Source organism: Roseomonas sp. TAS13, assembly GCF_001950415.1.
Lineage (GTDB): Bacteria > Pseudomonadota > Alphaproteobacteria > Acetobacterales > Acetobacteraceae > Roseomonas > Roseomonas mucosa.
In genome coordinates this window covers 1-54,066 of sequence record NZ_BDLP01000001.1, presented here as the reverse complement: position 1 = coordinate 54,066, position 54,066 = coordinate 1, and the positions used below count along the sequence as shown (strand labels likewise).

61 protein-coding genes, 1 tRNA gene and 3 pseudogenes (1 of these 65 only partly in view) are annotated in these 54,066 nt (G+C 63.6%); 49 read left to right on the top strand and 16 right to left on the bottom strand.

The genetic code is table 11. From position 1 onward, the window contains the following. The 3 genes from ROTAS13_RS00310 to ROTAS13_RS00300 all read right to left on the bottom strand — a co-directional run. On the bottom strand, positions 1 to 1,243 hold the 5' portion of the coding sequence (locus ROTAS13_RS00310; protein WP_025292350.1) for a coniferyl aldehyde dehydrogenase. Its footprint begins 182 nt before the window's first position; the window shows 1,243 of its 1,425 coding nt (coding positions 1–1,243); the start codon lies at positions 1,241 to 1,243; the stop codon falls past the left edge of the window. A 174-nt stretch (positions 1,244 to 1,417) separates the two neighbouring features. Further along, positions 1,418 to 2,095 (bottom strand): type 1 glutamine amidotransferase domain-containing protein, encoded by a 678-nt coding sequence (locus tag ROTAS13_RS00305; protein ID WP_025292349.1) that lies wholly within the window; start codon positions 2,093 to 2,095, stop codon positions 1,418 to 1,420. 30 nt (positions 2,096 to 2,125) lie between these two features. Beyond that, a complete protein-coding gene (locus ROTAS13_RS00300; RefSeq protein WP_075821215.1) occupies positions 2,126 to 2,770 on the bottom strand; it encodes a TetR/AcrR family transcriptional regulator in 645 nt (214 codons plus the stop codon). 66 nt (positions 2,771 to 2,836) lie between these two features. Here ROTAS13_RS00300 and ROTAS13_RS00295 point away from each other — a divergent pair. The 6 genes and pseudogenes from ROTAS13_RS00295 to ROTAS13_RS00275 all read left to right on the top strand — a co-directional run. Continuing rightward, positions 2,837 to 3,023: pseudogene (locus tag ROTAS13_RS00295) on the top strand (IS1595 family transposase); the annotation flags it as partial. A 133-nt stretch (positions 3,024 to 3,156) separates the two neighbouring features. After that, positions 3,157 to 3,276: pseudogene (locus ROTAS13_RS27940) on the top strand (IS481 family transposase); the annotation flags it as partial. 558 nt (positions 3,277 to 3,834) lie between these two features. Beyond that, positions 3,835 to 5,907 (top strand): ParB/RepB/Spo0J family partition protein, encoded by a 2,073-nt coding sequence (locus ROTAS13_RS00290; RefSeq protein ID WP_075821214.1) that lies wholly within the window; start codon positions 3,835 to 3,837, stop codon positions 5,905 to 5,907. 181 nt (positions 5,908 to 6,088) lie between these two features. After that, positions 6,089 to 6,505: a hypothetical protein gene (locus ROTAS13_RS00285; protein WP_075821213.1), complete on the top strand. Its 417-nt coding sequence runs from the start codon at positions 6,089 to 6,091 to the stop codon at positions 6,503 to 6,505. A 97-nt stretch (positions 6,506 to 6,602) separates the two neighbouring features. Beyond that, entirely contained in the window at positions 6,603 to 6,938 is a 336-nt protein-coding gene (locus ROTAS13_RS00280) for a type II toxin-antitoxin system PrlF family antitoxin (RefSeq protein ID WP_075821212.1), read from the top strand. Position 6,939: 1 nt separating this feature from the next. Continuing rightward, positions 6,940 to 7,431, top strand: coding sequence for a type II toxin-antitoxin system YhaV family toxin (locus ROTAS13_RS00275; protein ID WP_075821211.1), 492 nt, complete (start codon positions 6,940 to 6,942; stop codon positions 7,429 to 7,431). Between the two features lie 399 nt (positions 7,432 to 7,830). Here the strand turns inward: ROTAS13_RS00275 and ROTAS13_RS25950 are convergent, their stop codons facing one another. Beyond that, a complete protein-coding gene (locus ROTAS13_RS25950; protein WP_139323230.1) occupies positions 7,831 to 8,193 on the bottom strand; it encodes a hypothetical protein in 363 nt (120 codons plus the stop codon). Between ROTAS13_RS25950 and ROTAS13_RS00270 the strand changes: the two genes are divergently transcribed. The 4 genes from ROTAS13_RS00270 (at position 8,183) to ROTAS13_RS00255 (ending at position 10,835) form a co-directional block, all read left to right on the top strand. Continuing rightward, positions 8,183 to 8,500, top strand: a complete 318-nt coding sequence (locus ROTAS13_RS00270; RefSeq protein ID WP_054438423.1) for a DUF736 domain-containing protein — start codon at positions 8,183 to 8,185, stop codon at positions 8,498 to 8,500. The two genes, ROTAS13_RS25950 and ROTAS13_RS00270, sit on opposite strands and share 11 nt — an antisense overlap. Before the next feature lie 397 nt (positions 8,501 to 8,897). Then, positions 8,898 to 9,743, top strand: a complete 846-nt coding sequence (locus ROTAS13_RS00265; protein ID WP_075821210.1) for a DUF932 domain-containing protein — start codon at positions 8,898 to 8,900, stop codon at positions 9,741 to 9,743. Positions 9,744 to 10,051: 308 nt separating this feature from the next. Further along, positions 10,052 to 10,267 carry a transcriptional regulator domain-containing protein gene (locus tag ROTAS13_RS00260; RefSeq protein WP_075821209.1) on the top strand — a complete coding sequence of 72 codons (216 nt, stop codon included), beginning with the start codon at positions 10,052 to 10,054 and terminating at the stop codon, positions 10,265 to 10,267. A 46-nt stretch (positions 10,268 to 10,313) separates the two neighbouring features. Then, entirely contained in the window at positions 10,314 to 10,835 is a 522-nt protein-coding gene (locus ROTAS13_RS00255) for a DUF2285 domain-containing protein (RefSeq protein WP_075821208.1), read from the top strand. A 39-nt stretch (positions 10,836 to 10,874) separates the two neighbouring features. On the opposite strand, the gene ROTAS13_RS00250 is transcribed toward ROTAS13_RS00255, so the two are convergent. Next, complete coding sequence (locus tag ROTAS13_RS00250; RefSeq protein ID WP_075821220.1) at positions 10,875 to 11,162, bottom strand: DNA -binding domain-containing protein; 288 nt, start codon at positions 11,160 to 11,162, stop codon at positions 10,875 to 10,877. Positions 11,163 to 11,633: 471 nt separating this feature from the next. Between ROTAS13_RS00250 and ROTAS13_RS00245 the strand changes: the two genes are divergently transcribed. From ROTAS13_RS00245 to ROTAS13_RS00180, 15 genes are all read left to right on the top strand, one after another. Further along, positions 11,634 to 11,906: an AlpA family transcriptional regulator gene (locus tag ROTAS13_RS00245; RefSeq protein WP_171058686.1), complete on the top strand. Its 273-nt coding sequence runs from the start codon at positions 11,634 to 11,636 to the stop codon at positions 11,904 to 11,906. After that, positions 11,907 to 12,941, top strand: a complete 1,035-nt coding sequence (locus tag ROTAS13_RS00240) for a replication initiator protein A (protein ID WP_075821207.1) — start codon at positions 11,907 to 11,909, stop codon at positions 12,939 to 12,941. It abuts the gene before it with no gap. Further along, complete coding sequence (gene parA, locus ROTAS13_RS00235; protein WP_075821206.1) at positions 12,938 to 13,591, top strand: ParA family partition ATPase; 654 nt, start codon at positions 12,938 to 12,940, stop codon at positions 13,589 to 13,591. The genes ROTAS13_RS00240 and parA overlap by 4 nt, the downstream gene beginning before the upstream one ends. Further along, positions 13,588 to 13,842, top strand: a complete 255-nt coding sequence (locus ROTAS13_RS00230) for a hypothetical protein (RefSeq protein WP_075821205.1) — start codon at positions 13,588 to 13,590, stop codon at positions 13,840 to 13,842. The genes parA and ROTAS13_RS00230 overlap by 4 nt, the downstream gene beginning before the upstream one ends. Continuing rightward, positions 13,839 to 14,357: a DUF2840 domain-containing protein gene (locus ROTAS13_RS00225; RefSeq protein WP_030540742.1), complete on the top strand. Its 519-nt coding sequence runs from the start codon at positions 13,839 to 13,841 to the stop codon at positions 14,355 to 14,357. The genes ROTAS13_RS00230 and ROTAS13_RS00225 overlap by 4 nt, the downstream gene beginning before the upstream one ends. After that, complete coding sequence (locus ROTAS13_RS00220; protein ID WP_075821204.1) at positions 14,354 to 14,911, top strand: S26 family signal peptidase; 558 nt, start codon at positions 14,354 to 14,356, stop codon at positions 14,909 to 14,911. The genes ROTAS13_RS00225 and ROTAS13_RS00220 overlap by 4 nt, the downstream gene beginning before the upstream one ends. Before the next feature lie 68 nt (positions 14,912 to 14,979). Continuing rightward, entirely contained in the window at positions 14,980 to 15,315 is a 336-nt protein-coding gene (locus ROTAS13_RS00215; RefSeq protein ID WP_035747012.1) for a DUF736 domain-containing protein, read from the top strand. Between the two features lie 5 nt (positions 15,316 to 15,320). After that, a complete protein-coding gene (locus tag ROTAS13_RS00210; RefSeq protein ID WP_075821203.1) occupies positions 15,321 to 16,244 on the top strand; it encodes a lytic transglycosylase domain-containing protein in 924 nt (307 codons plus the stop codon). 313 nt (positions 16,245 to 16,557) lie between these two features. Next, positions 16,558 to 18,621: a relaxase/mobilization nuclease domain-containing protein gene (locus ROTAS13_RS28540; RefSeq protein ID WP_075821202.1), complete on the top strand. Its 2,064-nt coding sequence runs from the start codon at positions 16,558 to 16,560 to the stop codon at positions 18,619 to 18,621. A gap of 386 nt (positions 18,622 to 19,007) precedes the next feature. After that, positions 19,008 to 20,186 (top strand): non-hydrolyzing UDP-N-acetylglucosamine 2-epimerase, encoded by a 1,179-nt coding sequence (gene wecB, locus ROTAS13_RS00200; RefSeq protein ID WP_371329167.1) that lies wholly within the window; start codon positions 19,008 to 19,010, stop codon positions 20,184 to 20,186. A 114-nt stretch (positions 20,187 to 20,300) separates the two neighbouring features. After that, positions 20,301 to 21,089, top strand: a complete 789-nt coding sequence (locus ROTAS13_RS25940) for a hypothetical protein (protein ID WP_139323229.1) — start codon at positions 20,301 to 20,303, stop codon at positions 21,087 to 21,089. Positions 21,090 to 21,133: 44 nt separating this feature from the next. Then, entirely contained in the window at positions 21,134 to 21,889 is a 756-nt protein-coding gene (locus tag ROTAS13_RS00195) for an IclR family transcriptional regulator (RefSeq protein WP_252571016.1), read from the top strand. Positions 21,890 to 22,114: 225 nt separating this feature from the next. Next, positions 22,115 to 22,816 (top strand): glutathione S-transferase family protein, encoded by a 702-nt coding sequence (locus tag ROTAS13_RS00190; RefSeq protein ID WP_075821199.1) that lies wholly within the window; start codon positions 22,115 to 22,117, stop codon positions 22,814 to 22,816. A 4-nt stretch (positions 22,817 to 22,820) separates the two neighbouring features. Continuing rightward, positions 22,821 to 24,098, top strand: a complete 1,278-nt coding sequence (locus tag ROTAS13_RS00185) for a VCBS repeat-containing protein (RefSeq protein ID WP_075821198.1) — start codon at positions 22,821 to 22,823, stop codon at positions 24,096 to 24,098. Between the two features lie 64 nt (positions 24,099 to 24,162). Next, positions 24,163 to 24,939, top strand: a complete 777-nt coding sequence (locus ROTAS13_RS00180; RefSeq protein ID WP_075821197.1) for an SDR family NAD(P)-dependent oxidoreductase — start codon at positions 24,163 to 24,165, stop codon at positions 24,937 to 24,939. A 232-nt stretch (positions 24,940 to 25,171) separates the two neighbouring features. Here ROTAS13_RS00180 and ROTAS13_RS25935 read toward each other — a convergent pair whose 3' ends face one another. Both ROTAS13_RS25935 and ROTAS13_RS00170 read right to left on the bottom strand, forming a co-directional pair. After that, positions 25,172 to 25,537 (bottom strand): hypothetical protein, encoded by a 366-nt coding sequence (locus ROTAS13_RS25935; RefSeq protein WP_075821196.1) that lies wholly within the window; start codon positions 25,535 to 25,537, stop codon positions 25,172 to 25,174. A 213-nt stretch (positions 25,538 to 25,750) separates the two neighbouring features. After that, a complete protein-coding gene (locus ROTAS13_RS00170; protein WP_075821195.1) occupies positions 25,751 to 26,659 on the bottom strand; it encodes a LysR family transcriptional regulator in 909 nt (302 codons plus the stop codon). Between the two features lie 67 nt (positions 26,660 to 26,726). Here ROTAS13_RS00170 and ROTAS13_RS00165 point away from each other — a divergent pair, with 67 nt between their 5' ends. From ROTAS13_RS00165 to ROTAS13_RS27935, 19 genes and pseudogenes are all read left to right on the top strand, one after another. Next, positions 26,727 to 27,809, top strand: coding sequence for an LLM class oxidoreductase (locus ROTAS13_RS00165; protein WP_252571020.1), 1,083 nt, complete (start codon positions 26,727 to 26,729; stop codon positions 27,807 to 27,809). Between the two features lies 1 nt (position 27,810). Further along, positions 27,811 to 29,028 carry an MFS transporter gene (locus ROTAS13_RS00160; protein WP_253187608.1) on the top strand — a complete coding sequence of 406 codons (1,218 nt, stop codon included), beginning with the start codon at positions 27,811 to 27,813 and terminating at the stop codon, positions 29,026 to 29,028. A 493-nt stretch (positions 29,029 to 29,521) separates the two neighbouring features. Continuing rightward, positions 29,522 to 30,394, top strand: a complete 873-nt coding sequence (locus ROTAS13_RS00155; protein ID WP_075821193.1) for a LysR family transcriptional regulator — start codon at positions 29,522 to 29,524, stop codon at positions 30,392 to 30,394. A gap of 180 nt (positions 30,395 to 30,574) precedes the next feature. Beyond that, entirely contained in the window at positions 30,575 to 32,560 is a 1,986-nt protein-coding gene (locus ROTAS13_RS00150) for a conjugal transfer protein TraG (protein ID WP_075821192.1), read from the top strand. Positions 32,561 to 32,570: 10 nt separating this feature from the next. Further along, on the top strand, positions 32,571 to 33,032 hold the full coding sequence (locus ROTAS13_RS00145; protein ID WP_083755329.1) for a CopG family transcriptional regulator: 462 nt from the start codon (positions 32,571 to 32,573) through the stop codon (positions 33,030 to 33,032). 146 nt (positions 33,033 to 33,178) lie between these two features. Next, complete coding sequence (gene trbB / locus ROTAS13_RS00140; RefSeq protein WP_075821190.1) at positions 33,179 to 34,162, top strand: P-type conjugative transfer ATPase TrbB; 984 nt, start codon at positions 33,179 to 33,181, stop codon at positions 34,160 to 34,162. Beyond that, positions 34,159 to 34,491, top strand: a complete 333-nt coding sequence (locus ROTAS13_RS00135) for a TrbC/VirB2 family protein (RefSeq protein ID WP_075821189.1) — start codon at positions 34,159 to 34,161, stop codon at positions 34,489 to 34,491. Before trbB ends, ROTAS13_RS00135 begins: the two co-directional genes overlap by 4 nt. Next, positions 34,491 to 34,772 (top strand): VirB3 family type IV secretion system protein, encoded by a 282-nt coding sequence (locus ROTAS13_RS00130; protein ID WP_075821188.1) that lies wholly within the window; start codon positions 34,491 to 34,493, stop codon positions 34,770 to 34,772. The genes ROTAS13_RS00135 and ROTAS13_RS00130 overlap by 1 nt, the downstream gene beginning before the upstream one ends. Before the next feature lie 10 nt (positions 34,773 to 34,782). Then, positions 34,783 to 37,239: a conjugal transfer protein TrbE gene (gene trbE, locus ROTAS13_RS00125; RefSeq protein ID WP_075821187.1), complete on the top strand. Its 2,457-nt coding sequence runs from the start codon at positions 34,783 to 34,785 to the stop codon at positions 37,237 to 37,239. Then, positions 37,236 to 38,003, top strand: coding sequence for a P-type conjugative transfer protein TrbJ (gene trbJ, locus ROTAS13_RS00120; protein WP_075821186.1), 768 nt, complete (start codon positions 37,236 to 37,238; stop codon positions 38,001 to 38,003). The genes trbE and trbJ overlap by 4 nt, the downstream gene beginning before the upstream one ends. Before the next feature lie 20 nt (positions 38,004 to 38,023). Then, the gene (trbK-alt, locus tag ROTAS13_RS00115) at positions 38,024 to 38,308 is read left to right on the top strand and encodes a putative entry exclusion protein TrbK-alt (protein ID WP_075821185.1); all 285 of its coding nucleotides are present in this window, start codon (positions 38,024 to 38,026) and stop codon (positions 38,306 to 38,308) included. Between the two features lie 3 nt (positions 38,309 to 38,311). After that, on the top strand, positions 38,312 to 39,670 hold the full coding sequence (gene trbL, locus ROTAS13_RS00110) for a P-type conjugative transfer protein TrbL (RefSeq protein ID WP_075821184.1): 1,359 nt from the start codon (positions 38,312 to 38,314) through the stop codon (positions 39,668 to 39,670). Then, complete coding sequence (trbF, locus tag ROTAS13_RS00105) at positions 39,667 to 40,356, top strand: conjugal transfer protein TrbF (protein WP_075821183.1); 690 nt, start codon at positions 39,667 to 39,669, stop codon at positions 40,354 to 40,356. The genes trbL and trbF overlap by 4 nt, the downstream gene beginning before the upstream one ends. Further along, positions 40,353 to 41,378 (top strand): P-type conjugative transfer protein TrbG, encoded by a 1,026-nt coding sequence (gene trbG / locus ROTAS13_RS00100; protein WP_075821182.1) that lies wholly within the window; start codon positions 40,353 to 40,355, stop codon positions 41,376 to 41,378. The genes trbF and trbG overlap by 4 nt, the downstream gene beginning before the upstream one ends. Further along, entirely contained in the window at positions 41,375 to 42,523 is a 1,149-nt protein-coding gene (locus ROTAS13_RS00095; protein ID WP_216348556.1) for a TrbI/VirB10 family protein, read from the top strand. Before trbG ends, ROTAS13_RS00095 begins: the two co-directional genes overlap by 4 nt. Before the next feature lie 2 nt (positions 42,524 to 42,525). Further along, a complete protein-coding gene (locus ROTAS13_RS00090) occupies positions 42,526 to 42,741 on the top strand; it encodes a DUF2274 domain-containing protein (RefSeq protein WP_075821180.1) in 216 nt (71 codons plus the stop codon). A gap of 134 nt (positions 42,742 to 42,875) precedes the next feature. Beyond that, positions 42,876 to 43,190: a hypothetical protein gene (locus tag ROTAS13_RS00085; RefSeq protein WP_075821179.1), complete on the top strand. Its 315-nt coding sequence runs from the start codon at positions 42,876 to 42,878 to the stop codon at positions 43,188 to 43,190. A 20-nt stretch (positions 43,191 to 43,210) separates the two neighbouring features. Beyond that, on the top strand, positions 43,211 to 43,600 hold the full coding sequence (locus ROTAS13_RS00080) for a helix-turn-helix domain-containing protein (protein ID WP_075821178.1): 390 nt from the start codon (positions 43,211 to 43,213) through the stop codon (positions 43,598 to 43,600). After that, positions 43,597 to 44,640 (top strand): annotated as a pseudogene (locus ROTAS13_RS27935) (recombinase family protein); the annotation flags it as partial. The gene ROTAS13_RS00080 and the pseudogene ROTAS13_RS27935, both read left to right, overlap by 4 nt. 576 nt (positions 44,641 to 45,216) lie before the next feature. Here ROTAS13_RS27935 and ROTAS13_RS00070 read toward each other — a convergent pair. Continuing rightward, positions 45,217 to 45,306 (bottom strand) — tRNA-Ser (locus tag ROTAS13_RS00070). Between the two features lie 191 nt (positions 45,307 to 45,497). Here ROTAS13_RS00070 and rplU point away from each other — a divergent pair. The 4 genes from rplU (at position 45,498) to proB (ending at position 48,358) form a co-directional block, all read left to right on the top strand. Then, a complete protein-coding gene (gene rplU / locus ROTAS13_RS00065) occupies positions 45,498 to 45,815 on the top strand; it encodes a 50S ribosomal protein L21 (protein ID WP_027282736.1) in 318 nt (105 codons plus the stop codon). Positions 45,816 to 45,840: 25 nt separating this feature from the next. Continuing rightward, complete coding sequence (gene rpmA, locus ROTAS13_RS00060) at positions 45,841 to 46,122, top strand: 50S ribosomal protein L27 (RefSeq protein ID WP_019461888.1); 282 nt, start codon at positions 45,841 to 45,843, stop codon at positions 46,120 to 46,122. Between the two features lie 116 nt (positions 46,123 to 46,238). After that, positions 46,239 to 47,249: a GTPase ObgE gene (obgE, locus tag ROTAS13_RS00055; protein ID WP_019461889.1), complete on the top strand. Its 1,011-nt coding sequence runs from the start codon at positions 46,239 to 46,241 to the stop codon at positions 47,247 to 47,249. Then, entirely contained in the window at positions 47,246 to 48,358 is a 1,113-nt protein-coding gene (proB, locus tag ROTAS13_RS00050) for a glutamate 5-kinase (protein WP_019461890.1), read from the top strand. Before obgE ends, proB begins: the two co-directional genes overlap by 4 nt. 149 nt (positions 48,359 to 48,507) lie before the next feature. Here proB and ROTAS13_RS00045 read toward each other — a convergent pair whose 3' ends face one another. The 8 genes from ROTAS13_RS00045 to ROTAS13_RS00010 form a co-directional block, all read right to left on the bottom strand. Next, positions 48,508 to 50,256, bottom strand: a complete 1,749-nt coding sequence (locus ROTAS13_RS00045) for a complex I subunit 5 family protein (RefSeq protein ID WP_083755328.1) — start codon at positions 50,254 to 50,256, stop codon at positions 48,508 to 48,510. Further along, entirely contained in the window at positions 50,253 to 50,597 is a 345-nt protein-coding gene (locus tag ROTAS13_RS00040; RefSeq protein ID WP_075821177.1) for a sodium:proton antiporter, read from the bottom strand. The genes ROTAS13_RS00045 and ROTAS13_RS00040 overlap by 4 nt, the downstream gene beginning before the upstream one ends. Next, positions 50,594 to 51,352, bottom strand: coding sequence for an MnhB domain-containing protein (locus ROTAS13_RS00035; protein ID WP_075821176.1), 759 nt, complete (start codon positions 51,350 to 51,352; stop codon positions 50,594 to 50,596). Before ROTAS13_RS00035 ends, ROTAS13_RS00040 begins: the two co-directional genes overlap by 4 nt. Further along, entirely contained in the window at positions 51,349 to 51,609 is a 261-nt protein-coding gene (locus ROTAS13_RS00030) for a DUF4040 domain-containing protein (protein ID WP_075821175.1), read from the bottom strand. The genes ROTAS13_RS00035 and ROTAS13_RS00030 overlap by 4 nt, the downstream gene beginning before the upstream one ends. Then, positions 51,606 to 51,899 carry a monovalent cation/H(+) antiporter subunit G gene (locus ROTAS13_RS00025; RefSeq protein ID WP_075821174.1) on the bottom strand — a complete coding sequence of 98 codons (294 nt, stop codon included), beginning with the start codon at positions 51,897 to 51,899 and terminating at the stop codon, positions 51,606 to 51,608. The genes ROTAS13_RS00030 and ROTAS13_RS00025 overlap by 4 nt, the downstream gene beginning before the upstream one ends. Beyond that, positions 51,896 to 52,171 carry a hypothetical protein gene (locus ROTAS13_RS00020; RefSeq protein ID WP_019461896.1) on the bottom strand — a complete coding sequence of 92 codons (276 nt, stop codon included), beginning with the start codon at positions 52,169 to 52,171 and terminating at the stop codon, positions 51,896 to 51,898. The genes ROTAS13_RS00025 and ROTAS13_RS00020 overlap by 4 nt, the downstream gene beginning before the upstream one ends. After that, positions 52,168 to 52,623, bottom strand: coding sequence for a hypothetical protein (locus ROTAS13_RS00015; RefSeq protein WP_075821173.1), 456 nt, complete (start codon positions 52,621 to 52,623; stop codon positions 52,168 to 52,170). Before ROTAS13_RS00015 ends, ROTAS13_RS00020 begins: the two co-directional genes overlap by 4 nt. A 181-nt stretch (positions 52,624 to 52,804) precedes the next feature. After that, positions 52,805 to 53,458, bottom strand: a complete 654-nt coding sequence (locus ROTAS13_RS00010) for a glutathione S-transferase family protein (RefSeq protein ID WP_075821172.1) — start codon at positions 53,456 to 53,458, stop codon at positions 52,805 to 52,807. Positions 53,459 to 53,620: 162 nt separating this feature from the next. Between ROTAS13_RS00010 and ROTAS13_RS00005 the strand changes: the two genes are divergently transcribed. Continuing rightward, entirely contained in the window at positions 53,621 to 54,034 is a 414-nt protein-coding gene (locus tag ROTAS13_RS00005; RefSeq protein WP_253187607.1) for a hypothetical protein, read from the top strand. Positions 54,035 to 54,066 lie beyond the last annotated feature (32 nt).

Here is a 54,066-nt window from a genome sequence, read left to right as displayed (position 1 = left end):
GCACGCTCTCGACCACGGCATGCGTCATCACATCGTTGATGACCGCCGCGCCGGAAGTCGTGCTTTCGAGAAACGCTTGCTGCTTTGCCGGGTCATTGCCGAAGTAATAGGCCGCGAGCGGGCGCGGATGCGCGTTGATGTAATCAAGCGCCTGCTGCGGGTCATGGTAGGTCAGCACCGGCAGGACAGGGCCGAAGATTTCTTCCTGCATCACCTGCATGTCTTCCTGCGGATTGAGCACCAGGGTCGGGGCGAGCTTGCGCGTGCGTGCGTCAGTATGCGGTTCACCCGCAGGCTCCAGCCCTACCACGCTGGCACCCCTGGCGCGGGCGTCGTCCAGCAGGCCGATCAGGCGGCGGTAGTGGCGGTCGCTGACGATGGAGGTGTAGTCCGGGTTGTCATGCAGCGTCGGCAATGTGCGGGCGACAAAGGTACGAGCGTGCTCCACGAAAGCGTCGCGCGCCGTTTCTGGCAGAAGCACATAATCCGGCGCGATGCAGATCTGACCGACGTTGAAGGTCTTGACCGTCAGTACACGCGCAGCGGCGGTAGCTATGTCAGCATCCGTGTCAATGAAAACGGGTGACTTCCCGCCCAGCTCCAGCGTCACCGGGACCAGGTTTTCAGCGGCCGCCCTCATGACGTGGCGACCCACGGCCGTACTACCGGTGAAGATCAGATGATCGAACGGCAACGCGCTGAACGCCTGGCCCGTTTCGGCATCGCCCAGCACCACCTCCAGTTCCAGTGGGTCGAAGTAGCGTGCGACGAGTTGTGCCAGCAGTTCGGATGTGCGGGGCGTCAACTCCGAGGGCTTAAGCAGCGCACGATTGCCTGCTGAAAAGACGCCCGCCAGAGGGCTGAACGCCAGGTTGATCGGGAAATTCCAGGGGCTAATGATGCCCACTACGCCTAACGGCTGATATTGTACGCGCGCTTGCATCCCAGGGCCGGGAGCATCTTGCTCACCCGGCTGCATCCAAGTTTCCAGATGCTCGCTGGCATGGCGAAGTGCAGCAACCGACGACAGCACGTCCGCCAGCAGGCTTTGGTAAGGGCTACGATGTCCGTAGTCGGCGCTGATGGCATCAGCCAGTTCATCGTGGTGTGTGATCAGCAGTTCCGCGGCACGTTGCAAACGGTCACGTCGCAATTCGGCGCTGGCCGGGCCACCGGCCAGGTGCGCCTGTTTCATCCGCGCGACCTTGGCGTTCAGCGCGGCAGAAATATCTGAAGTATTCATGGCGGATTTCCTGAGTGAATGACCATCCCGAAGCCGGTGGCAAGCCGCCTCCGGTAGGAACGAATGTGCCCATGACGGCTCGCTGCGGCAGCAGAGCAGCCTGGATCGCTTTGGCAGAGGGAGAGCGACTGGCGCGCGTTAGCGCCGGTCGGTCGGCACGACGCCAGGCCGGCCTCAGCCGAGTAGGCTGAGGAGTGCGCGGGCGACTCCTTCGGAACTGGCCGGATTCTGGCCGGTCACCAGATGACCCTCAACGACAACATGCGGGTGCCAGTCCGGGCCCTTCTCGTAAAGGCCACCTTGGCGCTTGAATTCATCCTCGATCAGGAATGGTACGATCTCGGTCAGTTCGACCGCCGCTTCCTCGCCATTGGTGAATCCGGTGACCTTGCGACCGGCAACGAAGGGGCGACCATCGGCCTGATGCGCCTTGGTCAGCGCGCCCGGCGCGTGGCAGACCAGACCGAGCGGCTTGCGCGCGCGATCCTGAGTCTCGATCAACGCTATCGACACCGGGTCGTTGGTCAGATCCCACAGCGGGCCATGGCCACCGGGGTAAAACACGGCATCGAAATCGGACACTGCCACCTCGGCCAGTTTTCCGGTGTTGGCCAGCTCCGCCTGCGCCTGAGGATCGGCCTTGAAGCGGGCGGTCAAATCGGTCTGGAACTCGGGCAGATCGCTCTTTGGATCCAGCGGGGGTTGGCCACCCTTGGGGGATACCAAGGTGATCTGAGCACCGGCGTCCTTGAACACATAATAAGGAGCGGCGAATTCCTCGAGCCAGAAGCCGGTCTTGTGACCAGTATCACCGAGTTGGTCATGGGAAGTCAGTACGAACAAGATCTTCATAAGAATCATCCTTCGATGGGTTAGAATCAATTACGTGATCGGAACATTTGGGGGCGTTTGATCACAGGCGAGCAGGGTTTCCGTGGCAATCAGGGCCTGATGTAGTGGCATCCTGTTCTGGCTGAGTTTGGTGAGTAGCGCGGCACCCAGCCACATCTGGTACAGCATTCGCGCCAGCGCAGGTGACGGCGCACCATCGGGCACTGAGCCGTCTTCGCGGGCTTCGTCGATCAATGCGGCAATTCTCGCCAGCAACTGTTGAACGCCCGCATCGAGCACGCGGCGCATGTCTTCGGATAGGTCAGCCACCTCTGCGGCGAGCTTCACCACCAGACAATCATCGGCCCACCCTTGCACCGGATTGGCCGAATCAGATGAACTGGTCGGATCGGCGATCCAGGCATTCCAGTACCGCATAAGACTTTCACGTCCATTGCCTGTCTCCGCGAGCAGGCGAGCAAGCTTTTCAATGTATTCGTCAACGTACTGTTGCAATAGCGCGCAGCCAAAGGCCTCCTTCGACGCAAAGTAGTGATAGAACGACCCTTTAGGGACGCCACATTCCTTGAGGATTTCCATCAGGCCCATTGCAGCGAACCCCCTGTGCAGCACGAGCCGATACCCCGTGTCGAGGATATGTTGGCTGGTAACTTGAGCTTTTTTGGTCAGGTTCATGGGTGTAGCTATACATAGAAATAAACCGGTCGTCTAGTGCCATGGAAATCGCCGTCCAACCGGAATGGCACGAGCTATCAGGCAGCCTGGCGAATGAAGCACAAGCTGATGCAGGCCATGGAGGAACAGAAAGCAGGACGGGATGCTCGGCGGCGTGATGCAACTGGACGATGCCTATCTGGGCGGGGAGCGCAACAGCGCCAAGGCAGGCCAGGGATCGGAGAACAAGCGCCCCTTCGCGATCACGGTAGAGACCACGCAAGACGGTCGGTTACAGCAGGCGGTGATTGATCCTGCCGACTTCACCAAGCCGTCAGCCGACCTAGGTGTTCAGTCCCGGAGTGTGATGGAATCAGTCAATCCGGCTCCGCATTCCAGGAGGGATTATGGGCCAGATACTCCATGGCAGGGCCACGACTACGCACGCCATCCGAGCGGCAATACAGCGATCGAAGGCTCCGCTCAAAGAGCTAGCGGCGAGGTATGGCCTCAACCGGAAGACGGTCGGCGATCGGCCTCGGCCAATTCAAGTCGCCGTGCTTCTCGCTTTTCCTCTCACTCGAAAATCTGACGTGCTCGTTCTCTGAAAACACCAAAATCTGCCGCCAAGGCGGAGAACGTCTCACCAGCGCGACGGCGTTTCAAAATCTCCTGGTTCCGCTTCTCTGTCATCGCGACAGTTGAACCTCCGATCATTCCGATAACATTCCAACTCTATTCGCGCCTCTCAGCAATTCAAGCGGCGATCAGGATGTCAAGACTTACGGCTTTCCGGCCTTCCGTATCTTGATCCGGCCCATGTGCCCGGCCTCCGCTCCGCTCTGGCCGGGCGGGTTGCTTGGGGGCGCTGCCCCCTGGCGCGGCACAAGGGCGGACGGGCGGTATCCCCAGCCTTCCGCGCGGATATGTGCTGCGCACCTTCGTCATGACTTCGATCCGCTTGTGCAGGCCGGGTGATCCCCCTCCGCCCGTCCGCCCTTGCGCCTTGCACCCCCCGGTCTCGGCGACGGCCAGGGTTGCAGCGCAGCGCTGCGCTCCAACCCAGACCAATGAGGAAAAAGACCATGACGACCAATGCACAGATCACGACCGTTGCCGAACATGGCGAAACGGTTTTCATCCCGCTCAACAAGCTCAAGAAGCACCCGAAGAATGCCCGCAAGACCCCGCATAGCGAGGCGTCTATCGAGGGGAAAGCGGCGAGCATCGCCGCCAAGGGGATGCTGCAAAACCTTGTGGTGGAGCCGGAAGCGAACGCGGAGGGGGAGCCAACCGGCTTCTATCTGGTCAGCGTCGGAGAAGGCCGCAGGCTGGCGCAGCTTCTGCGCGTCAAGCGCAAGGAGATCAAGAAGACCGAGCCGATCCGCTGCGTTATCGACACCGCGAACGACGCGGCAGAGATCAGCCTTGATGAGAACGTCAACCGCGAGAACCTGCATCCCGCCGATGAATTTGAACGCTTCCGCGAGCTTTCGGAAAATCGCGGATGGGGCGCGGAGGAAATCGCGGCCCGGTTCGGTAAGTCCGCGCATGTGGTGAAGCAGCGGCTTCGCCTCGGCGCTGTCAGCCCCAAGCTGATTCAGGTTTACCGCGATGGCGGGCTGACCATGGACCAGTTGCAGGCGTTCGCCATCACCGACGACCACGACCGGCAGGAGCAGGTTTTTGAAAACCTGTCCCATAATCGCGAGCCGTGGATCATCCGCCGCGACCTGACCGCCTGCAATGTGGCGGCTTCGGATCGGCGGGCGGTGTTCGTCGGCGCGGAAGTCTATACCGAGGCGGGCGGCAACATCATCCGCGACCTGTTCACCGAGGATCGCGGCGGCTTCTACGAGGATGCCGCGCTGCTGGACCGGCTTGCGCTGGACAAGCTGGAAAGGACCGCCGCCGAGGTTCAGGAGGCAGAAGGGTGGAAATGGGCTTCGGCCTATATCGACTGGCCTCACGCCCACGGCATGCGCCGCACCTATCCGCAGCCGGTGGAGCTTTCCGAGGAACAGGAAGCCGCCTACGAAGCCGCGCAGGAGGAACTTGAGCGCCTGTCAGCGGAATGGCAGGACGCAGATGCGGACCTCCCGCCCGAAGTGGATCAGCGTCTTGCGGAGCTTGAAGCCGAGATCGAGCGGATCGACGGGCTGCGCTATGCCTACGATCCAGACGAGATCACGCGAGGCGGCGTTTTCGTGGTTCTGAACCATGATGGGGAAGCCCGCATCGAGCGCGGTTTCATCCGTGCCGAGGACGAGGCCCCGGAGCCGGAGGAAGCCGAAAGCGCAGACGGCGGCACCATCATCGACGGGGTGCGCGTCAACGCCGATGGCGAAATCATCGGGGAAGACGGCGAATATGACGAGGACGGGAACCACGTTTCCGCGCTCGACGCCGAGGACGAGGAAGCGGAGGAAGACGGCAAGCCCCTGTCGGACTCGCTCATCCGCGACCTGACCGCCCATCGCACCCTTGCCTTGCGTCTCGCCCTTGGCGAGCAGCCGGACATGGCCTTGATCGCCGTTATCCATGCCCTTGCCGCGCAGACCTTCTATCGCGGTGGAGGGGATGCCCACGCCCTCGAAATCCGCCCGATCAGCGCCAGCCTTGGCGGACATGCGGACGGCATCGAGGACACGGCGGCGGCGAAGGCGCTGGCGGATCGTCATGCCGGATGGGCGGCGGACATGCCCCGCGACGTGGCCGATCTTTGGGGCTTCATCGCCGGTCTGGACCATGCCAGCGTCATGGCGCTGTTCGCCCATTGCGCCGCGCAGACCGTCAACGCCCTCAAGCTGCCATGGGAGCAGAACAAGCGTCACGCCCATGCAACGGCGGACAGGTTGGCGACGGCGGTTGCGCTCGACATGACGGCGCATTGGACGCCGACCGTTCGGGCCTATTTCGGGCGCGTCACCAAGGCCCATATCCTTGACGCCGTGCGGGAGGCGCTTGGCGACGAGGCGGCGGAACGCATCGCGGACATGAAGAAGCCGGAAATGGCGGAAGCGGCTGAACAGCTTCTGGCCGGAACCGGCTGGCTCCCGCCGATCCTGCGCACCGAGCGGCCCGCATGGCTGGCGGTGGACGAGCAGCCGGAAGCTCCCGCCATGGAGGACGAGCCTTTCGCCGTGGCGGCGGAATGAAGGATGGGCCGGGATCGCATCAGCGGTCCCGGCCTGCCACCCGGAAAAATCCGGCCGCGCGGCTTCCCCGCGCGGCCGGATGACCTCGACAGAACAGGAACACATCGGCACATATCGGAACGTGCAGCGGCCATCATGGCGATTGCACGAAAGGCGGTGCCGTCAGCAAAGGTGAAACATCATGGTCGCCGTCATGTTCATGAGCGTTGCGCTGACAGCGCTTCTCTGCGTCCTCGCCTACAACCTCGCTGTTTACGCGCTGCCCTTTTTCGTCGGGCTGGCCGCAGCACAATTCGCCTACGGGACCGGCTCTGGCCTGATCGGCGCGGGGCTGGTCGGCCTGTTCTCCGCTGGCGCAGCGTTCGGCATTCTCGCCGGGCTTTTCGAGACGATCCGCTCGCCCGTCATTCGCCTGATCGTGGCGCTGATCTTCGCCGCGCCCGCCGCCGTTGCGGGCTATGCGCTGGTCTATGGCGTCACCAAGGAGGCCGTGCCGTCCGACATCTGGCGGCAAGTCTTCTGCATTGCTGGCGGCGGATTCGTCGGCTTCTCCGCCTTGGCGCGTCTGGTGAACGGTGTCGGCCAGCCTGCGAAGTAAAGGCACGGAAACGGCTGGCAGAGCAAGGCAACGGCCAATCTTGACATGATAAGGAATATTCCTTACATTGCACTCCACCGATTTATGGAGGCCCGCCATGGGAGCGCTGCTGAAAGAAGAAAGCACCATCACCGCCAAGGGACAGACCACCGTGCCGAAGTCCGTTCGGCAGGCGCTGGGCGTTGACTATGGTGGACGCATTGCTTTTCTCATTGATGAGCAGCACCGCGTCTATGTCCAGAAGGCCGAGATTGAAGAAACCGCCGATCCCGTGATCGACCGTTTTCTCGAATTTCTCGCGCGGGACATGGCGAAGCAGCCCGAGAAATCTGTTCTTCCGTTCCCGCAATCCTTGCTCGACCGGGCTGTTGCCCTGACGGCGGGCATGACGGTCGATCTCGATGCCGAGATCGAGGGGGACGTTTCGATCTGATATGCCGACGATCAATGGCTGGACCGTCCTCGCACACCCTCTTTTTCTCGATCAATGGGAAAAGCTGATCGAGGCGGTCGATACGCTCAAAGCGAAGAAACCGGACGATTATCAGAAATCCGCCGACGCCAAGTTGCTCGCGTCCTTGGTCCAGCTCGTCACCGTCAATGTGCCATCGGACCCGACAGCGTCCATCTATCGCCAGGGCGCGACCCTTGGCGATGACCGCAAGCACTGGTTTCGCGCCAAGTTTGGCAATGGTCGGTTTCGGCTCTTTTTCCGCTACAGCAGCACCAGCAAGGTCATCATCTTCGCCTGGGTGAACGACGAAAACAGCTTGCGAACCTACGGCTCCAAAACCGATGCCTACAAGGTCTTCAAGGGGATGCTGGATGACGGCAATCCGCCCGACGATTGGGGAGCGCTGCACAAGGAGGCTTCCGATCCCAAGGCCGTTGCACGGCTGGAAAAAGCCTCGCCCCCGAATCCATGACGAATGCTGTTGAACGTCACAGGATTGGGCGTTGCCCTCCGGGCCGGGCTTTCGGCTGCGCCGGAACCACGCCAAGGGCGCGTTTCCGCCATTCGGCTTCAATCCCATAACGCAAGGGGCGGCGGCGGACATTTCGCGCGCAGCCCATCCGGCTGGCGAGTCAGTCTCGCGGGGCCGGTCATGGTCGCCACGGCAGGCCCAGGCTGAGATTGGGCTTTCCGTCCGCTTCGACGGACGGACGGATCAGCGCCGGGCACCCGGATCATCCGCTCGGCGAGGTAGTGCATGCCGCCCCGCAAGCGGTCTTCCGGCCACACCGGGCACGCCAGCACCGGCGAAGGTCAGACGAAGCCTTGCCCGCAAACATCCTGCTGGCATCATACGAACTGGCCTTGACGGTCAGGGTAGAAAAGACAGCAGCCGATGCGACCGGCGCAGCGTCCCCGATCCCCGGCGCGGCGCAGGACGGTCGCCATTGCCGTATTCCCGCGATTTCCTGAAACGAGCGCTCCATTTGCGTCCTCGATTGGCACGGTCTGACCGAAGACCGGCTTCGCCTCGCTCGTCTTCCCGCAACGTTCGTCGCCAGCTTTTTTCCGCCGCCTTCGGCTTTGCATCGCGAGCAAAAAAGCCGTCGCCGGCCGCCTTCCACTTTGTTCCAGCCCTGACGGGTGCGGGGCCGATCGTCCCCGGTCTCACGACCACCATCGAGGTCGCATTGGTGCGGCCCGACAGGAAAAGGAATACGACAATGGCGACCATCGGCACCTTCACCCAGAACGAGAACGGCGCGGGCTTCACCGGCGCGGTCAAGACCCTGACCCTCAACGTCAAGGCCAAGTTCGTCCCCAGCGAGGGCGACAGCGAACGCGGCCCCGACTTCCGCATCTTCGCCGGCGCCACCGAGTTCGGCGCGGCCTGGAAGAAGACCGCCCGCGAGACGCAGCGCGAATACCTCTCCGTCAAGCTGGACGATCCGAGCTTCCCCGCGCCGATCTACGCCAGCCTGGTCGAAGCCGAGGACGGAAAAGCCCACAACCTCATCTGGTCCCGCCGCAACGGCGACTAAGACCGGCTCCCGGAATTGCCCCGCTCAACCGAGCGGGGCTTCATTTTGCTCACCTCCGCCGCCATTCAGAAAACAAGGAGATCAGGACACACGGCTTTCCGGTTTTCAGGCTTTGCGTACCGATCAGATCTTCTCCCCGGCCTCCGCTTCGCTCTGGCCGGGCGGGTTGCTTGGGGGCGCTGCCCCCTGGCGCGGCACAAGGGCGGCCGGACGGTATCCCCAGCCTTCCGCGCGGATATGTGCTCTCGCACCTTCGTCACGACTTCGATCCGCTTGTGCAGGCCGGGTGATCCCCCTCCGCCCGTCCGCCCTTGCGCCTTGCACCCCCCGGTCTCGGCGACGGCCAGGGTTGCAGCGCAGCGCTGCGCTCCAACCCAGACCCATAAGGATCAAGATCATGACCTATCATCACCTTGCCACCCGGTTCGGCCGCAACAGCTACCAGATCAGCGGGCGCGAAGCGCTCGACAACGAAGCGCTTTACAGGCACGTCCCGTCCATCTTCGCCCGAGAGGCCCATGACAGCCGGTCGGAGCGTTACGTCTATGTCCCCACCATCGACATCGTGGAGGGGTTGCGCCGGGAAGGATGGTTCCCGTTCTTCGCCGTGCAGTCGGTTCCGCGTGACGGCAGCCGCCACGGCCACGCCAAGCATATGCTGCGCCTGCGCCGGGATGACGGCATCGGCAAGCAGGAGGCGGCGGAAGTCATCATCGTCAACAGCCATGACGGAACCAGCAGCTACCAGATGTTCGCCGGAATGCTCCGTTTCGTCTGCGCCAACAGCCTTGTGGCGGGCGAGCGGTTCGAGGACGTGCGCGTTCCCCACAAGGGCAATATCCAGCATGACATTATCGAAGGCGTCTATACCGTCGCGGAGGACTTCCCCCGGCTGATCGACGCCAGCGAGACCATGAAGGAAATCCAGCTTGGTGAAGATGAGCGCCGCGTTCTGGCCGAGGCCAGCCTTGTCGCCCGCTATGGCGAGGAGGAAAGCCCGATCCGCCCGGAACAGATCATCGAACCGCGCCGCCGCGAGGATGCCGGGCAAAACCTCTGGATGACCTACAACACCATTCAGGAAAATATCATCCGGGGCGGACTCCATGGCCGCAAGCGCAACGCCGAAGGCCGCATCCGCCGCAGCCAGACCCGCCCCATCAACGGCATCGACCAGAATGTGACCCTGAATCGCGCCCTCTGGACGCTGGCCGAAGGTATGCAGCGCCTCAAGACCCGATGACCGCCAATCCGTAGAGCCGGAAAACCGGCTCTACGGATTTCCGCTTTTCAGGCTTTCAGATTGCCCAATTTTTCGCCGATCCGGCTTTGCGGATCGGCGGCGCGGCCATGCCGGGACACGGCCGGCGCTCGCCGAGCTAGGCCCGGCTCGCGAATCCAGATAAGCACTTTTAAGACAAAAATAACCAAACAATCGATCGACTTAGAGGCACAACTTATATCGTTGAGGCAGCTACAGCCAGTTCCTGAAATCTCGCAGGCTTCCGAACCGGGCCTGTCCTGTGCAGCCCGGTATTCGGAGGTAACGCCATGCTTAGCATCGACTGGCGTGCTCCGGCGGCTTACGGGCACACCAAGCATCTGTCCGCCGCCGGCTTCGCCTGGGAATATCTTCGTCGCAATGACGATTATCGCAACGACTTCAACGCTATTGCCCTGACCGGACAAGCCGGCAGGCCGCAATTGGAACGGTTCGCGCTGCGATGGGGGTTGCGATTTCCCAAGCGACCCCGACACATCGCCTGATAATCTGACTCTGTTCTGGTCTCCGCGCATTCAGCCGCAGGCGGTCATGCTATCGCTGGTCGGCCACGAGGACATTGCGGCAGACCTGCCGATCACGTTCGCCCGTCTTGACGGTCTCGATCTGCGCCGCGCGGCCGATGGCTGGCATGGTGTCTGGCAGGCAGGTGACATAGCGCACCAGTTCTGGCTACCCGAAGCGATGCCGGACACCGCCGCCTTCTACGCCGTGACCCTGCCGATGGATTCCTTGTTGGAGCTTCGCATCCATGCCGCACGGCGTCTCTGGCGATCTCTCACCCAGCGACCGCCGGGACCGCCTATCGGCATCCTTCCCGACCAACTCCGGCAATGGCACGTCCTGTCCCTACGCGCGCTGGATGCGCGACTATGCGGCGAGAGCTATCGCGCCATTGCGGAAATCCTGCTCGACTTCCACGGCAACAAGGAGGATTTCGAGGGTGATCCGAGCAAGAACAAGGCTCGCAGGCTGGTGGCGCATGGCATCAAGATGATGCGCGGCGGCTATCGCATGCTGCTGCACTATCCGGTCAAACCCGGCAAACCCTGAGTCCGGTGGATGTCATCGCTTGTCGCCAATGTTACGGCATCACGCCTTGTTGGCCGTAGCCTGCTCCAGAAGCCGCTTGTAACCTTCGCGGGATAGCCATTGCGCCCGTTCGAGATGGCTCTGCCAGCACCGATAGGTCCGAAGCTCCTCGGCGACCGGATCGCGGTGCAGCACGATTTGAGCGACTTCCTTCCAATCTGCATCCTCGGCCTTGGCGTCGAGGAGACGGAGATAGGTCACGAAATGCCGTTCGTCATAGCTGGTGATCTCGTCGCCTGTCGGCGCTACGTCATCCACATCGGGATCAAGTTCGACCGGAACCCGCATCGTCATTCCCCTTCATCCTGGGAGAGCGATGGCTTGCGGTGCGCCCCCGCAAACAAAACTCTCTGACTCCTGGTGATCGGGGAGTTAGTAACCGTGTTGAACGGCCCCATGGCCTTTAGCTGGAAAGCCTGTTGCATACGCCACAGGCTCCCCGACCATAGGGTCAAGGAGTGTGGTGCCGTCACGGCCGGCACCAACCGTCAACAGGGGTTACTACGCCCCAGAGCAGCGCGTCTGCTCCACCCGCATTATTAGCCGACCCGCGCGCGAATGTCTTCGGCAATTTGGCGCGATGGGCATTGAGCCGCTGAAATCTCTCACCTTTTCCGGCTGACTATCACCCGTCAGGGGGTGCCGCCAGCGCATAGGCGCAACTGCGGCACGCTACAGGCCGCCGATCCCTCGCCATCGTCCGCCACAGCCCGCTGTCGCTGCGACAGCCGCCTGTCTGACGAACCGGAGAGAGATTCCATGGCCATCCGCCCCAATGCGGACCTGCCGCCGCGCCTGCTGCGCACACAGGAAGCCGCGCGCTTCCTCGGCTTGTCCATCCGCACCCTTGAGAAGCATCGCACCTATGGCACCGGCCCGACCTACCGCAAGATCGGCGGTCGCGTCCTCTATGCCGTCCGCGATCTGGAAGCGTGGAGCGCCATCGGCACCCGCAAATCCACCCGCGATGAAAACGCCGGCACGGTCTTTCCCGCGCGTCCGCTGACGCCGCAAGAGCGGGACGAGCTGTAAATGCTGCGCGACGACGATCCCAGACCCGCGCAGCCGACCGAGGACAGCGAGCGCAACCGCCTGGACCCCTTCGTGGTGGCGACCGGCGACGCCGCCCCGCGCGACCAGCGCGATTTGATGGAGCGGCCGTTCTTCTCGTTGGCGAAGCGGCCCCGCACCACGCCGATCCTCTACCGCGCCGCCGATGTCGAGGTGCAGGTCTTCGCCATGCCCGAACATGGCATGGCGACGATCTGGGATGCCGATGTTCTGATCTGGGCCGCCTCGCAGATCGTCGCGGCCGAGAACAACGGCATTCCCACATCGCGCTTCTTCCGCTTCATGCCCTATCAGCTATTGCGCTCGATAGGACGGGCAACTGGCAATCGCGACTATCTGCTGCTCAAGGCCGCGCTCTCGCGCCTGCAATCCACCGTCATCGCCACCACCATCCGCAACGGCAAGCATTGGCGGCGGCGGCAATTCTCATGGATCAACGAGTGGGAGGAAATGACGACGCGCGCCGGCCGTGTCGAGGGCATGGAGTTCGTCCTGCCCGAATGGTTCTACAACAGCGTCATCGACCGCTCGCTGGTCCTGACCATCGACCCGGCCTATTTCCGGCTGACCGGCGGGATCGAGCGCTGGCTTTATCGCGTCGCCCGCAAGCACGCCGGACGCCAGCCCGACGGCTGGGCGTTCGAGGTCTCACACCTTCATCAGAAATCCGGCAGCGCGGCGCGGCCGTCCGACTTTGCGCTCGACCTGCGCCGGATCGCGGCACGTCAATCTCTGCCCGGCTACCTGCTCCAAAGTGAATGGGAAGACGGGCGCGAACTGCTGCGTTTTCAGCCCGAAAATCCATCCACAGTGCCTGTGGATAACCATGTGAATCCTATCGGGACATTAGGCGCACGCAGTATCGGGACATTAGGCGCAAATCGTGCGCCGGACTCTATAGAAGAATCTAACAAAGAATCTAACTCTTCTTCTTTGACGCGCGCGCACGCGATCCGTGGTGCCAGTGCCGGTTTCGCCCGACGAGGTGCGCCATGATCGTCGCGTTCCTCAATCAGAAGGGCGGTGTTGGCAAGACCACGCTGGCGCTGCATCTCGCCGGAGCCTGGGCGGCTGAAGGACGGCGCGTCATCCTGATCGACGCCGATCCACAAGGCTCCGCGCTCGACTGGTCACAGACGCGCAGCCACGAAGGGCTGCCAAAGCTGTTCAGCACCATCGGCCTGGCCCGCGACACCTTGCACCGGGAGGCCCCGGAGCTGGCCCGTGACGCCGATCACGTCGTCATCGACGGGCCGCCGCGTGTCGCCGCTCTGATGCGCTCGGCGCTGCTGGCCACCGATCTGGTGCTGATCCCGGTGCAACCATCCCCTTTCGATGGCTGGGCCTCGGCCGAGATGCTGGCGCTTCTCAGGGAAGCGCGCATCTACCGCCCAGAGCTTGCCGCCCGCTTCGTCCTCAACCGATGCGGCGCGCGCACCGTCATCGCCCGCGAGACGGCCGAGACGCTGGCCGACCACGATCCGCCCTTGCTTGGCCAAACCATCGGCCAGCGCGTCGTCTTCGCCGATGCCGCGCAGTCCGGCCGGCTCGCATCCGAGATCGACGCCGACAGTCGGGCCACGCGCGAGATCGCAGCGCTTGCCGCCGAGATCGACCGGCTGCGCGTCGGGAGGATCACAACATGACCGGACGCACCCGCAAGCCCGGCTTCGCGTCCCGTCCGGGCAATCCCGATAGCTGGATCAAGGCTGCCGACACGCCGTCCGCCAGCAAGGTTGCAGGCGAGGCGTTCACCGCTCGCCTGACGATCGACATCACGCCCGAGCTGCGCGGCCGCATCAAGGTCGCGGCCTTCCGGCGCGGCATCACCGTCGCCGACATGCTGCGCGACCTGCTCGCGCGTGAATTTCCCGCCTCCGAAGGAGATCCGACATGACCGGCAACGCGGCCCGCCGCTTGCACGGCCGTCCGTTGCCGGACGGTCCCGCGCCCTTCACCACATTGGTCGAACTGACCTTCGACAAGCGCAAGGTCGAGCGCTGGATACGCTTCGGCCGCAAGAGCTACGAACAGATCATCGACCGTCGCCGCAGCCTCGTCGGCTTCGCGCCGGAAAGCGTCTTCGCCTTCGTCCGCTGGGCGGCCGGCGAGCATGGCACGGTGATTTCGCGCATCGACATCGTGCGCGCCATCGGCCGCGGCGAGCCGTTCCAGACGCTACCCTTCGTGCGCCCTGGCGGCGACATCCTGCTCCGCCTCGATAGCTGGGCGAAAGTGCAGCGCGCGCTGGCCGCCATCGACGCAGTGGAAGCGCTCGGCCTCGATCCGGCCGACGCCGCGCCCGATCACTGGCGGCACGTCCACAACCGCCTGACCGCCGGTCTGGAGCCGCGCGACTACACGCCGGAACGACACGCCGCCTGGCTCCATCGCCGGAGGATCGAGCCATGACGCGGTTCGGCTACGTCATGGTGACCTATTTCGCGGCGATGGGCGTTGCCGTCGCGGCGTTCATCCCGACGCCCACGAAACTGATCTGGAACGCCACGGCCAGCGCGCCCATCGGCTTCTATACTATCGAACCGGCCGAGCGGATCGAGGTGCCCGAGCTGGTCGCCGTCATGCCGCCCGAACCGCTCGCCGACTTCATGGTCGAGCGCGGTTATGTCGGGCACGGCGTGCCGCTCCTGAAGCGCGTCCTTGGCCTGCCCGGACAGCGGGTTTGCCGTTCGCGATCCACGATCACCGTCGATGGCGTGGAGATGGGCGAAGCGCTGGAGCGTGACCGGATCGGCCGCGAACTGCCCGTCTGGCAGGGCTGCCGCGTCATCGGCGACGGCGAAATCTTCCTCATGAATTGGGAGGTCCGTAACAGCCTGGACGGCCGTTACTTCGGACCTATCCCCGCAAGTTCCGTCATCGGCCGGGCGCTCCCGCTCTGGACCGATGAGGAAGGCGACGGCCGCTACGAATGGCGCGCCCAGACCAGCGCAATGCCGCAATGACCGCTTTCCCATCAGCGGTAGCGGTGCCCGCCGATGGTCTTTTCAACCTCACCGCCAAGGAGACTGTCGTGCCACAGATCGGTCAATTCACCGCCGAAAATGAAACCTTCGTGGGCCGTGTTCATACGCTCACCCTTTACCGCGAACTGACCATTGTTCCCGCCGAACCATCGGATGCGGAGAACGCGCCCGCCTATCGCGTCCTTCACGGGGCCGAAGATGGCCCGGAGGTCGGTGCGGGCTGGAAGGAAGTCGGCGAAAAGGCCGGCGATTACATTTCGCTGGTGATCGACGATCCCGCCTTGCCGCAGCCGATCCGCGCCAACCTCTTTCAGAACAGCAACGATAAGACAGCCTGGTCGCTGCACTGGAGCCGCCCGAAGCCGCGCGGCGGGCGGGACTGAAAGCCATGCGCTATCGCGTCATCCCCGCGCTCAAAACCCTCATCCCGTTGTTCGCGGAAAAGCCGTCTCATCCCGTCGTCCCGCTCGGCCACCGGACGGCCGGCGCGCGCAGCGAAGGTCAGGGGCGGCCTCTGGCCGGCGCTCGCGCCTTGCCCTTGACCGCAGCGAGCACGCAGGCAGGCTGGAGGTCGAACGGAGGCAGGGAGATCGCGCGATATGCCGGTCTGCTGCTGGCTGGCGTGCTCGCGGTCGCAGCCTGTCCGGTCGCCGTGTCGGCACAGGCTACACCCGTCGCGCGCGCGAATTCGGCCGATCCCTATGCCGGCTTCATCACCGAAGCCGCGCAGCGTTTCGGCGTTCCCGAACACTGGATTCGCGCCGTGCTGCGCGCCGAGAGCGCGGGCGACGTGCGCGCAATCTCGTCAGCCGGAGCGATGGGATTGATGCAGGTCATGCCCGACACCTGGGCGAGCCTGCGCGCCCGTCATGGCCTCGGCCGCGATCCCTACGATCCACGCGACAACATCATGGCGGGCGCGGCTTATCTGCGCGAAATGTGGGACCGCTACGGCAATGTCGCCGCGATGCTCGCGGCATACAATGCCGGTCCCGGCCGCTACGACGAACATCGCACGACAGGCCGCGCCTTGCCCGCCGAGACGCGCGCCTATGTCGCCGCGCTTGCGCCGGTTCTGGGCGGCTCGGCCGGGAGTGAAACACCCGCGCCAGCGCAGCCACCGCCGCCCGATTGGCGCGCGGCTCCGCTGTTCGTCATACGCTCGACCGACATGCGGACTGCCGCCACGCCGTCATCCGAAGCGCAATCCGGCGATATCCGCGCGACCGTTCCGGTGCGCGATGCCGCCGATACGGAGCCGCCGTCCGGCAGCATTTTCGTGGCCCGCGCCGACGACGTGGGAGCGCCATGAGGACGGCGTTCGCGCGCTCGGCGCGATCCGGTCCGGTGTCCAGTCATGCGGGGTTTCGCCTGGCTGGATTATCGGCAGGAAGGGCGGAAAGGGCAATAAAGGCGGAGGGCAAGATAAAGGAACATGGCACCACGTCGCCCATGTTCTCGAAATTGTTGTTGTCTGCACACTGGTTAGGGGAGCCGCGAGCGGCACCCCGTTTTTGGACGGCGCGAGCCGTGACTAGGCGCAAAGCCTTGGCTTTGCTGGATTTCGACCGGCACCATGGCCGCCGAATGCCCGATTTTCCACGATTTTGGCCGGAGGCGCAGCCATGAGCGCCAACGACGAGAACCGCTTCCGGCCGAAGCCCGGCCGCATCCGCGCCGACACGCCCAAGCTCGGCAAGGCCAAGAGCTTTCTTACGCAAGCGAAGAAGCTGGCGCGGCAGCACAGCAACAGCCCGTCGCGGTCATCCGCGTCATCCTCGCCACGCTCCAGATCGTCAGCCACTACCAAGGGCGGCAAGGCATCTCGGTCGAGCACCGGGCCGGGCCTCAAGCGTGGGCGCGGCGCGGCCTTCGTTCGCGCGCGCACCTTGTCCGGCGGCTGGAAGCACAGCGCGCCGGGAATGCGCCGCGTCGTCGTGAAAACCCGCTACGTCCAGCAGGCCGGCAAGAACGGCAAGGCTGCCGCCCATCTGCGCTACATCCAGCGTGACGGAACCTCGCGTGATGGCGAGCGCGGCCAGCTCTATTCCGCCACCGACGATCGCGCCGACGGCGATGCCTTTGTCGAGCGTGGCAAGGACGATCGCCACCAGTTCAGGTTCATCGTTTCTCCAGAGGACGGCGCTGATCTCTCCAACCTCACCGAACACACCCGCGACCTGATGAAAAAGATCGAAGGCGATCTCGGCACCAAGCTCGATTGGGTGGCGGTCAATCACTACAATACCGGCCATCCCCATGTGCATGTCATCGTCCGGGGCAAGGATGATCTCGGCGAGAATCTGGTCATCAACGGCGACTATCTCGCTAATGGTATTCGCGAGCGGGCGAGCGAGTTGACCACGCTGGAGCTTGGTCCCGTCACCGAGATCGAGCAGACCCGCAAGCTCTCGGCCGAAGTCGATCAGGACCGCTTCACCCGCATTGACCGGGCGATGACCGAGGAGGCCGATGAACGCTTCATCGACCTGCGCCATGAACCCGACGATCCGCGTCGGCAGTTCGACCGGACGCTACGCCTGCGCCGCCTGGGTAAGCTGGAGCAGATGGGCCTCGCCACCGAACACGCGCCGGGCGTCTGGGAGTTGAGCGAGCGCATGGAGCCGACCTTGCGCGAGCTGGGCGAGCGTGGCGACGTCATCCGCAATGTGCACAAGGCGCTGAAGGCCGATGGGCTGGAGCGCGATCCCATGACCTTCCAGCTTTATGATGCCGCGCCCGAGACGCCCATCGTCGGCCGCGTCGTGGACAAGTATCTCACCGATGAGATGGGCGAGAACCTGACCGTGGTGGTGGATGGGATCGACGGGCGCACCCACCATGTTCCGGGCATCGACCCGGCCCGCATCGAGGACGCCCGCATCGGCAGCATCATCGAGATCGGCCCGCCTGACATCGTAAGCCGTCCGTCCGACCGCGCCATCGCCGCCTTCGCCGTGGACGGCATCTATCGGCCGAGCCGTCATTTGGAGCAGGCGAAGTTCGAGGGTCGCGTTCCGGGCGGTGACTATGAGGGCTTTGTCGATGCCCATGTGCGCCGGCTGGAGGCGCTGCGCCGCGCCGGGATCGCCGAGCGGATCGACCCCGATCAATGGCGCATCCCGGAGGATTTCGAGAGCCGCGCCACCGCCTACGATGCAGGTCGAAACCGGCAGGCCAGCGTCCGCGTCATCTCGGCCTTCGATCTGGAAAGCCAGATCGGTTCGGATGGCGCGACCTGGCTCGACCGGCGGCTGGTGACGCCTGACGCATCGGATCTTGCTCCGGCCGGTTTCGGGCAACAGGTCCGCGAGGCGATGGACCAGCGCCGCGAGCATCATATCGAACAGGGTGACGCCGGCCGCGCGCGGGATGGTCGCATCTTCTATCGGCGCAGCCTGCTTGCAACGCTGCGCGAGCGCGAAGTCGCCCGCGTCGGCGCGGAGATGGCCGAGAGCAAGGCGCTGCCGTTTCGCGCTGCTGCGGACGGCGAGAAGATCAGCGGCAAGTTCACCGGCACCGTGCAGCTATCGAGCGGCAAATTCGCCTTGGTGGAGAAGAGCCACGAGTTCACGCTCGTTCCTTGGCGGCCAGTCATCGACCGCCAGCTCGGCCGTGAAGTCGCGGGCACCGTTCAGGGCGGTTCGGTATCGTGGCAGTTGGGGCGACAGCGGGGATTGGAGCTATAGCACTCACCAATTTCGCCTCGATTTGCGCCGCGCGCGCAAGGCTACAATCAATCTCCGACCTAGCCTGCGTAGCTGCCCGCTTGAGCTCCTCGCAATTCTCATAGCACTTCAACATTGTTGAATTTTTAAGCGTAGTCCCCGATCTTACCCAAAAGCTGATTACATATCCGTTAGGCGTGTGCTATAGATGTTGATAATATTTAATGTGATACGCCGTCAAATACGAAAGGCGTTTCATAATAAGTATCGCCGTTAGTGGATCTTACAGGCGATTGATTAAATATTATTTATGTGAAAACGAGACGATATATTTGATGCCATCTGTATGATGGGTGGCAGTCGGTGAATCGTGTGCAATTATTGGAGTATAGTTTCTTGGGGAGGAGATGCCTATCCAACCAGAAGGAGCAATAAACATGCGTCGAATTGCGTTCATATTCGGGACCAGGCCTGAAGCTATCAAATGTGCGCCGGTTATAAACAGGCTGAAGAGCGATGGCAGATTTCAGCCCATAGTCGTATCTACCGGGCAGCATCGTGAGATGCTCGATACGACGCTGGACGAGTTCGGCATCACGCCAGACATCGACCTCAATGTTATGCAGCCTCGCCAGACGTTATCACAGGTTACGCATAGGATCATCGAAGCATTGTCTGCTCGGATCGATGACCTGTCAGCCGATGCCGTTGTCGTTCACGGCGATACCGCCAGTACGTTAGCTGGCGCCCTGGCCGCATTCCAGCATGGAATCCCGGTCATACATTTGGAAGCTGGCCTACGGAGCGGCAACATCAGATCGCCGTTTCCCGAGGAAGCAAACCGCCGCCTCGTTGCCCAGATCACCGATTTGCATCTAGCGCCGACGATCAGGAGTAGCGCCAACCTTATTCGTGAAGGGGCATGTGAGTGCCGGGTGAAGATCACTGGAAATACGGTGGTTGACGCCCTCCATTGGGCCGCAGCGAATGCACCCGTGTTTGAAGATCCGGCCCTTGCCGATTTGATGACCGATCAGCGCCGCGTCGTGGTTGCGTCAGCCCATAGGCGTGAGACATGGGGAACACCAATGCGCGCAATCGCGGCGGCACTCGTGGAGATCGCCGCCAATGACCGAGTCCGCATAGTTGTCCCGTTGCACAAGAACCTAGCGGTTCGAGATGTGATGGTCCCGGCGTTGACCGGCATTCCAAACATCACGCTAGTTGATCCGCTGCCATACCGCAGCTTTTGCCGCTTGATGCTCCGAGCGGATATCATCATTTCCGACAGCAGTGGCGCAGAGGAGGAAGGCCCGTCTCTCGGCAAGCCCACTCTTGTCTTGCGCGACGTGACGGAACGACCCGAGGCCGTTGAGGCCGGCACGGCGAAGCTGGTTGGACGCGACACCGCCCGCATTGTTGGGGAAGTCACTAACCTGCTTGAGAACCCAGAGGAATATGAGCGGATGGCTCAACGCGTCAGTGCCTATGGCGATGGAAACGCGACTGGGCGCGTCGTCGAAGCAATTAGCGAATTCCTCAATATCAAAGAAAGAGAAAATACCAGGGTCCGGCTGGCAAGCTGATCTGGCTCGATTGATGGAAAGGTTCAGGCGCGTGGACCAAATTTGGGCTTGCGCCAGGACCGGCCTCTTCGGAGCCAACGACACCGGGGCGTCTATGATGTAAGGGCAAGCCATATGAATATTACCAGCGCAGTCAACCGTCGTCCACTGACGTTTTCAAGCACTGCAATATCGGCTATTCTCGTCGAAAATGAAGCCGAATGGCAAATAAACGGCCGTAGTATAGTGATAAATCTCGGCAATGAAGATGTTATTATTATGGATGATAAGCCGCAATCTGTTCAATCACTCCGATCGACTATTTTGGCTGATGCAAAGGTTCAGAACATCCAGAAGATGATCGAAATTTCCGTCCGCGATAATATCACGATGGACGGCGTAGTCGATGATCTCGGCTGGATGCGTTACGCCGACTTGGTCACGACGCCCTCCCACGATCTGCTAAAGACACCGTTGTTCAGATCCAGTCAGGATAGCGTTGGATTATTTCATTGTAATGAGGCCCTGCTTGGCGTGACGAGCAAAATGAAGAGGGCGACTACGTCTTTCGAGGTGAAGGTCAACTTCTGGTTTGCACCGGCTGGTACAGATTGCTTAATTCACCGCGATCATTCCTTTGTCGAGACGCATCTACAGATTTATGGAATAGGCAGAATGCAAAAATTCAACAGCGAGTCCCCCGATAGCTTATACGAAGAAATAATTATGGCTCCCGGATTTACTCAGCCGTTCTTCAACTGCGCCAGAGACGAATCCGGCACGTTTATCTATCCGTGGCACCAATACTATGCCGAAACAGATTGCGCTTGGATGGCGATTGAGTTTCATCTTCCAGAAGCTATGGCCCACCCGCAGGCTTCAAGCCCTTTGCGCAATGTGCTATCATTGAATCCTGAACGATAATCAATCTTGCGTCGAGGGCCTGTTAGCGAGAGAGGCTATTGCGCGTGCGGAAAACAATCCAGTCCATAGAGCGCGCTGCGGCACTGCTGGAAATCATCGCACGCGAAGGTGGTAGCGCTCGATTGCAGTATATTGCAGAGAAGGCGTCAATTCGCAGCACAACAGCCCATAACATCCTGGCGACGCTGGAATCGCTCGGTTATGTGCGGCGTGGCATTGGTGATGTAAAGTATCATTTGGGCGATCGAGTCCTTAATCTCGCGCGTATCATCGGCGATGACAACAGCTTGCGAACAAGATTACGGCCGACGCTGGAAAACATAGCCAACAAGGTTTCTGAGACTGTCTACCTCGCGGTCCCCAGTGGCGACGAGGTGTACTACCTTGACGCCATCGAATCCCCTCAAGCGCTGAAGGTCGGAAGCCCGGTTGGGAAGCGAGAGCGATTGGAAGGATCAGCTATCGGCCTTGTGTTTCTCGCATTCATGCCAGGACTGCGCAACCGTGTGATGGCTACGAGAGCCGACGCGCTCGGACCCTGTATATGCGATGAGATCGAATCTGTCGTGAAGCGCGGTTATGGCCTCGACATCGACAGCCACCAACCAGGTCAAAGCTGTGTTGCCGTTCCGTTCTATGAAAATGGTCAAGTACGCGCAAGCTTCGGCTTGAGCGGCCCGTCGTCTCGTTTGAGTCGTGAGGTTCTCGCAGGCCTTGCCTGGACTATGATGCAGGAAGTCAGCCTTATCAAACGTGTTAAAGAGGGCTGGTGGAGAAATGACGCATCAATGAGAGCTTGAGCGTTCTGCATATTGCATTCGGATAAGTCAGAGCCCACCTCCTCAATTGGCCTTCAACATCGTTGAAAATACGGCGAAATAATCTTCGCTCAGCCAACATTTATTGACGATATCCTGAATATAGTTCACATCTTATGAGCGATTACATTATCCTATCAAAGTTCTTATGAACGTTTCTGGGATTATGGGACGCTATATTTCAACTGGCGAATAAGGAGTATGTATATGCGCAAGCTATACTATTCTCCCGGTACGATCGCTCTTGCTCCGCACATTCTGCTTTGTGAGCTTGGAGAGCCCTTCGAAGTCATCCGGGTTACCGTCGCAGAAAATGTACACAAGAACTACAAAACGCCCGAGTTTCTCAAGGTTACGGCGCGTGGGTTGGTTCCGGTTCTGTCGACTGATAGTTGCACTTTGACGGAGTCGGTCGCGATCGCTCTTCACTTGGCAGAAACCGCGCCCGAAAAGCAATGGCTTCCGCCTATAGGTTCTGACGAGCGCGCTCGAACGTACGAATGGCTCGCTTGGTTGGCAACAACAGTTCTTCGATCGATTGGCGGCGTGTACAGGCCGGAACATATCATCGATAGTGAAGAGCTATATCCACCGATACGTGCGTTCGCAGAACGGAGGTTGGAGACGTTTTTTGGGGAGATCGAACGCGCTATCTCCCCGGGAAGCGCTTACTTCAAGGGTAACGATCTTGGTGTCATAGACCCGTTCCTCCTCGTATTTTATCGGTGGGGGTTGGAGATCGGTATCGATATGAGCGATTTCCGGCGTTGGAAGCAATTGACCTCCACAATGCTGGAACGCCCAGCGGTCGTCGAAGCACTTGATGCCGAAGAGATCGAGATCAAAGGTTTCCCTTCGCCAGAAACTCACTTCAAAAATGACGAAAAACAAACGCGATCGATGGAGTAATACGATGGCCAACGACGTGAAAGAGCCGAGGATATCACCACCATTATTCGAAGCGGAAGTTGTGGCTGAACATTTGCGGTCAGCTTATTGGGTTGAGGCGCTCGACCTTGACCTCGATGGGCGAACCGACTTGGTGGGTTACGGTATGTCGCTGGCTGAGATCTATGCATATCGAAACCTTTGCGGTGATACCGGCGTAAGCTGGGATCGTAAACTCCTGATCGACGGAGTTAAAATGCCCGTGGGTATGGACAGTGCAGACATTTCTGGAAACGGCTACCCCGATTTGGTTGTCTGCTATGACCTTTATGGCGAAAGCGGCACATTCCGTGATCCCGCACCCGATGGCGGGAAGATCGACTGGCTTGAAAACCCTGGCGCCGCTGGAGTTGCCGGCGAGCGATGGCGGCGTCACTACGTGGGGCATCTGCCAGCGATGCATCGTCTCAGGATAGGTTATTTCACGCAGACAGAGCGACTTGAAATCGTTGGATTTCCGATCGTTTCCCCGCAGGATATGCATGGCGTTGTAAGCGTCGTCCTCTTCACGCAACCGGATAACGTGAAAGATGCAGAATGTTGGCCGATGACTATTGTTGACGATAGTTACTTTCGGTTCGTCCATGGTGTGGAGAAGAAGGCCAATCTCGTTGACGGTTCAAGGCTGGATTCGCTTCTGATAGCATCCGACGAAGGCGTGACTTGGTTGCACTATGATCAAACCGAACGCGAATGGGTAAAAACTCGGATTGGTGAGGGTGAATACAGCCAAATTACGCAAACAAAATTCAAAGGAAGTGGCGACGCCGACGTCGGACGTGTAGGCGAAAATCCGTTCGCATACGTCGCAGCGATAGAGCCGTTTCATGGGAATACTGTAGTCGTGTACGTCAAGTCGGACAAGGGTTCCGACGGAGGACCAGAATGGTCCAGGCATCTGCTCGACATTTACAGCGATCCTAATGTCGCTGGAGAAAGTCCAGGACATTGCGTCGTTTGTGCCGATTTTGATGGCGATGGTGACGACGAGTTTCTAGTGGGTCTGCGCGGACCCCAGCCATGGCAAGGCGTAATCTACTACAAACCCGTCGATTTGAAGAACGGCATATTCACAAAATGGCGGATCGGCACCGAGTCCGTCGCGCGAATTGCTCTCGGCGATTTTGGCGGTGATGGCGGACGCGACTTTGCCACTATCGGATATTCGATACAAAATTACTTCGAAGCCGAAAACCCTAAGCTCATTGTCTACCGCAATCGGACACTATCTACGGATCAATAAAACGGCCCAGACGAACAGCAGTCAATGTTTGCGGTGTGGCAGCGACAACGTGGAAGGACAGAGCATGAAAGTAGATCTGCAAGGAAAGGTGGCTTTGTTAAGCGGCTCAACCGCAGGGATCGGTTTCGCGGTGGCAGAAGGACTTCTTACGGCAGGTGCGGAAGTGATAATCAATGGTCGCTCGGCGAGCCGGCTACAAGCCGCCGTTGAAAAGCTGGCGGAGACAGGGAAGCTCGTGCGGGGAGTGATAGCGGATGCAGGTACGCCGGAAGGCTGCGACGCTCTGATTGCTGCGGTCCCTGATGTAGATATTTTGATCAACAACCTTGGGATCTTTGCCCCGCGCCCCGTCTTCGATATCACGGATGTTGAATGGGAGCGCTTCTTCGCCGTCAATGTCATGAGCGGTGTTCGGCTGAGCCGGCACCATATTCCAATGATGATGAATAGAGGTTGGGGGCGCGTGGTATTTGTCTCAAGTGAGTCCGCCCTGCAAATTCCGGTCGAGATGGTTCACTACGGGATGACGAAGCTTGCCCAACTGGCAGTGGCACGGGGATTCGCCGAGGCAACGGCCGGAAGCGGTGTCACAGTGAACAGCATTTTGCCAGGCCCAACTCGTAGTGAAGGCGTAGGGCAGTTCGTACGTGATCTCGTAGGGCATACTTCCGATGCTGGGAAGATCTTCATGGAAACCTATCGTCCTTCGTCGCTTCTGCGCAGGCTCGCAGAACCTCGGGAAGTAGCGAACCTTGCGGTCTATCTCTCGTCGCATCAGGCGGCAGCGACAACAGGTTCCGCATTGCGCGTCGATGGGGGACTCATCCGCAACGTTGTGTGAAAGCCATAAAAATGGGCAGCAAGAAATGCAGGCATACGAATTTTAGTTTGCTGACCAAGTACTCGTGACTTCCAATGGAGCCGAATTCCACGCTCGCCAATCTTCGCCAACGAGCGCAACCCTATGAAGCCGTGGTTAGATCATTTCTTAGTGACATTCGCTTGGAAGCCGTCGATACTCCTCCGTAGCGACGGCTTCCAGTGGCCACATTGTGACAACAAATAAGTTTCGCTCAGGTGAACCAGCCAGTTTCATCAGGATCGCGATATTCCATCAGCTCAATCAATACGCCCTCAGCTTCTATAAAGGCGACTTTGACAAACCCCACCCCAGATGGATCGAACGGAGGCTGTACCACTTTGTAGCCCCGCATCGCCTCTTCAAGATCGGTAGTCCGATAAGCCACGTGGGGTTTGGTTCTCACTGCTTCTGGAGCAGGACTATCAGCGTCATAAAACATGAACTCGATATTGAACGGATGTTCTCGTGGACTGGATATCCACACCTTGTTTTCTTCCACACGAACAGCGTTTGGCGGGCGCTCGCTCGTGACAAATGCAACATGGTCGAATGCTTCACGTGATGGGGTAAAGGGCATAAGGGTCTCCAGTTCTGAATTGTTAATAGAACGAAAGAACCTCATTATGCAGATCGAAGCTAAAAACGAAAACATGCAAACACGTTGAAAGTTTTGTTCTTTTCAACATCGCTGAAGAACTGCATTATAGCTCATCGAATGTCCTCGGTGACTGTGCCATTGCCTATCTGAAGAAATATATGGTCGTCGTAATCCAAGGGGAGATTCACCTCGTCAAGACATTTGTCCCCCGAGTTGATCGGAGAGGAAATCCACGAATGCGCGGATACGTCCAGCAAGATGTTCGTGGCCGACATAGACGGCGCTAACGGGTTCGATATCTCCCGGATTAAAGTCCTCAAGCACAGGAAGTAGCGCCCCCGCTTCGATGTCCGGTTCGATATGGTAGCGGGCCAAGCGGGCCAGCCCCATGCCGGCGAGTGCAAGCCTCCGGACGGTTTCGCCATTGTTGACCCGCATCCGCCCGCGAAGCGGGGCGTAGGTCATAGTATCGCCTTCACGTTGACGGAACGGCCATTCGTGCATCGAGCGCCGGAAGTTGAAGCCGATACACTGATGCTGGGCGATGTCGGCCGGCGTTCGCAGTGGCGGAGCGCTTTCCAGATAAGACGGAGCGGCAACGACGGCATAACGGCTTTCCAATAGCTTTCGGGCTTTAAGACCGGAATCTTGTAGCGGTCCGACGCGGATCGCCACATCGGTGCGGTTCTCGATCAGATCGACCATGCCGTCATCGAGCGAAAGGTCGATTTCGATCTTCGGGAAGCGGGCGAGGAAAGCGGGCAGCAGTGGTGTTATTGCGCAGTGCGCAATCGGCACCGAGGCGTTGACCCTAAGCAGGCCGTGCGGGGTGGAGCACGATCCCGAGGTGATGCTGCGCTCCGTATCGTCAATCTCGGCCAGCACATTGCGGGCACGCCGCAGATAGATCTCGCCTTCCTGGGTCAAACTGAGCGAGCGGGTTGAACGGATCAGCAGGTTTGTCCCAAGTCGGGTTTCGATGCGCCCAACAACCTTGCTGACAGCCGAGGGCGACAGGCCAAGCGCTCGACTTGCCCCGGCAAAGCTGCCGCGATCCACGGCCTCGACGAACACCTCCATCTCTCCAGCGCGGTTATTCATATCCGTTCATCCTTACTCACGAATTGATTTCACGAGTGACGTTCCATAATAGCGGATTATCTAGTGAATGGCGAGCAGTTACGGTGCGAGAATGGATACCCACTCCCGCTCCGCAACCGCACTCGATCTGATTAATCGTCCCGGCCAGCTGACGCTGGGCATCGAACTGCCGCTCGATAACGATTGGTCGCCGGAAGGCGAAGCGCGCCGTGTCGCGGACGGACGCCCACACGGCGTGCCTGATCTGTCCCGTTACCCGGAGTTGGTCCGGCAGATCGACGCCTCAGGATTTGCGGCAGTCTGGATGCGCGACGTTCCGCTGTTCGATCCGCGAAACTTCGGCGACGCGGGTTCCATCTACGATCCCTTCGTCAATCTCGGCTTCCTCGCCGGGATCACGAAGCATGTCGCGCTCGGCACGGCGGGCATCGTCCTGCCGCTCCGCCATCCCATGATGGTGGCGAAGGCGGCCGCGTCGGTCGATCGCCTGTCTTGTGGCAGGCTGATCCTCGGCCTCGCCTCAGGCGACCGTCCGGTGGAGTATCCGCTGCTCGGTCTCGACTTCGAGGGGCGTGGCGAGACCTTTCGCCAGAGCCTCGCCTATATGCGCGACGTCTGGAAGGACGGCGGCTTGCCTCTTGGCGACGGACGCAAAGCCGCCGAACTCGACCTGCTGCCTAAGCCCAGCCACCAAACCATTCCGACGATCATTGCCGGCAACGGCCAGCAATCCCACGAGTGGATCGCGTCCAATATGGATGGACGTTTTGTCTATCCGGGTGGCGTGGATCGAACAGCAGAGCAGGCCGCAGATTTCCGGCGGCTTCGGCACGCGGCTGACCTCGATCGCGGCGTCTTCATCAGCGCCTTTCATCTGGACCTCGCTGACGATCCCGACGAGTTGCCGACGCCCCGCCGGTTCGGCGCTCGGATCGGCCGCAAACCCTTCCTCGACCACCTTAATGAGCTTCATGGCGCGGGTGTCGATCATCTGGCCGTGTTGCTGCGGCCCTCCCGTCGGCCGCTGCCGGAAGTGATCGACGAGCTTGCCCGAGAGGTTCTTCCCGACCTCGCCCACGGCGCGCTCCCGGCACCGTCACTCGAAAACACGGCACCGGAGCGCGACGCGGCCGGCGTGAAAGGAACCTGACTTGAGTACGAACAGACTACCCGCCCTGTTGGCGATGATGGTCGGTGGATTCGCCATCGGCACCACCGAATATGCGAGCGTCGGCGTCCTGCCGCAGATCGCCGATGATTTCGGGATCAATCTGGCGCGGGCCGGGCTGGTGGTTAGCGGCTATGCGCTCGGCGTCAGCTTCGGGTCGCCGATCCTCGCGGCCCTAACAGGAAACCTGTCACGAAAGACACTCATGCTGGCGGTGATGGCGCTGTTCGTCGTCGCCAATGCGGCAGCGGCCCTAAGCACAAGCTATGAACTGCTCATCGTCGCGCGAGTCCTCTCGGCCCTGCCTCACGGCATCTTCTTCGGCGTTGGGGCTGCGATTGCCGCGAGCTTCGTTTCGGAGGACCGTAGGGCTTCTGCGGTCGCGATCGTGTTCGGCGGCCTAACAATCGCGGTCGCGGCCGGCGTGCCGATTGCGACCGTCATCGGCCAAAGGCTCGGCTGGCCCATGTCCTATTGGTTCGTCGCGGCCATCGGCCTCGTGTCGCTGGTCGCAATGGCCGTGACCTTGCCTCGCAAGATTGATATCGCGCCGGCCGGGAGCCTCATCGAACAGGTCAAGGTGCTCGGCAGCGGGCGCCTGCTGATTGCGTTCGGCATGAATTTCTGCGCATGGGGCGGCACCTTCGTCGCCTTCGCCTATCTCCCCAGCATTCTCGCGGAAATCACCGGCTTTGGACCGAATGGCGTGGCTTGGATGCTGGCGCTTTACGGCGTGTCTGTGGTTATTGGAAACTTCTTGGGCGGACGCGTCTCCGACAAGGCTTTGGTCCCGACGCTCACACTTATGCTGGGAACGCAAGCGGCGGTTCTCCTCATCTTCACCTTCACAGCACCATCCATGATCGGTTCAATACTAACTCTCGGCGTGCTCGGAGCATTGATGTTCTGCAATGTGCCTGGGCTTGCGTTGTATGTCGTTCAACTTGCCATGCGCCATCGGCCTGGAAACGTAGACATCGCTTCCACCATTAATGTGTCAGCGGCGAATGCCGGTATCGCGGTCGGCGCGATCATCGGTGGACTGGTGGCGGAATCTCATCTTGGGCTTGGAGCGACGCCGTGGGTCGGCTCAATCATGATCGGTATCGGCACGTTGCTAACCTTGTGGAGCGGTTACTTGGACAGGCACGAAGTGTCACAAAAGCCGAATCAATCGGCATCCGCAACAAGTGAGGTTTGAATTAGTGTGTTGCAGCCCTGTTTGCCAAACCTTCGAGAGACAACGTAGAAAATACTTCTCTGCTTACTCCGCTCCTCTGGTATTTGCATCAATTGCACTTGGCAACGTCGGAAGGATGCGCGGGCGTGCCGCGCGGCGACAGATAGTCGGGCGAAGCACACAACAGGCGACTGGCAGAAGCCAGTTCGCGAGCAATCAGGCGGCTGTCGGAGAGATCACCGCACGGTGCTACGACGATCGCGGGCGCAACGCTGGATGAGACAATCATGACGCTAGCGATTGTCGCTTACACGCATGCGTTTCGCGCAAGTATTTTCGTGCTCGCCATTCTCCCTATCCTGACGGCCCCCATCTGCTTGCTCACCTTTCGCGACAAGCCATCGGCTGTGTCGGCGATCGACGTTTAGGCGGCACGTGTATGCGGCGGCGAAAGCGGAGTGAATATGTCGGTGAGGCGATCACCTTGTCTGCTTTACGGGGTGGTCGTTTCCCTATGGCCGTCCTCGTTCAGACGCTCGCTGTCGCTGAATATCTCAGCTTTCATCGCGCCGCCCTGGCGCTCGGCGTCAGCCAGTCCAGCGTCAGCGCTCGGATAAAGGCGCTGGAGGAAGACCTTGGCATCATTCTCTTCGACCGCAACACGCGCGGCGTCCGCCTGACTGAAGCCGGACGCCGCTTCGTCGATCAGGTCGGTGAGGCCATGGGCATCCTCGACCGCGCCATCAAGATCGCCGGAATGCAAGCGCGCGGCGAGGCCGGAGAACTTCGCGTCGGCGTGCATGCGCTCACCCCTGGCTGCTTTCTCGACCGGCTATTCGAGCGGTTCCACACCGACCATCCCGGTATCCGGCTGCAAGTTGCCGAGGGAACTGCGAGAGACGCCCAATTCATGATCCGCGAAGGCAGGCTCGATATCGCCTTCATGGCATGCACCCATCAGAGCCCCGATCTAAATTCCCGCGTGATCTGGCGCGACCGTCTTATGGTTGCGCTGCCGGTCAAGCATCCTCTTGCGGCACAATCGGATGTGGAATGGCGTCACCTTGCGGACGAAACTTTTCTCGTCCGCCATAGCGGCACTGGCCCGCAGGTTCACGATCTGATCGTGGCGCGGGCGGCCGGCAAATGGCTGACGCCAACAATCCTGCGTTTTGATGTTGAGCGGAGCACCCTGCTGTCCATGGTAGCGATCGGACACGGAATCTCGCTTTTCGTCGAGGAAGGCGCAGCCGACAGCACGGCGAACGTCGCTTTCCGGCCGATCCGGGACGAGCCTGAAAACATCCCATTTTCGGCTGTCTGGTCGCCGTCCAATCGCGCGCCCGCACTTCTCAAGTTACTCGCGCTCGCGACGAACATGCGCTGATCTTTCCGCTGACCGAATCGCAACCAATCCACCAGCACAGTGCCGAAATAGTGCCGCGACAACCCGTCCTATTTGCCGCCGATAGTATCCTGTAGCCCTCCGGCAATGCCTTTGCTGTTGCAGACCCGATGATTGCCTATTCTCTGATCGGCTCCGTCTCTCTTGCCGATTGGAGCCTGTATGCGTGGAGGCCGAATACTATGGGGCCAGATCATAGTCGTCTTCATCATTGTTCTGGTGATGACATGGGCCGCGACGCAATGGGTGGCGTTCCGGCTCGGCTTTCAGCCCCAACTCGGAAGCCCGTGGTTCGATCTGGCCGGTTGGCCATTCTACCATCCACCCGCCTTCTTCTGGTGGTGGTTTTCCTTCGACGCCTATGCACCCGCGATTTTCATGGAGGGGGCGGCCATCGCCACGTCGGGCGGCATCCTCGCCATCGCCGCCGCCATCCTCATGTCGATCATCCGGGCACGCGAGGCCCGTAACGTCGCCACCTATGGTTCGGCGCGATGGGCAGAGGACAAGGAAATCCGCAGCGCCGGGCTACTCGGCCCCGATGGCGTCCTGCTCGGCCGATACGATCGCGACTATCTGCGCCATGACGGGCCGGAGCATGTCCTGTGCTTCGCTCCTACAAGGTCGGGCAAGGGCGTCGGCCTTGTGGTGCCGACGCTGCTCACCTGGCCGGGAAGCTGCATCGTCCACGACATCAAGGGAGAAAACTGGACGCTGACAGCGGGCTTTCGTTCCCGGCACGGTCGCGTGCTGCTGTTCGATCCGACCAACGCCAGATCGTCTGCCTACAACCCGTTGCTGGAAGTGCGGCAGGGCGAATGGGAAGTCCGCGACGTGCAGAACATCGCGGACATATTGGTCGATCCAGAAGGCAGTCTCGATAAGCGCAATCATTGGGAAAAGACCAGCCACAGCCTGCTGGTCGGCGCAATCCTTCACGTCCTCTATGCCGAGAAGGACAAAACCCTGTCCGGCGTCGCCAACTTCCTGTCCGATCCCCGCCGTCCGGTCGAGGCCACCTTGCGCGCGATGATGGACACGCCGCATCTGGGCGAAGCCGGCGTTCATCCCGTCATCGCGTCGTCGGCGCGCGAGCTGCTGAACAAAAGCGAGAACGAGCGGTCGGGCGTGCTGTCCACCGCCATGTCGTTTCTCGGCCTCTATCGCGATCCGGTCGTGGCGCGCGTCACAGACCGTTGCGACTGGCGCATTGCCGATCTGGTCGGCAGGCGGGAGCCGGTCACGCTCTACCTTGTCGTCCCGCCATCCGACATCAACCGGACGAAACCGCTGATCCGGCTCATCCTCAACCAGATCGGTCGCAGGCTGACCGAGGAACTGGCCCTATCCGGCAAGCGGCATCGCTTGCTCATGATGCTGGATGAATTTCCCGCATTGGGAAGGCTCGATTTCTTTGAATCGGCGCTCGCCTTCATGGCGGGCTACGGCCTCAAATCCTTCCTCATCGCCCAATCGCTCAACCAGATCGAGCGCGCCTACGGGCCGAACAACAGTATTCTCGACAATTGCCATGTGCGCGTCGCCTTCGCCACCAACGACGAGCGCACCGCCAAGCGCGTGTCGGACTCGCTTGGCACCGCAACCGAGATGCGCGATTCCACCAACTATGCCGGCCATCGCCTCGCGCCCTGGCTTGGGCATCTGATGGTGTCGCGGCAGGAGACCGCAAGGCCGCTACTGACGCCCGGCGAGATCATGCAGCTTCCGCCCGCCGACGAAATCGTCATGGTCGCCGGCACTCCGCCGATCCGGGCGAAGAAGGCGCGCTATTTCGAGGATGCGCGATTGCAGGAGCGCATCCTGCCGCCGCCCGAGCTGCCATCCGTTCCAGCAACGAAGCCGGCAACCGACGACTGGACGAGCCGCGTCATCGTCGCGGCGGACAGGCCAGCGACGACCGCTGCCGGTGGCGCGGAGGGCGATCCCGACAACGCCGGCATCCGCCGCGAGCCGGAATTGCCCGAGCATGAGGAAATCGTCCCGCCGCCGACACCGCCAGCCCAGGAGTTCGACATTCTGGACGACGAGCCGGACGTGGATGCCGCCAAGGCCCGCGCGCTGCGCTCGCGCATGCGGATGATCGCCCGGCAGGCGTCCCTCGACCCCGGCGATGGCATCGAGCTTTGAGGGGGAGCCAATGACAACCCGCACCCGCATGAATGTCTATTTCGACCCGGAACTGCTCAAACAGGTCGAAGCGCTGTCGCTGCGCCGACAGGTCTCGAAGTCCGCCATCATCGAGGCGGCCGTCGCATCCTTCCTGTCGGGCGACACGTCGGATCGACTGGAAGCGGCCATGTCGCGCCGCCTCGACAAGATCGGCCGGCAGATCGGCACGCTGGACGAAGACCTCGCCGTGCTCGGCGAGACGCTTTCGCTGTTCGTCCATTTCTGGCTGACGATGACCCCGCCGTTGCCGGACAGCGCCAAACAGTCCGCACGCATCAAGGGCAACGAACGGTTTGAGGGTTTCATGCAGAATCTCGGTCGCAGGCTGGCGACCGGAGATAGGTTCCTGAAAGAGCTATCGCGCGACATGGATTCGCTTCATGACAGTCCGCCGCAAGATCAGACCAAGACCGATGGTGACGCTGCTTAGATTTTTCAACCCATCCTATTTGCCGCCGATAGCCGCCGATCACCGCATCCTCTTAGATACTTGTTGAATCGGCCTGATTTCAGGCTCTTTTAATCGACCCCGTTGCGGGGTCCGTCTGTCACGCCCCGCGAGAACAAGGGGCCGACATGACGACACATCACCAGAAACCGGAGGCGATTGCACGCGGCGCGCGCATGTTGCGCACGGCGCTCGGCGCATCCATCGCCCGGTTTCTCGAGGACCCGGCCGTCATCGAGGTGATGCTGAACCCGGACGGTCGCATCTGGATCGACCGGCTGTCCGAAGGGCTGGCCGATACGGGCGAGATGCTGTCCGCCGCCGATGGCGAACGCATCGTGCGGCTGGTTGCACACCATGTCGGCGCGGAAGTTCACGCCCGCGCACCCCGCGTCTCGGCAGAGCTTCCCGAGACCGGCGAGCGGTTCGAAGGGCTTTTGCCGCCCGTCGTCGCAGCACCCGCCTTCGCGATCAGGAAACCCGCGGTCGCTATCTTCACGCTCAATGACTATGTAGCCGCCGGCATCATGTCCGCCGAGCAAGCCGCGACGCTTCGCGAAGCCGTCGCCTCCCGCGCCAACATTCTCGTCGCGGGTGGAACGTCCACCGGCAAGACGACGCTGACCAACGCGCTGCTCGCCGAGGTGGCCAAGACGGACGATCGCGTCGTCATCATTGAAGATACCCGCGAGTTGCAGTGCGCTGCGCCGAACCTTGTCGCCATGCGGACCAAGGACGGCGTCGCCACGCTTTCCGATCTCGTTCGCTCCTCGCTGCGCCTGCGCCCCGACCGCATCCCCATCGGCGAGGTTCGCGGCTCCGAAGCCCTGGACCTGCTCAAAGCCTGGGGAACGGGACATCCCGGCGGCATCGGCACCATCCATGCCGGAACAGGCATCGGTGCGCTGCGTCGCCTCGAACAGCTCATCCAGGAAGCCGTCGTCACCGTCCCGCGCGCCCTGATCGCCGAGACCATCGACCTTGTTGCCGTCCTGTCCGGGCGCGGTTCCGCGCGCCGGCTGGCCGAACTCGCCCGCGTCGATGGGCTGGGGCCGGACAGCGACTACGCCATCACCCCCGCAACCCCCACCAGCACAGGAGACCCCTCATGATCCCAACCTTTTCCCGCGCCTGCCGCTTCATGGCGACATCGGCGGCAGCCGTTTCCATCAGCCTGATGCTGGCGCCCGCCGCACACGCATCCGGTTCGTCGATGCCGTGGGAAGCGCCCCTGCAATCCATCCTTCAGTCGATCGAGGGGCCGGTCGCCAAGATCATCGCCGTGATCGTCATCATCGCCACCGGCCTCGCGCTCGCGTTCGGCGACACGTCGGGCGGCTTCCGCCGCCTCATCCAGATCGTGTTCGGCCTCAGCATCGCTTTTGCGGCCAGTTCCTTCTTTCTCAGCTTCTTCAGCTTTGGCGGCGGGGCGCTCGTCTGATGGCGGGCGGCCTCGAACAACTGGACGCGGTGCCGGGATTTTCCGTTCCGGTCCACAGGGCGCTGACCGAGCATATCCTGCTCGGCGGCGCTCCGCGCGCCATCGCCATCATGAACGGGACGCTGGCCGGGGCCGTGGGCCTCGGCCTACGCCTCTGGCTAGTCGGCCTCGCCATCTGGGCGATAGGCCATTTCGCGGCCGTCTGGGCGGCCAAGCGCGATCCGCTCTTTGTCGAGGTGGGGCGCAGGCATCTGCGCATCCCGGCTTTTCTAGCGGTGTGAGGGCGCGATCATGATGAACCTTGCCGAATATCGCCGCACCGCAAGCCGCCTCGCGGATTTCCTGCCATGGGCCGCGCTGGTCGGCTCCGGCGTCGTGCTGAACAAGGACGGAAGTTTCCAGAGGACGGCGAAGTTTCGCGGTCCCGATCTGGATTCCGCCGTCGCCGCCGAACTGGTCGCCGTCGCCGGCCGGATCAACAATGCCATGCGCCGTCTTGGCTCCGGCTGGAGCATCTTCGTCGAAGCGCAACGCTCCGAAGCTGCGACCTATCCCACGAGCCAATTTCCCGAAGCCGCATCCGCGTTGCTGGACGCCGAACGGAAAGCTGCATTTGAGGAAGCCGGAACGCATTTCGTGTCGGGTTACTTCCTGACCTTCCTCTGGCTGCCGCCCGCCGAGGACGCCGCCCGCGCGGAGACCTGGCTTTACGAGGGCCGCGAGCAATCCGGCGTCGATCCGTGGCAAGCCCTGCGGGGCTTCGTGGACCGCACCGACCGCGTGCTGGCGCTGCTCGACGGCTTCATGCCGGAATGCCGCTGGCTCGATGACGCCGGCACGCTGACCTATCTGCATTCCACCATCTCGACCAACCGGCATCGCGTGCGCGTGCCGGAGGTGCCGATGCACCTCGACGCGCTGCTCGCCGACCAGCCGCTGACCGGCGGGCTGGAACCGCGTCTTGGCGACCGGCATCTGCGCGTCCTGACCATCATCGGCTTTCCGACCGCGACAACACCCGGCCTGCTCGACGAAATGAACCGGCTGCCGTTCCCGTATCGGTGGAGCACGCGCGCCATCCTCATGGACAAGACCGACGCCACCCGGCTGCTGACGAAGATCAGGCGGCAATGGTTCGCCAAGCGCAAGTCCATCGCCGCCATTCTCAAGGAAGTCATGACCAACGAGGCGAGTGCCTTGGTGGACACGGATGCGGCCAACAAGGCTCTCGATGCCGACATGGCGTTGCAGGAGCTGGGGGCCGATGTCGCCGGCATGGCCTATGTCACGGCCACCATCACCGTCTGGGATGCCGACCCGCGCATTGCCGACGAAAAGCTGCGCCTCGCAGAAAAGATCATTCAAGGCCGCGACTTCACCGCGATGCCCGAGACCGTCAACGCCGTCGATGCCTGGCTCGGCTCGATCCCCGGACACGCCTACGCAAATGCCCGGCAGCCGCCCATATCGACGCTCAACCTTGCCCACATGATCCCGCTATCGGCCGTGTGGGCGGGGCCGGAACGGGACGAGCATTTCAGCGCGCCCCCGCTGTTCTTCGGCAAGACCGAAGGCTCGACCCCGTTCCGGTTTTCCCTTCACGTCGGCGATGTCGGCCACACGCTCGTCGTCGGCCCCACGGGCGCAGGCAAGAGCGTGCTGCTTGCCCTCATGGCCTTGCAGTTCCGCCGCTATGCGGGATCGCAGGTCTTCGCCTTCGACTTCGGCGGTTCGATCCGCGCCGCGTCGCTCGCCATGGGCGGAGACTGGCACGACCTCGGCGGCGGGTTGACGGAAGGGGACGAGGCGTCCGTCTCGCTCCAGCCGCTTGCCCGCATCGACGATACCTATGAGCGCGCCTGGGCCGCTGACTGGATCGCCGCCATTCTCGGCCGCGAAGGCGTGCCGGTAACGCCCGAGACCAAGGAATACATCTGGACGGCGCTGAACTCGCTGGCGTCCGCTCCGATCGGCGAACGCACCATCACCGGCCTCACGGTGCTGCTCCAATTCAACGATCTGAAACAGGCATTGCGGCCTTACTGCATCGGCGGGGCCTATGGTCGGTTGCTCGATGCCGAGACCGAACATCTCGGCTCGGCGGATGTGCAGGCGTTCGAGATCGAGGGCCTTGTCGGAACCGGCGCGGCCCCGGCCGTGCTCCCCTACCTGTTCCATCGGATCGGCGACCGGCTCGACGGTCGGCCGACTTTGCTCATCATCGACGAGGGCTGGCTGGCGCTGGACGATGAAGGGTTCGCCAACCAGCTCCGCGAATGGCTGAAGACGCTCAGGAAGAAGAATGCTTCCGTCATCTTCGCCACGCAGAGCCTGTCGGACATCGACGGCAGCACTATCGCGCCCGCCATCATCGAAAGCTGCCCGACGCGGCTGCTTCTGCCGAACGAACGCGCCATCGAGCCGCAGATCACCGCCATCTATCGGCGCTTCGGCCTCAATGACCGGCAGATCGAAATCCTGGCGCGGGCCACGCCCAAGCGGGATTACTACTGCCAGAGCCGCAGGGGAAATCGCCTGTTCGAGCTGGGCCTGTCCGAAGTCGGATTGGCGCTCTGCACCGCATCCGCGAAATCCGACCACAAACGCATTGCCGGACTTGTCGCAGAACACGGCCGCGACGGCTTCCTTGCCGCCTGGCTGCGCCTGCGCGGCGTCGATTGGGCGGCCGACCTGATCCCCGATCTTACCAATCTCATTCCCCAGACCGAGAAGGAGTCCCAACCATGACCATTCGTCGTTCGCGCTCGCGCGCCATTTTCATGGCCGCGACCATGCTTGCCGCGCCGCTCGCGCTGTCGCCCATGCTGACCAGCCCGGCCCACGCGATCATCGTCTACGACCCGACGAACTACGCGCAGAACCTTCTGTCGGCGACCCGCGCGCTTGAGCAGATCAACAACCAGATCACGTCGCTTCAGAACGAAGCGCAGATGCTCATCAATCAGGCGAAGAATCTGGCGAGCCTGCCATATTCCTCGCTTCAGGCGTTGCAGCAGAACGTCCAGCGCACGCAGCAGCTTTTGAGCCAGGCGCAGAACATCGCCTTCGACGTGCAGAAGGTCGATCAGATCTTCCAGACCCAATATGGCAACGTCTCGTTGTCCGCGACCGATGGCCAGCTTGTCGCCGACGCGCGATCCCGCTGGCAGAACACGGTCGGCGGCTTGCAGGACGCCATGCGCGTGCAGGCCGGCGTCGTCGGCAATATCGACACCAACCGCACGCAGATGTCGGAGCTTGTCGGGCAGAGCCAGAACGCGACCGGCGCGCTGCAAGCTACACAGGCCGGCAATCAGCTTCTCGCCCTCCAGTCGCAGCAGCTTTCCGACCTGATCGCGCTGATGTCCGCCAATGGCCGGTCCGAATCGCTGATCGAGGCCGAACGCGCCACCGCCGCCGAACAGGGCCGCATCCAGCGCGAGCGCTTCCTGACGCCGGGATCAGGCTACCAGCCCGGCAATGCCCGGATGTTCGGCAACGGCAACAACTGACCGGACAGGAGGGGCGCGACATGGACGGCAAGATGCTGGCCCGGCTGGGCGCGATCATATTCGTCGCCATTGCCATCACCGCCACGGCCATCGAGATGACGCGCAAGGAAGATGCGCCGGCATTACCGTCGCGTCTTGTCCAGCCCGAACGCGATCCGCTGCGCGAAGGGCAGCGCCGGTGTCAGCAGCTTGGAACGACGGCCGCCAGCGACGCCGAATGCCTGCGCGTCTGGGCCGAGAACCGCGATCGGTTTCTCGGCCGGACGCCGGTGCCCGCCGCCCCGCATCAGAACGGGGGGCAATGAACCATGGGCGGCACCGGCGTCATCGACAACTTCCTCGGCGTCTTCACCTCCTACATCGACAGCGGGTTTGGCCTGCTCGGCGGCGAGGTGGCGTTCATCGCCACCACGCTGATCGTCATCGACGTGACGCTCGCCGCCTTGTTCTGGAGCTGGGGCGCGGATGACGACATCATCGCCCGGCTGGTCAAGAAGACGCTGTTCGTCGGGGCGTTCGCCTACATCATCTCAAACTGGAACAACCTGGCCCGCATCGTCTTCGAGAGCTTCGCCGGTCTCGGCCTTAAAGCCTCCGGCACCAGCTTTTCCACCGCCGACCTGATGCGTCCCGGCAAGGTGGCGCAGACCGGCCTCGACGCCGGCCGCCCGCTGCTCGATTCCATCTCCGACCTGATGGGCTACTGGTCGTTTTTCGAGAACTTCATCCAGATCGCCTGCCTGATGTTCGCCTGGGCGCTGGTGCTGCTCGCCTTCTTCATTCTGGCGATCCAGCTTTTCGTGACGCTGATCGAGTTCAAGCTGACCACCTTGGCGGGGTTCGTCCTCATCCCCTTCGGCCTGTTCGGCAAGACCGCCTTCATGGCCGAGCGCGTGCTTGGCAATGTCGTCTCGTCCGGCATCAAGGTGCTGGTGCTGGCCGTCATCATCGGTATCGGCTCCACGCTGTTCTCGCAGTTCACCGCGGGCTTCGGTGGTGCCACGCCGACTATTGATGATGCGATGGCGATCGTGCTGGCCGCGTTGTCGCTGCTCGGCCTCGGCATCTTCGGACCCGGCATCGCTTCCGGCCTCGTTTCGGGCGGCCCGCAGCTTGGTGCTGGCGCTGCCGTTGGCACCGGCCTTGCCGTAGGGGGTGCCGCCCTTGCCGCAGGCGGTGCGGCCGGTCTCGCCGTCAAGGGCGGCGCTGCCGCCATGTCCGGTGGAGCCGCCGCCGTTCGGGGCGGTGCTGCCACAGCAGGCGCGGCATCCGCCGCCTATAGCGTCGGCTCGCTCGGCCAGTCGGGTGCGGCCGGTGTCGCGTCCGGCCTTGGCGGCGTGGCGCGGGCCGCAGGCTCCGCTGCCGTGTCACCCCTGAAGCGTGCCGCTTCCAAAGCCTCCGAAAGCGTCAAATCCAGCTTCTCCGATGGCGCACGCGCAGCCTTCGGCGTGACCGGCGGCTCATCCACCGCAGGCACGGTCGGAGGCAGCAGCGCAGCGCCCGCAGCCGCATCTTCTCCCGCTGGCAGTCCCCCGGCCTGGGCGCAGCGGATGCAGCGATCCCAGGCCGTGAACCACGGCGCCACCATGGCCGCCCACGCCGTGCGCTCCGGCGACAGTCACGGTGGCGGCTCTTCCGTCAATCTCTCCGAAAGTGACCGCTCATGAGCATCTTCAAACGACCCGCAGCCCATTACGGCAAATCCCCCGAACCCGAGACGCCCTATCAGAAGGCAGCGCAGGCATGGGACGAGCGCATCGGCTCGGCCCGCGTTCAGGCGAAGAACTGGCGTTATATGGCCTTCGGCTCGCTGATCCTGTCAGCCGGTTTTGCCGCCGCCCTTGTCTGCCAATCGGCGCGCGGGACCGTCGTGCCCTGGGTGGTGCAGGTCGATAATCTCGGACAGGCACAGACCGTTGCGCCCGCCGTTGCCGACTATCGCCCGACCGATCCGCAGATTGCGTTCCATCTCGGCCGCTTCATCGAACAGGTCCGCGCGATCCCGGCAGACGCCATCATCGTCCGCCAGAACTGGCTCAGGGCTTATGAGTGGACCACGGATCGCGGCGCGGCGGCCTTGAACGATTATGCGCGCAGCAACGACCCGTTCACGAAGGTTGGCCGGCAACAGGTCGCAGTCGAGGTCTCCAGCGTCATCCGGGCATCGGACGACAGCTTCCGCGTCGCCTGGACGGAGCGGCATTATGAGAACGGCCAGCTCGCCACGACCGAACGCTGGACCGCGATCCTGACCATCGTGATCCAAACCCCGCGCGATGCCGAACGGCTGCGCGCCAATCCGCTCGGCATCTACGTCAATGCAATCTCATGGTCGCGGGAGATGAGCCAATGACCAAACTTCTCCCCGAGCAGGATTCCGGCTGCGAAACTACGTTTCTCCGTAAACCCGCCTTCGCGGCTTTGCTGCTGTCCGCCACCATGCTCGCGGGCTGCGCCACCAACAAGCCGCCGCAGTTCAGCTACGACGCCAACGTGCCATCGCTGCCTGTCGTGCAGGCCGCCGTCACCGACGACCGGCCCCGGCCTTTGCACACGCCGCCCGCATGGACGGTCGCGCGTGGCGGGACCGCCGCCGGGACACCGGCAGGCCGCGTCGAGAACGCCAACGCCGCAGCCCGCGTCGAGCCGCGCCGCGAGGGCTATTACAACGCCATCCAGATTTATCCGTGGTCGGAAGGTGCGCTCTATCAGGTCTATGCCGCGCCGGGACAGATCACGACCATTGCGCTTGAACCCGGCGAGAGCCTGACCGGAGCGGGACCGATCGCGGCAGGCGATACCGCCCGCTGGATCATCGGCGATACCGAGAGCGGCAGCGGAACGTCGCGCCGCGTCCATATTCTCGTGAAGCCGACGCGGCCGGATATTTCCACGAACCTTGTCGTGACGACAGACCGTCGCACCTACATGATCGAGCTGCGCGCCCGCGAAGCCCTCTATATGCCGTCCGTCGCCTGGGCCTATCCGGCACAACCGGCAGGCCAGCGCCAGACCGTTCCCGCCGCGCCGATCATTCCGGTCGAGGCGGCGCGCAACTATCGCTATGGCCTGACCGGCGACAATCCACCCTGGAAGCCCATCTCCGTCTTCGACGACGGCCGCCGCGTCTATGTCGTCTTCCCGCGCGGCATCGTGCAGGGCGAGATGCCGCCGATCTTCGTCATCGGTTCCGATGGCGAGACCCAGATCGTCAACAGCCGCATCCATCAGAACATCCTGATCGTGGACCGCCTGTTCGGCGCGGCCGAACTGCGCCTTGGCAGCGGTGATCGCCAGCAGACGGTCAGGATCGTCCGCATCGAGCAACGGCAGGCTGCACAGCCGGCAAAGGCGACCGGAGAATCCCCGTCATGACCGAAGACACGACCCCTGTAGAAGCCGCAGCAGACACCACCGCGCCCATGCGGCTACGAGCCGAACCGCCGCGCGTCACCCGTCTGTCCCGCAAGATGCTCGCTGGCGTCGGGGCAGTCGCGCTGCTCGGCATCGGCGGCGCGCTGATCTATGCGCTCCAGACCCGCGACATGGGATCGGGCGGCGAAGAACTCTATTCGACCGAGAACCGCCCCACGGCGGACGGCTTGTCCGGCCTTCCGCGCGACTATACCGGACCTGTCCTGGGACCGGCATTGCCCGGCGATCTCGGCGGCCCGATCCTCAGCGCGCAGAACCGGGGCCAACCCGTCGCCGCGCCGGTCATGACGACGCCCGCCGTCGATCCGGCAGAACAGCGCCGTCTCGCCGAGGAAGAAGCCGCGCGCGTCAGCCGCGTCTTCTTCCAGACCGCACCGGGAACGGGAACCGCAAGCCCGAGTCTCGCCGGCCTTGGCCTCAACGGCCAGCCTGGTGCTGCCGGCACGCAGGACCGGCACACAGCGTTCCTCAATGGTCCGGTGGACCGGCAGACGGTCGCCCTGGACCGCATCATGGCCCCCGCATCACCCTACATCCTTCAGGCCGGGGCCGTGATCCCGGCCGCGATGATTACCGGCATCCGTTCGGACCTTCCCGGCCAGATCACCGCGCAGGTGACGGAGAACGTCTATGACAGCCCGACCGGTAGCCTGCTCCTGATCCCGCAGGGCACGCGCATCATCGGCCAATACGATGCCGGCGTGACCTTCGGCCAACGCCGCGTGCTGCTTGTCTGGAATCGCCTGATCCTGCCCAATGGCCGCTCCATCGTGCTGGAACGCCAGCCCGGCGCGGACGCTTCCGGCTATGCCGGGCTTGAGGATGGCGTCGATTATCACTGGTGGGATCTGATGAAGGCGGCCGGCCTGTCCACGCTGCTCGGCATCGGCACGGAGCTGGCGACCGACGACGAGGACCGATTGATCCGCGCCATCCGCGACGGCGCGCAGGACACCATCAATCAGGCCGGACAGCAGATCGTCCAGCGCCAGTTGCAGGTCGCGCCGACGCTGACCATCCGGCCGGGATACCCGGTCAGGGTCATTGTGACGCGAGATTTATTCCTCGAACCCTACAGGAGCTGACCATGGCAAAGCTGAAACTCGGTCCTCTGGCCGACGACAAGCCGGTGAAGATGACGGTGGAATTGCCCGCACAACTCCACCGTGACCTCATCGACTACGGCGCTCTGTTGGCCGATGGCGGTGCGCCCATCGAGCCAGCCAGACTGATCGTGCCGATGCTGGAGCGGTTCATCGCCACGGATCGCGGCTTCGCCAAGGCGCGGCGGCAGGCGACCTGATCCGTCACGACGGGGGTGCCGCGAGCGAACAGGCGCGAATGCGGCACGCTACACACCGCCGATCCCCCTCCATGCTTCGCTTAATTCCGGGGCCTTAGCGCGCCGGATGCCACCCGCGAAACACGGAGGATACCATGTGCGCAGAGCACCGCCGCGCCCAACGAGGCCGCCCAAAACGGCCGGCCCCCGGAACGCTTCCTGATGATCTCTACGACTATGACGACGATCCCGCGCCGCGCATCAGCCGGTTGCGCGGCAGTCCGCCTCATGTCTTCGACGTTGAGAAGCTGCCCGTCATTGACGACTGGCCCGACGAAGTGCCGATCACCGACGCCGAGATTCAGGTGTTCGAGCGCTGGTTCGCCGATGTTTTCGACGAGATGTTCGGCTCGCTCGATCTGCCGGAAGGCTTGCTCATGTTATCGAAATATGATAACGAAAAGCCTTGAGCAAATGATCGAGCTACGCCATGACGACACTCAAGGTCGGGATCGCCACATCCGATGAAATGAAGGCCCGCACCATGCGGATTGCCAAAGGCGAGGAAAAGCCCGCGCCCGGCGATCCGAGCGTCTGGTTCACCTCAACAATATCGTTCGCCAAGTTCCTCTCACCCGGCAATTGCGAGTTGCTTCGCATCATCCATGAGCAGGAGCCGGACTCGCTGGAGGAACTGGCGCAGATCACCGGCCGCGCGAAATCCAATCTGTCCCGGACCCTCAAGGCCATGGCCGGCTACGGCCTTGTTCGCATGGAGAAGGGCAAGGGCCTCAAGCTGGTCCCCAAGGTCATTCATGACCGCGTGGAGCTAGTCTTGCCCCTGATCGAGCGGCGTAAGTCGAAAGGAACCCGCAAATGAACGCACAATCCGCCAACGTCGCCCTGCGGGCTGCCCTCTACCTGCGCGTCTCGACCGCCCGGCAGGCCGAGCATGACGTGTCGATCCCCGACCAGCGCAAGCAGGGCGAGGCGTACTGCGCGGCGCGCGGCTATCAGCTGGTCGAAATCTTCGTGGAGCCCGGCAACACGGCCACCAATGATCGCCGCCCCGAGTTCCAGCGCATGATCGAGGCGGGCACGTCGAAGCCCGCGCCCTTCGATGTGGTGCTGGTTCACAGCTTCTCGCGCTTCTTCCGCGATGCTTTCGACATGGAATATTACTATCGCAAGCTCGCCAAGAATGATGTCCGGCTCATTTCCATCACGCAAGAGCTGGGGGACGACCCAATCCACGACATGATGCGGCGGATCATGGCGCTGTTCGATGAATACCAGTCGAAGGAAAACGGCAAGCACGTCACCCGCGCCCTGAAGGAGAACGCCCGGCAAGGCTTCTGGAACGGTGCGTTGCCGCCGATCGGCTACCGGATCGCCGCCGCCGAACAGCGCGGGGCCAAGACCAAGAAGAAGCTGGAAATCGACCCGCTGCACGCCGACACGATCCGCCTGATCTATCGGCTCGCTTTGGAAGGTCAGGGCGACAGCGGCCAGATGGGCGTCAAGGCCATCGTCAAGCATCTGAACGCCAAGGGCATCTTCACCCGCGACGGCGGCCGTTGGGGCATCGGTCAGGTTCATCGCGTTCTGACCCGCCGCACCTATATCGGCGAGCATGAATGGGGGAAGCGCAGCAAGCACAACGACGCGCGTACCCCCGGAGAAATCGTCATCGTCCCGGTGCCCGCCATCATCGAGCGAGAAACCTTCGACGCCGTTCAGTCTCTTTTGCAGGCTCGCAACCCCAAGACCGAACTGCCCGCCCGCGTGGTGATCGGGCCGACCCTGCTGACCGGCATCTGCTATTGCGGCAATTGCGGTGGGGCCATGACCATCCGCACCGGCAAGAGTGGCCGCTACCGCTACTATGCCTGCTCGATCAAGGCGCGGCAGGGGGAGACCGGCTGCAAGGGACGCGCCATCCCCATGGACAAGCTCGACGATATGGTGGTCAGCCATATCGAGGAACGCTTGCTCGATCCCACTCGGCTGGAGAAGCTGCTTGGCAGCATCCTCGGTCGCCGCGAGGATCAGGCGGAACGCCGTCGCGAACACATCGCCTCTTTGCAGCGGCAGGCGACCGAATCGGAATCGCGCCTCAAGCGGCTCTATGACGCCATCGAGGCAGGCGTCGCCGATCTGGACGACCCGGCGCTCAAGGAGCGCATCGCCGGTCTTAAGGTTCTTCGCGATCAGGCGCGGGCTGACGCCGACCGGGCGCAAGCCCTGCTCGAAAGCCCCGGCCACAGCGCCCTTAGTCCGGCGATGATCGAAGGGTTTGCACGCCGCGCGCGGGAGCGCATTCGCGGTCACGAGGGCGGCTATCGGCGGGATCACCTGCGCGCCCTGGCGCAGCGCGTCGAGGTCGCAGACGACGCAATCCGCATCATGGGATCGAAAACGGAGCTGCTAAAGACGCTTATTGCCGGTCAAGGGAGGCAATCGGCGGCGATTGGCGTGCCCAGAGGCGGACTGAAATGGCGGAGAGGGTGGGATTCGAACCCACGGTACAGTTGCCCGTACTTCGGTTTTCGAGACCGACCCGTTCGACCACTCCGGCACCTCTCCGCGCCGCCCGAACAGGCTTCGGCGCCGCGTATAGAGGTGGAATGCGCTGAGCGCAACGGGGGGAAGGGCGGTTCTGCGTTGACTCCCCCAGGGTGGGCTCGCTATATCCGCCGCCTCCCGGCAGATCCCCCAGGTGACGCCGCAGTGCCGCTCGCGGCCTCACCATCGACTTGAATAGAGCAGGCGTAACAATGACCTACGCAGTGATCCGCACGGGCGGCAAGCAGTACCGCGTCACCCCGAACGCCGTGCTGGTCGTCGAGAAGCTCGAGGCCGAAGCCGGCCAGACCGTGACCTTCCAGGACGTCCTCGTCCTCGGCGGCGAGTCCGGGCTGACGATCGGCGCCCCCACCGTGGCCGGCGCCTCGGTGACCGCCACGGTGATCGAGCAGACCCGCGGCGACAAGGTGATCGTCTTCAAGAAGCGTCGCCGCCAGAACAGCCGCCGCAAGAATGGCCATCGCCAGCACATGACCGTGCTGCGCATCGGCGACATCGCCGCGGCCTGATCCAGAAACACAGGAAAACCCCACCATGGCTCATAAGAAGGCTGGCGGTTCCTCCCGCAACGGTCGCGACTCCGCCGGCAAGCGCCTCGGCGTGAAGCTCTATGGCGGCCAGGCGGTGAAGTCCGGCTGCATCATCGTGACCCAGCGCGGCACCAAGATGCTGCCGGGCCGCAACGTGCTCGTTTCCCGCGACCACTCCATCCAGGCCGTGGCCGATGGCGTCGTGAAGTTCGACCGCAAGGCCGAGGGCCGCGTGATGGTCTCCGTGGACCCGCGCCCGGTGGCTGCCCCGGTGGCCGCCGAGTAACCACGCGCCCCCTACCAACGGCTCGTCTTACCGGACGGGGGCCCTCGCGGCCCCCGTTCGTCGTTTCAGGGCTCCATTCCGGTGGTCCCGCACTCCCTCTTCAGGCTCCCGAACCGATGAAGTTCCTCGACGAAGCGAAGGTCTACCTGAAGGCAGGCGACGGCGGTGACGGCGTCGTGGCCTTCCGCCGCGAGAAGTACATCGAGTTCGGCGGCCCGGACGGCGGCAATGGCGGCCGGGGCGGCGATGTCGTGGTCGAGGCGGTGGAGGGGCTGAACACCCTGATCGACTACCGCTATGCCCAGCATTTCCGCGCCCGCAAGGGCGGCAACGGCGCCGGCTCCGACCGCACCGGCGCGGGCAGCGAGGATGTGGTGCTCAAGGTCCCCGTCGGCACGGTGGTGCTGGACGAGGACAAGGAGACCGTCCTGGCCGACCTCACCGAGGCCGGGCAGCGTGCCACGCTCTGCCGCGGCGGCGACGGCGGCCATGGCAACGCGCACTACAAGACCTCGACCAACCGCGCCCCGCGCCGCGCCGACAAGGGCTATCCGGGCGAGGAACGCTGGGTCTGGCTGCGGCTCAAGCTGATCGCCGATGCCGGCCTCGTCGGCCTGCCCAATGCCGGCAAGAGCACCTTCCTCGCCGCCGTCTCCGCCGCCCGGCCCAAGATCGCCGACTACCCCTTCACCACCCTGCATCCGCAGCTCGGCGTGGTGCGCCTCAACGCCTCCGAGGAATTCGTCCTGGCCGACATCCCCGGGCTGATCGAGGGCGCGGCGGAGGGGGCCGGCCTCGGCACCCGCTTCCTGGGCCATATCGAGCGCTGCGCCGTGCTGCTGCACCTGATCGACGGCACCCAGGCCGATCCGGCCGCCGCCTGGAAGACCGTGCGCGGCGAGCTGGAGGAATACGGCGCCGACCTGACCGACAAGCCCGAGATCCTGGCCCTCAACAAGACCGACGCCATGACGCCGCAGGCCCGCACCTCCCGCATCAAGGCGCTGGAGCGTGCCACCGGCCGCCCGGTCATGCTGATCAGCGGCGCCACGGGCGAGGGCGTGCCGGAAGTGCTCCGCGCCCTGGCCGACGCCGTGGCCGCCGACCGGGCGGAACGCACCGCATGATCGACCTGCGCACCGCGAAGCGGATCGTCGTCAAGGTTGGCTCCGCCCTGGTGGTGGACCCGGAGACCGCCGCGCCGCGCGAGGCCTGGCTCGCCTCCGTCGCCGCCGACCTCGCCGCGCTGCGCGAAGGTGGAGCCGAGGTTGTCCTGGTCTCCTCCGGCGCCATCGCCCTGGCCCGCCGCGTCCTGGGCCTGACCCAGCCGCGCCTGCGGCTGGAGGAAAAGCAGGCCGCCGCCGCTGTCGGCCAGATCCGCCTCGCCGGTGCCTGGCAGGGCGCCTTCGCCGCCCATGGCATCGCCGCCGCCCAGCTCCTCCTGACCCTGGAGGACAGCGAGGACCGCCGCCGCTACCTGAACGCCCGCGCCACGCTCTCCACCCTGCTGGGCCTGGGCTGTGTGCCGGTGATCAACGAGAACGACACGGTCGCCACGGCGGAGATCCGCTTCGGCGACAATGACCGCCTCGCCGCCCGGGTGGCGGAGATGGTGCAGGCCGATGCCCTGGTCCTGCTCTCCGACATCGACGGCCTCTACACGGCCGACCCGCGCCGCGACCCGGAGGCCCGGCACCTCCCGGCAATCGAGCGCATCACCGACGAGATCATGGCCATGGGGGGCGAGCCGCCGCCCGGCTATTCCTCCGGCGGCATGCGCACCAAGCTCCTGGCCGCGAAGATCGCCACCGGCGCCGGCTGCGCCATGGCCATTGCCCTGGGCACCCGCCTGAACCCGCTGCGGCACCTGCTCGAAGGCGGCCGTTGCACCTGGTTCCTTCCGGCGCCCGAGGGCCGCAGCGCCCGCAAGGCCTGGATCGCCGGCAGCCTCGCCCCCCATGGCGCCGTCACGGTGGATGCCGGCGCTGTCCGCGCGCTCCGCAACGGCTCCTCGCTCCTCCCCGCCGGGGTGCGGGAGGTCTCGGGCAGCTTCACGCGCGGCGACCCCATCTCCATCCGCGACGAGGCCGGCCGCGAGATCGCCCGCGGCCTTTCCGCCTATGACGCCGACGCCGCCCAGCGCATCGCCGGCCGCCATACCGACGAGATCGAGGCCATCCTCGGCCTGCGCGGCCGTGACGAGATCATCCACAGGGACGATCTCGTCCTGCTCTGAACGCTTCCGGACAGGAAGAACACGCCCCGGCCGGCTGCGCCCGGGACGGTGCCGGGCGGCGGATCGTGGAGCCTGGGCATTTCGGCGCACCCACCCCGGCCCTGTCCAACCGCCCGACGGGGGGAATGACCTTCCGCCGCAGGCCGGTATCAGCCCAGTGCGAAGGCCAGGGACAGAAGGGCGAGCCCCGCCAGGATCCAGGTCACCTCGTCGCTGATCAATCCGCTGTGCAGCCCCTGCAATCCGGTCAGCAACGGGCGTATCACCAGACCCACCCCATTCCTGACAGGGCGGGGCAGGTGGCGCCGTCCGAGATCCCAGCCGGCGATCGCCAGGGCAAGGACCAGCCCCATCCAGGAAAGGAAGGAATGTCCCGTGGGCGTGGGCGATGGCGGGGCGGCCCAGAGCTGCCGGGTCGCCTGCCGTGCGAACTCCTCGGCAAAGGGGCCCGCCGCCAGGACCAGGAACAGCAGGACCCCGACCGGCAGCAGCATCAGCCAGAGCGGCCGGTTCGCCTTCTCCGCCTCCTCGCCGGGCACATGTTCCTCCTCGCCCGGCATCCCGCCCCAGCCCAGGAAGATCCGGCCGGTGACCCGGAGCACGGCGCCGCCCGTCAGCCCCGCTCCAAGCGGCACCGCCAGTACCAGCCAGGGATGCGGCTCCTGCTTCGCGGCATTTTCCAGCAGCACCATGCCCGTATCCATCAGCCCGGCCGGCAGGCCTGCCAGCAGCAGCCCGGCCAGCAGGAAGGCGATCCCGGCCGGCCAGATCGGGCGGCCACGGCCGCGCAGGCCGATCTCGTCGATCCCGCCCAGTGTCGCCAGCAGCACGCCGGCCAGGGCGAAGAGCGACGCCTTCACCATCCCATGCCCGGCCATATAGGCCAGCATGCCGGCCGTTCCGTCCTCCCGCAGCATGGCCAGGCCCATCAGCATGATCCCTGTATGGGAGATGGTGGAGAAAGCCAGCATGCGCTTCACGTGACGCTGCGACAGGCAGGCCGCGCCGCCGATCAGCGCGCTGGCCGCGCCCAGCCAGAGCAGCAGCGCATGGGCATTCTCCGTCACGGCGGGAACATGCGCGAAGACCGTGCCGGTGAGCCGGGCCAGGCCGAACAGGCCCATCGAGACCATGACGCCGGAGAAGACCATGGAGACCGGGCTCGGTGCCACCGCATGCGCGTCCGACAGCCAGAGATGGAAGGGCACCGTCGCCGCCTTGATCAGCAGCGCCGCCACCAGCAGGCAGAAGGCACCCAGCAGCACCGGGTCATGGCCGGTGGCGGCGGTCACCGCGCCCGCGCGTTCGCCGAGCGCCACCATGTCTAGCCGCCCGAGCCGGGCATAGAGCAGGCCGATCCCGGCCAGCATCATGATCGCGCCCAGGCTGTTGGTGACCGTGAAGTTCAGCGCCCCGGTCAGGGCGGATTCCTCCAGCCGGTAGGCGGTGAGGGCGAAGGCCGCCACGCTCATCACCTCGAACCAGACGAAGAGGTTGAACAGGTCGCGCGTCAGGCAGAACCCCGCCATCGCCGCCAGGAAGAGCAGCATCAGCACATGGAACTGCGCGCCCACCTCCTCGAAGAACCCCCAGGCGAAGAGGCAGGCCGAGGCCACGATCAGGCCGACCAAGCCGACCATCGCCGCCCCGGCCGGATCGGCCGAGAAGGCGATGCCGATCGGGATATCCCCATGCATCGCCCAGCCGCCGAACCAGTGCAGCAGGGGGCCCGCCATCGACAGGCGCGCCATCCAGGCCCCCAGCGCCGCCACGCCCAACGCGGTCAGGATGGCCAGGATGTCGGGGGCGCGCCGCGGCAGCACGCGGCCGGCGGCGAGAAGCAGGGCCGCCATCAGGATCGGCACCGCCACGACCAGGGGAGGGAGCGGGGAGGTCACTTCCGCAGCGTCTGCAGGCGCCGGGGATCGAGCGTGCCCCTCCGCTTGTGCAGTTGCAGCGCCAGCGCCAGCAGAAGCGCTGTCACCGCCGCACCCACGACGATGTCGGTGAGCACCAGCGCCTGTACCACCGGATCCACTGCGGGTGTGCCGGGCGGGTGGTCGTGGAAGACCGGCGGACCGGCTTGCCACCGGAAGCCCGCGGCCAGCAGCAGGACGTAGGTGCCCGACTGCGTGACCGAGAGGCAGGCGATCAGGTGGACATAATGCCGGCTGGTGAGAATGCCGTAGAGGCCGATGGCGAAGAGCCAGACGCTGACCAGCCACGGCAGCAGCGTCATGGCCCGTCCTCTCCCGCCACGCGGGTCTCCTCCAGGAACTCCAGGAAGAGCATCCCGAAGCCGCCGGCCACAGCCAGCCCGACGCCCAGGTTGACAACAGGGATGATCCCGCCGGACAGGAGGCTTCCCATCTCGCCGAGCGGCAGCAGATTGGCGAGAAAGGCGCCGCCACTGAGCAGTGCCCCCATCCCCACCAGCGCGTAGAGCGCCGCGCCGCCAGCCTCGGCCGCATGGAGCGCATGGCCCCGCACCACGCGCCTCCATGTTCCGTACCGCTCCCCCAGCCACACGAGCAACAGGCCGGAGCCGATGATCATGCCACCCTGGAAGCCGCCGCCGGGCGTCAGCGCGGCGTGCAGCACGACATACAGGCCATAGAGCAGCGTCATCGGCGCCAGCACGCGGCAGAGCAGGATCACGCCCGGGCTGCGCGGTGCGATGGGGCGGCCCTGACAGGTGGCCGCGCGGTCCATCGTCTTCTCGCCACGCGCACCGCGCAGGATGACCGTGGTGCCCACCACGGCGGCGAGCAGCATGACCTCCTCGCCCAGCGTGTCGAAGCCGCGCAGGTCGAAATTCACCGCCGTCACCATGTTGGTGACCTGCCGCTCCGCCGGGCCGAGCCGGTTGACGGCATCGCCATAGGGCAGGGGGTGGTTCCCGAACTCCGGCATGGCGTGGATCACCGCAGCCGCCCAGGGCAGCAGGCAAAGGGCCGACACCCAGGCCAGGAGGCAGCGCAGGCGTGGCGTCACGATCCGTCCCCGTTCGGGCGCCGCTGCCGGAGCCGCAGGTTCGCCAGGACCACCAGGAACAGCAGCGGCAGCGCCGCCGTGCCCACCACGAGCTGGGAGAAGGCGACATCGGGCGCCTGCAGGGCCGTGAAAAGCATGGTCAGGGCCAGGCCATGGGCGGCCATGGCCATCACCTGCCGGTGCGGTTGGCGCGACAGCGCCACCCCGGTGCCCGTCGCCGCGACAAGCAGGAACAGCATGGCCAGCAGAAGGCTCATCCCGTTTCCGCCCCCTTGTGGTCCCGCCGGAGCAGGGCCCGGCCGGTGGCATGCGCCAGCGCCGCGCCGATGGCCCAGGAGAGCAGCACCATCAGGGTGATCTTGAGGGAGCGTCCGCTGACCCCGTCCGTCACGAAGGCCGCCGCCGTCACCGCCGCGCCGCCTGCGATGTTCACGAAGGTCACCGCGTGCAGGCGGTCCAGCGGATCGCGCAACCGCGCGGCGCCGAGGACGCCGAGCCAGACCGCCGCCACGGTCAGGAGAAGGCAGGCCGCCAGCAGCGTGCTCACAGCCAGCGTTCCAGGAAGATCGTCATCACCAGCGTTCCCGGCAGCGACAGCAGCACCAGGGCAAAGGGCAGGTCGATGATCGATGGCAGATCGAACGCGAAGCTCATCGCCACGAGGATGAGCGTTGCGACGGAAAGGGCGAGTTGCGCGGCCACCAGCCGGCTGCCGACCCGCCCGCGTATCGCCATGGCGGCCGGGACCGCGAAGGCTGGCACCAGCGCCCCCAGGGCAAGAAGCCAGAGGCCGGCGGGACTTGCGAGCGGGCCCGTCATCCTGGCCATGTCTCGTCGCCGTCAACCGGACGAGGCACCAGCTGGTGCAGCGGCCAAAGCCCCGGCTGCGCCGAGTCGTCCGTGACATAGCCGTTCGGCGCCAGGGACAGCCGTAGGATCGACAGGCCGCGCCGCGTCAGGCTGCCTGGGTCATTCCCCTGGGCAACGGGGATCTCCCGTATCTTCCCTGGCCGCATCTCCCTGCCGCTTGCGGCGCGGCACAGCGCGGCGGCCGTCAGCGCCGTTTCCCGCAACAGCGTGAGTGGCAGCGCCAGGAGGAGCCGGGCCGGTGGCCTGGGCCAGCCGAGGCGATGGGGCGCGATGCGGCGCAGCGCCAGCGACAGGGCCGCCGCCAGGCCGCCACAGAGCAGCGCGGCCAGGACTTCCTCACCATCCACCTGCCCGGCGAAGAGCAGGTAGAGGAGCATCAGCGCAATCAGGCGCAGTGGCATGGCGGCCCCACGACGTCATGCCTCCAGGAGTTCCCGGGGCAAGTCTCGCTGCTAACCCTTTCCGCAGCCGGTGGGTTGCGTGCCCTTGCGCCGCAGGGGCGTGAAGGCGGCGAGAACCGGCGGGCCCGCCCTCGGCCGCCAGCTCATGCGACGGCTGTCCGCGGCGGAACACCGGCTTCCGTCACGCATAGGCATAGGGCCCGCCCCGTTCCAGCGCCCGCCGGTAGGCCGGCAGGTCATGGATGCGCGCCAGGAAGCGCGCCGGGTTCGGCCGCGCCTCGCCGAAGGGCGCGCGCTGCGCCGCGGCTTCGAGCGGGAAGCTCATCATGATGTCCGCCGCCGTCATTTCCGGCCCGGCGAACCAGCCCGTCCCCGAAAGGGCGTCGTTCCAATACTGCTTCATCCGCTCCAGGCCGGGCGCCACGAAGCCGTCGCGGATTTTCAGCATGGCATCGCGGGCCTCCGGCGGAACCTTCTCCGCGGCGCGGTTGAGCAGCAGCGTCATCACCAGCGGCGGCATGGCCGACCCCTCGGCGTGATGCATCCAGTACCGGTAGGGCCACCAGTGCGGCCCGTCCTTGGCCGGCTGGAGCCGCCCCTGGCCGTGCCGGTCCAGGATGTATTCCACGATCGCACCGGTCTCGGCCAGGACCATCCCCTCGTCGGTGACGACCGGGGACTTCCCCAGCGGATGCACCGCCCGCAACTCCGGCGGCGCCTGCATGGTCTGCGGGTCGCGTTCGTAGCGCTTCACCTCGTAAGGCACCCCCAGCTCCTCCAGCAGCCAGAGCACCCGCTGGGAGCGGGAATTGTTCAGGTGGTGGACAGTCAGCATCGTGGCCTCCCTGTTGCGCGGCGCGGGAGCGGCGCGGGAAAGGTTAACGCGCTGAAGCGTCGCCCGTGCGGCCCGTTACGCGGAAAACGCCGCCCCACCCCTTGCCCCGCCCGTCGCTTTTGGCTCTAAGACGCGCCCCCCTCGACCCAGCGGAGCCGCTCCATGTCCTCTCCCCATGCTGCCATGGGCCGTTCCGCCATGGGTGCCTCGGTGGGGCCTGTCCTGGGCATCGACTTCGGCACCACCAACAGCGTCATCGCCACGCTGCAGCCGGACGGCTCCGTCACCACCGCCCGCTACGCCGTGGGGCGGGAGGTGCTGGACACCTTCCGCTCCGTGCTCTGCTTCTGGACGGAGCACGGGGCCGCGGGCCGCGCCGCCACCCGCCACGCCGCCGGCCCCCGCGCCATCGAGGCCTATCTGGAGGACCCGCTCGCCAGCCGCCTGATCATGTCGATCAAGAGCTACCTGGCGCAGCGGAGCCTGATGGAGACCCGCGTCTTCGGCCGCTCCTACGCCCTCGACCAACTCGTCGGCCTGCTGCTCAACGGCCTCTTCGACTCGGCTGTCTCTTGATCACATCTACGCACAGCTCCACCGTAAGGCGA

Bases quoted from the DNA above. Each gene is read 5' to 3' on its own strand.
- ROTAS13_RS00270 (WP_054438423.1), top strand. From the start codon at position 8,183: ATGGCGACCATCGGCACCTTCACCCAGAACGAGAACGGCGCGGGCTTC.
- ROTAS13_RS00180 (WP_075821197.1), top strand. From the start codon at position 24,163: ATGAAAGTAGATCTGCAAGGAAAGGTGGCTTTGTTAAGCGGCTCAACC.
- obgE (WP_019461889.1), top strand. From the start codon at position 46,239: ATGAAGTTCCTCGACGAAGCGAAGGTCTACCTGAAGGCAGGCGACGGC.
- ROTAS13_RS00290 (WP_075821214.1), top strand. From the start codon at position 3,835: ATGACGACCAATGCACAGATCACGACCGTTGCCGAACATGGCGAAACG.
- ROTAS13_RS00005 (WP_253187607.1), top strand. From the start codon at position 53,621: ATGTCCTCTCCCCATGCTGCCATGGGCCGTTCCGCCATGGGTGCCTCG.
- ROTAS13_RS00275 (WP_075821211.1), top strand. From the start codon at position 6,940: ATGCCGACGATCAATGGCTGGACCGTCCTCGCACACCCTCTTTTTCTC.
- ROTAS13_RS00010 (WP_075821172.1), bottom strand. From the start codon at position 53,458: ATGCTGACTGTCCACCACCTGAACAATTCCCGCTCCCAGCGGGTGCTC.
- ROTAS13_RS00250 (WP_075821220.1), bottom strand. From the start codon at position 11,162: ATGCGGGTTCCGGTCGAACTTGATCCCGATGTGGATGACGTAGCGCCG.
- ROTAS13_RS00240 (WP_075821207.1), top strand. From the start codon at position 11,907: ATGCTGCGCGACGACGATCCCAGACCCGCGCAGCCGACCGAGGACAGC.
- ROTAS13_RS00015 (WP_075821173.1), bottom strand. From the start codon at position 52,623: ATGCCACTGCGCCTGATTGCGCTGATGCTCCTCTACCTGCTCTTCGCC.
- ROTAS13_RS00130 (WP_075821188.1), top strand. From the start codon at position 34,491: ATGGCGGGCGGCCTCGAACAACTGGACGCGGTGCCGGGATTTTCCGTT.
- ROTAS13_RS25935 (WP_075821196.1), bottom strand. From the start codon at position 25,537: ATGCCCTTTACCCCATCACGTGAAGCATTCGACCATGTTGCATTTGTC.
- ROTAS13_RS00285 (WP_075821213.1), top strand. From the start codon at position 6,089: ATGGTCGCCGTCATGTTCATGAGCGTTGCGCTGACAGCGCTTCTCTGC.
- parA (WP_075821206.1), top strand. From the start codon at position 12,938: ATGATCGTCGCGTTCCTCAATCAGAAGGGCGGTGTTGGCAAGACCACG.
- ROTAS13_RS00220 (WP_075821204.1), top strand. From the start codon at position 14,354: ATGACGCGGTTCGGCTACGTCATGGTGACCTATTTCGCGGCGATGGGC.
- trbG (WP_075821182.1), top strand. From the start codon at position 40,353: ATGACCAAACTTCTCCCCGAGCAGGATTCCGGCTGCGAAACTACGTTT.
- ROTAS13_RS00210 (WP_075821203.1), top strand. From the start codon at position 15,321: ATGCGCTATCGCGTCATCCCCGCGCTCAAAACCCTCATCCCGTTGTTC.
- wecB (WP_371329167.1), top strand. From the start codon at position 19,008: ATGCCTATCCAACCAGAAGGAGCAATAAACATGCGTCGAATTGCGTTC.
- ROTAS13_RS00190 (WP_075821199.1), top strand. From the start codon at position 22,115: ATGCGCAAGCTATACTATTCTCCCGGTACGATCGCTCTTGCTCCGCAC.
- trbF (WP_075821183.1), top strand. From the start codon at position 39,667: ATGAGCATCTTCAAACGACCCGCAGCCCATTACGGCAAATCCCCCGAA.
- ROTAS13_RS00090 (WP_075821180.1), top strand. From the start codon at position 42,526: ATGGCAAAGCTGAAACTCGGTCCTCTGGCCGACGACAAGCCGGTGAAG.
- ROTAS13_RS00245 (WP_171058686.1), top strand. From the start codon at position 11,634: ATGGCCATCCGCCCCAATGCGGACCTGCCGCCGCGCCTGCTGCGCACA.
- ROTAS13_RS00185 (WP_075821198.1), top strand. From the start codon at position 22,821: ATGGCCAACGACGTGAAAGAGCCGAGGATATCACCACCATTATTCGAA.
- ROTAS13_RS00080 (WP_075821178.1), top strand. From the start codon at position 43,211: ATGACGACACTCAAGGTCGGGATCGCCACATCCGATGAAATGAAGGCC.
- ROTAS13_RS28540 (WP_075821202.1), top strand. From the start codon at position 16,558: ATGAGCGCCAACGACGAGAACCGCTTCCGGCCGAAGCCCGGCCGCATC.
- ROTAS13_RS00155 (WP_075821193.1), top strand. From the start codon at position 29,522: ATGGCCGTCCTCGTTCAGACGCTCGCTGTCGCTGAATATCTCAGCTTT.
- ROTAS13_RS00230 (WP_075821205.1), top strand. From the start codon at position 13,588: ATGACCGGACGCACCCGCAAGCCCGGCTTCGCGTCCCGTCCGGGCAAT.
- proB (WP_019461890.1), top strand. From the start codon at position 47,246: ATGATCGACCTGCGCACCGCGAAGCGGATCGTCGTCAAGGTTGGCTCC.
- ROTAS13_RS00260 (WP_075821209.1), top strand. From the start codon at position 10,052: ATGCTTAGCATCGACTGGCGTGCTCCGGCGGCTTACGGGCACACCAAG.
- ROTAS13_RS00170 (WP_075821195.1), bottom strand. From the start codon at position 26,659: ATGAATAACCGCGCTGGAGAGATGGAGGTGTTCGTCGAGGCCGTGGAT.
- ROTAS13_RS00225 (WP_030540742.1), top strand. From the start codon at position 13,839: ATGACCGGCAACGCGGCCCGCCGCTTGCACGGCCGTCCGTTGCCGGAC.
- ROTAS13_RS00020 (WP_019461896.1), bottom strand. From the start codon at position 52,171: ATGACGGGCCCGCTCGCAAGTCCCGCCGGCCTCTGGCTTCTTGCCCTG.
- ROTAS13_RS00280 (WP_075821212.1), top strand. From the start codon at position 6,603: ATGGGAGCGCTGCTGAAAGAAGAAAGCACCATCACCGCCAAGGGACAG.
- trbB (WP_075821190.1), top strand. From the start codon at position 33,179: ATGACGACACATCACCAGAAACCGGAGGCGATTGCACGCGGCGCGCGC.
- ROTAS13_RS00145 (WP_083755329.1), top strand. From the start codon at position 32,571: ATGACAACCCGCACCCGCATGAATGTCTATTTCGACCCGGAACTGCTC.
- trbE (WP_075821187.1), top strand. From the start codon at position 34,783: ATGATGAACCTTGCCGAATATCGCCGCACCGCAAGCCGCCTCGCGGAT.
- ROTAS13_RS25950 (WP_139323230.1), bottom strand. From the start codon at position 8,193: ATGGTCGCCATTGTCGTATTCCTTTTCCTGTCGGGCCGCACCAATGCG.
- ROTAS13_RS00165 (WP_252571020.1), top strand. From the start codon at position 26,727: ATGGCGAGCAGTTACGGTGCGAGAATGGATACCCACTCCCGCTCCGCA.
- ROTAS13_RS00030 (WP_075821175.1), bottom strand. From the start codon at position 51,609: ATGAGCCTTCTGCTGGCCATGCTGTTCCTGCTTGTCGCGGCGACGGGC.
- ROTAS13_RS00255 (WP_075821208.1), top strand. From the start codon at position 10,314: ATGCTATCGCTGGTCGGCCACGAGGACATTGCGGCAGACCTGCCGATC.
- ROTAS13_RS25940 (WP_139323229.1), top strand. From the start codon at position 20,301: ATGAATATTACCAGCGCAGTCAACCGTCGTCCACTGACGTTTTCAAGC.
- ROTAS13_RS00095 (WP_216348556.1), top strand. From the start codon at position 41,375: ATGACCGAAGACACGACCCCTGTAGAAGCCGCAGCAGACACCACCGCG.
- rpmA (WP_019461888.1), top strand. From the start codon at position 45,841: ATGGCTCATAAGAAGGCTGGCGGTTCCTCCCGCAACGGTCGCGACTCC.
- ROTAS13_RS00040 (WP_075821177.1), bottom strand. From the start codon at position 50,597: ATGACGCTGCTGCCGTGGCTGGTCAGCGTCTGGCTCTTCGCCATCGGC.
- trbL (WP_075821184.1), top strand. From the start codon at position 38,312: ATGGGCGGCACCGGCGTCATCGACAACTTCCTCGGCGTCTTCACCTCC.
- trbJ (WP_075821186.1), top strand. From the start codon at position 37,236: ATGACCATTCGTCGTTCGCGCTCGCGCGCCATTTTCATGGCCGCGACC.
- ROTAS13_RS00085 (WP_075821179.1), top strand. From the start codon at position 42,876: ATGTGCGCAGAGCACCGCCGCGCCCAACGAGGCCGCCCAAAACGGCCG.
- trbK-alt (WP_075821185.1), top strand. From the start codon at position 38,024: ATGGACGGCAAGATGCTGGCCCGGCTGGGCGCGATCATATTCGTCGCC.
- ROTAS13_RS00300 (WP_075821215.1), bottom strand. From the start codon at position 2,770: ATGAACCTGACCAAAAAAGCTCAAGTTACCAGCCAACATATCCTCGAC.
- ROTAS13_RS00135 (WP_075821189.1), top strand. From the start codon at position 34,159: ATGATCCCAACCTTTTCCCGCGCCTGCCGCTTCATGGCGACATCGGCG.
- ROTAS13_RS00150 (WP_075821192.1), top strand. From the start codon at position 30,575: ATGCGTGGAGGCCGAATACTATGGGGCCAGATCATAGTCGTCTTCATC.
- ROTAS13_RS00305 (WP_025292349.1), bottom strand. From the start codon at position 2,095: ATGAAGATCTTGTTCGTACTGACTTCCCATGACCAACTCGGTGATACT.
- rplU (WP_027282736.1), top strand. From the start codon at position 45,498: ATGACCTACGCAGTGATCCGCACGGGCGGCAAGCAGTACCGCGTCACC.
- ROTAS13_RS00265 (WP_075821210.1), top strand. From the start codon at position 8,898: ATGACCTATCATCACCTTGCCACCCGGTTCGGCCGCAACAGCTACCAG.